This is a genomic window from Zoogloea sp., assembly GCF_041911615.1.
GTDB lineage: Bacteria > Pseudomonadota > Gammaproteobacteria > Burkholderiales > Rhodocyclaceae > Zoogloea.
Genome location: NZ_JAYROR010000115.1, coordinates 1 through 57,671, shown reverse-complemented (window position 1 = coordinate 57,671; position 57,671 = coordinate 1). Strand labels below are relative to the sequence as shown.

Below are 57,671 nucleotides of genomic sequence, written 5' to 3'. Positions count from 1 at the left end.
GCTCCTGCAAATCAGGCGGCGGGCTGCTGCTCGGCAGCCGGCTTGGCCTCGTCGGCGGACGTCAGGGAGCGAGCCTTCTCTTCCTTCATCATCGGCGACGGGGTGGTGACGGCCTTCTTCATGCGGATCGACAGGTGGCGCAGCACGGCGTCGTTGAACTTGAAACCATGCTCCAGCTCGGCGATGGTGGGCTGATCGCACTCGATGTTCATCAGCACGTAGTGAGCCTTGTGAATCTTCTGGATCGGATAGGCCAGCTGACGGCGCCCCCAGTCTTCCAGGCGATGGATTTGGCCGCCCTGGGAGGTGACGAGGCTGCGGTAACGCTCGATCATGGCGGGCACTTGCTCGCTCTGATCAGGGTGAACGATGAAAACGACTTCGTAATGTCGCATGAGATCTCCTTCTGGATGAAAACCCTCCGTCATGCGAACGGTAGGGCAAGGTGAAACTGCCGGACGGAAGCCACCCGCAGCACTGCGCGACGTGACAATGCGCGCGCCGCATCATGCGGCACACGCAAACCATCCGAGGGAATTCTTGGCGGAGAGGGCGGGATTCGAACCCGCGTCAGGGTATTACCCTGAACACGCTTTCCAGGCGTGCGACTTAAACCACTCATCCACCTCTCCAAGTGGAGGCGGCACTATACATGAAGATTTCAGGATGTCAAAGCCTGTTTTCGTTTTGCGCAAGATTCTCGGTCGAATCGGGCAACCTGACGAAGTCCACGAGGGCCTGCACCTCGGCACTTGGCGGCGGAGTGAGGAGACTGACGACGGCGATCGTCAGGAAGCCCGCGGGCACGCCGAACACGCCGCAGGAGATCGGACTGATGTCGAACCAGGCGTCGGCCATGCTGCCACCAAAGAATGCGTGGGTCCGCACGATGTAGTACAGCGTCGTCCCCAGGCCGACGATCATCCCGGCGGTGGCACCCCACTTGTTGGCACGCTTCCAGAAGATGCCCAGAACCAGGGCCGGGAAGAAAGCCGATGCGGCAATCGAGAACGCCAGCCCGACCATGAACAGGATGCCGTCCGGACGAAGCGAGGCGACCCAGGCGGCCACGACCGCCACGACCAGCAGTTGCGATTTGGTGATCACCAGCCGCCGCTGGGTGGACGCTTCGGGATTGATGATCTTGTAGTACAGATCATGGGACAGCGCGTGGGAAATCGTCAGCAGCAGCCCGTCGGCCGTCGAAAGGGCCGCCGCCAGGCCGCCGGCGGCGACGAGCCCGGACACCACGTAGGGTAGCCCCGCCAGCTCGGGTACGAGCAGCAGGATCGCGTCGCTGTTGATCGTCAGTTCGGCCAGCTGCAGGATGCCGTCGCCGTTGATGTCCTCGATCCGCACCAGCCCGACCTTGCCCCACGACGCGACCCAATGCGGCAAGGTGGCGATGTTGGCACCGACCACGCTGCTGTAGACCTCCCATTTGGCGAACACCGCATAGGCCGGCGCGGTGACATAGAGCAGGAAGATGAAGAAGAGCGACCAGAACACCGAGCGCCGGGCCTCGGTGACACTGGGCGTGGTGTAGTAGCGCATCAGGATGTGGGGGAGCGCGGCGGTGCCGACCATCAGCACGAAGGTCAGGGCCAGGAAATTGTTGCGCGCGCTGTCCCTGGCATCCTGATCGCCCCCTGGGTGGGCTTCGGCATGGGGCGCGGGATGAGCGGTGCGGGCCAGGCTTTCCTGGCGGACCCGCTCCCATTTCAGGCGCGCTTCGTCGGGGGTGCGCGGCAGATCGCGCAGGACGCGCTCGGCGCTGGCCACGTCGCGCGCCGGCGCGCCGAGGGTCCGCAGTTCGTGCACCTTCTGCATTTGCGCGTGGCGCTCGGCCACCAGAGAATCGGGGAGGTCGACGATCTTGTGGGCATATTCGTCGGCGCGCTGGCGATAGAGCGCGCGCACTTCGTTCTCCCGCGGCTCGGAAAAGAGCTCCAGCTCCTTCACCCCCAGGTTTTGCAGCACGCTGCCGTACATCACCTGAGGGATCGGAACGCCGGTGACCTTGTACGACAGGATGCCCACCGGCACCAGATAGGCCACGATCAGGATCAGGTATTGCGCGACCTGGGTCCACGTCACCGCGCGCATGCCGCCCAGGAAGGAGCACACCAGGATACCGGCAAGCCCGACGAAGACGCCGATCTCGAACTCGATGCCGATGAAGCGGCTGGTGATGAGCCCGACGCCGTAGATCTGCGCCACGACGTACACGAAGCTAGCCAGCACCGCGGCGATGACGCCGACGATGCGCGCGAAGTGCCCCTCGTAGCGGGCGCCCAGGAAATCCGGGATGGTGAACTGGCCGAACTTGCGCAGGAATGGCGCGAGCAGCAGCGCCACCAGCACGTAGCCGCCGGTCCATCCGGTGACGAAGGCGAGGCCCTCGAAGCCGGCGTAGTAGAGCGTGCCCGCGAGACCGATGAAGGAGGCGGCGCTCATCCAGTCGGCGGCGGTGGCCATGCCGTTGAACAAGGCCGGCACGCGCCGCCCGGCGACGTAGTATTCGGACACGTCGGAGGTGCGGCTCATCACCCCGATCGCCGCGTAGATCGCAATCGTCGCGAACAGGAAGATCTGCCCGATCCAGCGCGGCGACAGGCCCAGCTGCTCGGCCATGGCGAGCAGCCCCACAAACGCCGCGAAGCCAAGTGTGTATAACGCGTAGTAGCGACCGATACGCCGCGAAAGGCTGGGGCGGGACACCGGCGTCACGAAACGCGGCCCCGATCCGGACTCGCCCAGCGGCGCTCGAGGCGGGTCATCCAGTGGTCGTAGCACCAGACGACCAATAGAAAAACGATCAGCGCACCCTGCGCCGCCATGTAAAACCCGAGCGGCCAGCCAAAGAAGGTCACCTCGTTGAGCGCGTCGGCGAACCAGCCCGGAAGGAAACTTGCGCAGCCCCACACCAGCAGCAGCACCGTGGTGAGCCGCAGCGTGGCACGCCAGTAAGCCCGCTGGGCGCGCTGCGGCACTGCTGGATTGCTGTCGTCGTTCGGGCTCACGCCTCGCTCCTCCCCGCCGGCCCTCGTGGCCCGCCCGCGAGTATAGCCTCGCCGGGCGCTACAGCTGATATCGGGTCTGGAGCTTCTGCTGCAACCGACGCGCCTGGCGGAAGGATTCCTTGAGGAAGGCCCGGTCGAGCGCACTCAGCGCACCCGGCGAAACCTGATTGGGCGTTCCGGGCGTCGTGCGCTGCTGGCGCAGCCGCAGTTGCTGGATGAATCCGAACGCATCCACCAGCGCACACGTTTCCCGCTCGTCCCAGCGCAGCTCGCCACCGGCGGCACGCAGCCGGGTGGCGGTGGACGTGGACGTCAGGCCCAGCGCCAGCGCGTAAATCCGTGCGGCATCGACGAACGGACGACTGCCGTCGCGTTTGAGATCGAGCAGGCCGCTGCCCCGATCCACCACGAAATCGCGAATACGACCGAGCGGTGGGCCGCCACGCAGCGCGTTGATCGCCATGAAACGCAGGAACAACGCGTTGTCGGCCGCGTTGCCGAGCAGCCAGCGCTGCAGCGCGGCGGCCAGCGAGCCGTCACCGGCGAGAGGCCGAAAGTCGAAGAAGATCGTCGCATTGAGCAGATCGTCGGCGCCCGCGGCGCGCATCCACTCGGCAAAGCGCGCCCGCCACTCGCCCTCGCTCAGACACCATTTCGGGTTGCCCGCCATCACGCCACCCTTGCACAGGGGAAAGCCACAGGCATCGAGCAACCGATTGACGCGCTCGGCAAAAGGCAGGAACCGCGCCCGCAGACGGTCGGCCTCGTCCTCGCCGGAAACGGCGAAGATCAGGCCGTTGTCCTGGTCGGTGGCGAGCGTCTGTTCGAGACGCCCCTCGGAGCCGAAGGCGAGCCAGCACCACGGCACCAGCGGGAGGTCGAAGTCGGCCTCGGCCAGATCGATGGCGGCGAGGGCAATCAGATCGTTGAGGATGGCGATCCACGTCCCCAGCCCCTCGGCGCCTTCACCCTGCTCGGCTCGTGCCGCGGCGGCCTCGCGCACGCTCGCGGCGGCCGCCGCGAGTTCGGCAGGGCTTCGCGCCGCCTGGATGCGCTCCACGAGATCATCGTCGCGACCGTGACGACTGGCGTACAGATCGCCCCGCGCAAGCACGCCGGCAAAGCGCCCCGCGCCATCGACGAGCACCAGATGGCGCAGCGCATGGCTGGCGAGACGCAGACGGGCCTGATGAATGTCCGCGTCGCACGGCAGCGCCACGACGCCGCCGGTCATCACGCCCGCCACCACTTGATCGAGGACCTCGTCCGCCAGCACCACCCGGGCCAGTACATCGCGCAGGGTCAGGATGCCGAGCGGACGCCGGCTGGCCGTATCCAGCACCACCACGCAATCGGCCCGCGCCCGGTGCATCTGCCGCAGCGCACACCGCACGCTGAGCTCCGGCGCCACATCGAGTGGCACCCGCCCCTGCAGTGCGGCGAGCCCCATGCCGGCATCGGATGGCGCAGGCATGGCGGCGGCAGCTCAGTACTTGACCCGTGCGTAGTACGTCTTCTCCGACGCCCGGCGTGCATCGCCAAGGGTGCGGATCCCCATTTCAGCCAGCAACGGAATCATGCGCAGAAACACCTCGCCGGTGACGATCGCGTCGCCGATGGCGGTATGGCGCCCCATCACGCTGACCCCCATGCGTTCGCTGATCGCCTCCAGGCGATGGGACTCCTGCGCCGGATGCAGCACCGCCGAGAGCAGCAGGGTGTCGAGCACCGGCTGATCGAAGCGAATGCCGGTGCTGGCCTCCTTGAGCTGCAGGAAGCGCATGTCGAAGGCGGCGTTGTGGGCCACCAGCACGGTATCCTCGGCGAAGGCGTGAAAGGCGGGTAGGACCTTCGACATCGGCGGCTGGCCGGCGAGCATTTCGGGGGTGATGCCGTGGATCTTGGTGGACGCCTCGGGCAACTCGCGCAGCGGGTCCACCAGTTGGTCGAAAGACTCCGACTTGAGCAGCTTGCCATTGACGATGCGGGTGGCGCCGATCTGGATGATCTCGTCGCCTTCTGACGGATTGAGGCCGGTGGTCTCGGTATCGAACACCGTGAACGCCAGCTCGGACAGCAGGCGATCATCGAGGGCGTTGCTGAGCTCGGTTTGCTTGAAGAGGTCGAAATCGTAGTATTCCGGCCGGCTGTCGCCCTTGAGATAGGTGGCCGCCTCGACCTCGCTCTGCGGCGCGGCGGACGGCAGGAGCAGGCGGAAGAAGGCCCGGTGCTGAGTCTTCTCGCGCTGCAGCCAGATCTCGCCGTCGTGCCGCGCGACCACGTCGCGCACCGTGAGCGGCGAGCTCTCGCCGGCGAAGGTCATCGGCTCGAGCTCCCACGCCATCACGGTTTCGGTACTCATCGCCTGGCCGGACCAGATCAGGTCCAGGTGCGCCAGACGTCCGGCCGCGCTCAGGCGGAATCGCACCTCGCGCACCTCGAACTCGTCCGACAGACGGCTCGCCAGGTAACCGATGGCCTGCAGCAGCGAGAAGCTATCCACCTTCACCCACACGTCCGGATCGACGTCCTCGAGCTTGGTGGGCAGGCCGAGCTTCTTCTCGACGCGACGCTGGGCCGCCGCCACGAGATCGGCGCCGAGCATTTCGTCGAGCGGCCAGCGGGTCTTGAGGGCGTCGGCGAAGGCGTTGGCGGTCTCGTCGAGGCGCCCGCTCATGCCCTGCACCTCATCGCGGATCACGTTCAGGAAGCGGTCCTTGAGCTCCGCATCGAGATCGGGATATTCGAGCATCTCGGCCGCGGCGCGCAGGTTGGCCAACGAAGAGCGGCTCCCTTCGGTGAGGGTGTGGAGCATCTGGTCGCGGCGAGTCTCGGCCTCGAAATTGCGCGTGATGTTGTCGAGCATCAGCACGAAGCCGGTGACCGTCGTCTCGCCCTCCGACGTTCCGCCCGGGGCCAGCACCGGCGCCATCTGCACGCGCAGCAACTGGCCGGCGCGGGTCGTGGTGACGAAGTTGGCCACCGGCTGGGCGCTCTGGCGGCGGATGCGTTCCTGAATGCTCTCCAGTGCATGGGCGATCAGGCTGCGCTCGAAGACCAGATAGATCGAGCGCCCCAGGCCGATGATCTCGCCGCCGCCGGCCGCCGTGGGCGCATCGGACATGGCCTTGAACTGCAAGCGGGCACGGTTGTTGTAGAGCAGGATGCGGCCGTCGAGATTGCACACGACGACGCTCTGGTTGAGCTCGGACATCAGCGCCGCCAGACGGTTGCGTTCCTCCTCGACGGACTGGCGCGCCTCGCGGATGCGCGCCTCGACGTCCTCCTGCAGGCTGCGGCGCTGGTCGGCGAGTTGATTGACCGCCTCGGCGATGCGCTGCATTTCGGGGCTGCCGGTCGGCTTGAGGCGGCGCGTTGGATCGGTGCCGACGATCAGCCCCACCTCGTCAGCCAGCAGCGCCGGCCCGCCGATGTTGGCCTGGACGAAGCCTTTCATCATGACCGCCGCGGCGCCCACGCCGACGAGGCCGATCATGATGAGCAGGCCCAGGCGCTGGCCGAGGATCGGCTCAAGCACCTCGCGCTCGTCGGCGCCCAGATCGCGCCACACCGCAAACCCCGCGGCCGCCAGCACGCCGGCAACCAACAGACAGGCCGCCGCGATGGCGAGGCCCTGCCGGGCCTTGGGCGTCACGACCGGCACCCCGGCACGGGATTGCCGCTTCCCCGTCGCGCGCGCGGGCTCACGCTTCGATCCCCAGCAGCGCCTTGACTTTGGCCACCAGTTCGCGGGTCGAAAACGGCTTGGTCATGTACGCGTCGGCGCCCATCGCCAGGCCCTTGGTCACCTCGGTCTCGCGGCCCTTGGCGGTCAGCATCAGGATCCGGGTGCCCTGCAGCCCGGCATCGGCCCGGATCTCCTGGCACACCTCGTAGCCGTTCTTGTGCGGCATCATCACGTCGAGCAGCACCAGATCGGGCGATTCGCTGCGCACCTTGTCGAGGGCCTCCTGGCCGTCGCTGGCGATGCACACCGCGAAGCCCTCGCGCTTCATCAGGAACTCCAGGGAAATGACGATGTTTTGCTCATCGTCGGCGATCAGTATTTTTTTGGTCATTGTCTCCTCCTCCCCTTCGCCGCGCGGCACGAACCTCCGCCCGAGCCATCCGCGGCGCATGAAACGCTAGTTTATCCTGCCTCTACATTCGCATCTGTTGATTTCCCGCAAGGCATCAGGAACGAGAAAGTCGCCCCGTCGCCCGCCGTGCTCTCCACCCACAGCCGGCCGCCGTAATGTTCGACGATCTGACGGCTGATCGGCAGACCGAGGCCGGTGCCCTGCGGCTTGTCGGTCATCGCGTTGCCCCCCTGGCGGAATTTCTCGAAGACCACCGCCTGCTCGTCCGGGCTCAACCCGGGCCCGTTGTCGCGCACATCGACACGCAGGCCGGCCTCGCCCCAGGACAGCGTCACCTCGACACGCCCGGCATCGCGCGCCACGAATTTCACCGCGTTGGAGAGCAAATTCAGCATGACCTGCACCAGCCGGTCGCGATCGGCCACCAGCAAGGGCACGCGGTCCGGCAGGGCCAGCACGAGCGCCACGCCCTTGTCCTTGAAAAGCTGGCTGGTGGAAGCCACCGCCTGCTCGACGACCTGGATCAGATCGACTTCGCCGTTGTGCCACTCGGCGTGCCCCGACTCGATCTTGGCCATGTCGAGCACCTGATTCACGAGCCGCGTCAGGCGCTCCGTCTCGCTCACGATGATACCGAGAAAGCGCTTGCGCTCTTCCAGGTCAATCTTCGGATCGTCGAGGAGCATCTCCGAAAAGGCCCGGATCGAAGTGAGCGGCGTACGCAGTTCATGGGTCACCGACGACATGAAATCGTCCTTCAGCCGGTCCAGCTCCTGCAAGCGTGCGTTGGCACTGCGCAGCTCGCGGGTCGCAGCCTCCAGTTCGAGGGATTTCTGCTCCAGCTGGCGGGAATAGGCGCGCACCTGCGACGCCTCGTCCAGCAGCTTCATCACCTCGTCGAGGCCGAGGGGCTCCTCCTTCACCACCGAGGCCACCATGACCCGCGCCGATGCGCTGCCAATCGCCCCCGCCAGCGTCGTCTCGGCGAAATGCACCAGCCCCGCGTCGGCCTGCAGCGCCTCGACGCCCGCCATGCCGCGACTGCGGGCATAGTCGTCGAAGACCTGGTGCGCCCGCTCCGGACCGATGAACCGGCCGATCAGCGGCAACAGATCGCCTACCCGGGCACTGCCACGCCAGAAGGCGTCGCCATCGGGCCGGCTCTGCTTGAAGACATCGACGAACAGGGTCGCCTGGCCCGCCTCGACGGCATTGGGCTGACGGCACAGCGAGACGCAGACGTATGCGCCAAGATTGACCAGCATGCTCCAGAAAAGGCTGTGGGCGAGCGGATCGAGCCCGGTCAGCCCGAACAGCTCGTGGGGCTTGAGCGCGGTCAGCCCGAACAGGCCGTACTGGATGAAATCCGCCGGCAACCAGCCCGACTTGGCGAACGAAGGCAGCAGCAGCGTGTACAGCCATACCCCAAAGCCTCCCGCCAGCCCGGCCAGCGCCCCCGGTCGCGTCCCACCGCGCCAGTACATCCCGCCCAGCATCGCCGGCGCGAACTGCGCCACCGCCGCAAAGCTGATGAGACCGATGCTGACCAGCGCGTGGGCCTCGCCCGCCAGTCGGAAATACAGATAGCCGAGCAGCAGGATCAACACGATGGCACCGCGACGGATCCCCAGCAGCACCCCCGACAGGTCGGCGCGCCCCTGCAGCGCCACCCAGCGGTAACGCAGCAGCAGCGGCATCGCCAGATCGTTGCAGACCATCGTCGACAGGGCGATCGTCTCGACGATGATCATGCCCGTCGCCGCCGACAACCCGCCGATGAACACCAGCAGCGCCAGCCAGCCGTGGCCGTAAGCCATCGGCAGCGTCAGGACGAAGGTGTCGGCATCGACGCCCTGCCCCGCGAAATGCATCAGACCACCCAGCGCGATCGGCAGCACGAACACGTTGATCAGCAGCAAGTACAGCGGAAACAGCCAGATCGCCCGGCGCAGGTGGTTTTCATTGACGTTCTCCACCACCGCCACCTGGAACTGGCGCGGCAGGAACATCACCGCCAGCATCGACAGCAGCGTCATCGCAAACCAGTTGCCGTAACCGTTGCCGCCCGCCCCCATCGTCATCAAGGCCTGCAGCGCCGGACGCGCCGACGCACGGGCGAAGATGTCGTCGAAACCGTCGTAGATGCCGTAGGTGACGTACAAGCCCACCGCGATGAAGATCACCAGCTTGACCAGCGACTCGAAAGCGACCGCCGCCACCAGCCCCTCGTGGCGCTCCGTCGCATCCAGGTGGCGCGTGCCGAACAGGATCGTGAAGGCCGCCATGATCAGCGCGATGTAAAGCGTGGTATCGCCCATCCACGACACCCCGCCGGCCTTGGCCGGCATCACGATGGCCGGGTAGCTGGCCAGGATCGTGAAGCTGCTCGAGACCGCCTTGAGCTGCAGGGCGATGTACGGAATCACCCCGAGCACCGCGATGACCGTGACCAGCCCACCGAGCAGATGGCTCTTGCCGTAGCGCGAGGCGATGAAGTCGGCAATCGAGGTGATGCGGTGGGTCTTGCCGATGCGCACCATCTTGAGCATCACGAACCACCACAGGGAGACGACCAGCGTCGGCCCGAGGAAGATCGGCGCAAACCCGAGCCCCGACACGGCGGCCCGACCGACGCTGCCGTAGTAGGTCCATGTCGTGCAATACACCGCCAGCGACAAGGCGTAGATGGTTGGATTGGCAATCAGCGAACGGCCCGCATCCGCCCGCTTGTCACCCACGTAGGCGACCGCGAACAGCAGGAGCAGATAGGCGAAGGAAACCGCGGCGATGGTGGAACCGGTCAGCACCTGCAGCCCCTAGCGCTCGATGATCCAGGCCATCAGCGCGATGACCGCGGCCCACACGCCGAAAACGTAGAGATACAGCGCCGGCACCCCGAACCAGGCCTGCGCGGTGTCGAACACCGACAGGATCGGGTAGTTCACCAGCGCCCATCCGAGCAGGAACAGCGCCACGAGGCGCTGTCCGGTCAGCGTAGCCTTGAGCATGTCGTCCTCCCGTTGCGTCGTCCGTCTCAGGCTTATAAACCGAAAAGCCCGCGCTGGCGAGGGTGGCCACGCCAGATGCATCGGCACGCAAACGACGGACGAGAAAAAGGCGCGAATTGCTCGCGCCTTTTCCTCCCCCTCAAACTCCCGGCCGTACCGCGCCGGGCTCCTCCCCTGTTTTTTCTTTTGCGCAGCCCGGTTTATTGTCGTCCTCCCGGCTCGGGGAGCCGTGGGACCGGGTCTGCTCCCGGCCATGCGGCCGGGTTCGAATCACTGGAATTACTTGAGCTGATCCAGGATCGCCGGGTTTTCCAGCGTCGAGGTGTCCTGGGTGACTTCCTCGCCCTTGGCCAGCTGACGGAGCAGGCGGCGCATGATCTTGCCGGAACGGGTCTTCGGCAGGTTCTCACCGAAGCGGATGTCCTTCGGCTTGGCGATCGGGCCGATTTCCTGACCAACCCAGTTTTGCAGCTCCTTGACCACCGCAGCGGCTTCGTCGCCGGTCGGGCGGGCACCCTTGAGCACCACGAAGGCAACGATCGCCTCGCCGGTGAGATCGTCCGGACGGCCGACCACGGCGGCTTCGGCCACCTTCTCGTGGGCCACCAGGGCAGATTCGATTTCCATCGTGCCCATGCGGTGACCGGAGACGTTCAGCACGTCGTCGATACGGCCGGTGATGGTGAAGTAGCCGGTGTCCTTGTCGCGGATCGCGCCGTCGCCCGCCAGGTACAGCTTGCCCTGGAAGTCGGCCGGGTAGTAGGACTTCACGAAGCGATCGGGATCACCCCAGATGGTGCGGATCATCGACGGCCACGGACGCTTGACGACGAGGATGCCGCCCTGGCCCCACGGCACTTCGGTGCCGGTCTCATCGACCACCGCGGCCTGGATGCCCGGGAACGGGAGGGTGCAGGAGCCCGGCACCAGCGGGGTCGCGCCCGGCAGCGGCGTGATCATGTGACCACCGGTCTCGGTCTGCCAGAAGGTATCGACGATCGGGCAGCGACCGCCACCGACATTCTCGTAGTACCACTCCCAGGCCGCCGGGTTGATCGGCTCGCCGACCGACCCCAGGATGCGCAGGGTTGACATGTCGTAGTTCTTGGGATGCACGGCCGGCGTGTTGTCCGCCGCCTTGATCAGCGAACGGATCGCGGTCGGGGCGGTGTAGAACACGGTGACCTTGTGATCCTGGATCATCTTCCAGAAACGGCCGGCATCCGGGTAGGTCGGCACGCCTTCGAAGACCACTTCGGTCGCGCCGCAAGCGAGCGGGCCGTAGGTGATGTAGGTGTGCCCCGTGACCCAGCCGATGTCGGCGGTGCACCAGAAGACGTCGTTCGGCTTGATGTCGAACGTGTACTTCATTGTCAGGATGGCGTGCAGCAGATAGCCGCCGGTGGAGTGCTGGACCCCCTTCGGCTTGCCGGTGGAGCCGGAGGTGTAGAGCAGGAACAGCGGGTGCTCGGCTTCGACCCATTCCGGCTCGCAGGTATCGGCCTGCTGGGCCAGCAGTTCGTCGGCCCAGATGTCGCGGCCAGCGACCATGGCGGTTTCGCCACCGGTGCGCTTCACGACCAGGACGCTCTTGATGGAGGGGCAACCGCTGGCCAGCGCTTCGTCGGCGATGGACTTGAGCGGGAGGGCCTTGCCGCCGCGGTTCTGGCCGTCGGAGGTGATGAGGGCGACGGCGCCGGCATCGTTGATGCGGTCGGCCAGGGATTGAGCGGAGAAACCGCCGAAAACGATGGAGTGGGTGGCGCCGATACGGGCGCAGGCCTGCATCGCGACGACGCCCTCGATGGACATCGGCAGATAGATGACGACGCGGTCACCCTTCTTGACGCCGAGGCTCTTCAGCGCGTTGGCGAACTTGCACACGCGGCCGAGCAGATCCTTGTAGGTGACCTTGGTGACGTCGCCCTTGTCGCCTTCGAAGATCAGCGCGACCTTGTCGCCCAGGCCGTTGTTCACCTGACGGTCGAGGCAGTTGTAGGAGACGTTCAGCTTGCCGTCGGCAAACCACTTGAAGAACGGGGCGTTGCTTTCGTCCAGCACCTGGGTGAACGGAGTCTGCCAGTCGATGAGTTCCTTGGCGCGCTTGCCCCAGAAGCCCTCGTAGTCCTGCTCTGCTTCCGCGCAGAGCGCCTTGTACGCTTCCATGCCCGACACGGCAGCGTTCTTGACCACCTCTTCAGACGGATAGTAGAGCTTCTGGGTGGTTTCGTTCGTCATTTTCACCTCTCCTCGTGTTTTATGAGTGTGCAACGTTGGATGCTCTGAAACCTTGCTGGCGGGGGCCAAGACCGGTCCAACGGGATCACCGTCTTATGTTTTTCTTCGGTGCATCGATCCTGAATCCGGCCGCGATTTAAGTCGATCAATCTTACACATGACTTACACCCGTGTAAGGCTTTTTCCTGCAAATCACCGCCCACCCCCTCCCGCCCCTTCCCCCCCCTGGAAATAGGTGCAGTGCACCATTTACTCGGCAGCCAGGACACTCGCAAAAGCAAACTCTTTTGGCATAGAATGGAAACTGTAAAAAAAGACACGAACATACCCATATGAAATTCCGCCGTCTGCTGGCGCCCCTGCTCGCCATCGTCCTCGTGGGCTGCGCGTCGCGGCCGCCCAGCCCACCGTCAGCCAGCCACCTGCGGGCGGAGGACGTTCCGGCCGCCGTCGGCGACATCCCGCCGCTGGTGCCCGACATCCTGCCACTGCCACGCCCGGCCCCCGCACCGCGCACCGAGACCTACTCGGTGGTCGTCACCAACCTGCGCATCCAGGACCTCCTCTTCGCCCTCGCCCGCGACGCCCGCATCAACGTCGACATCCACCCCGGACTCAGCGGCACCGTCACCCTCAACGCCATCAACCAGACCCTGCCCCAGATCCTGACCCGCCTCGCCCGGCAGGTGGACATGCGCTACGAATTCGACGGCCCCAACCTGATGGTGATGCCCGACAGCCCCTTCCTGCGCACCTATCGCATCGATTACGTCAATCTCAGCCGCAACGTCTCCGGCACCGTATCGACCAACACCCAGATCGCCACCACCGGCACCGGCACCCTGCATCCCACCAGCGGCAGCCTGCCCGCCAGCACTGCGGTGAACGGCGGCAACGTCTCCGCCACGCGCATCGAGAACGCCTCCCGCAATCAGTTCTGGGACTCCGTCGAAAAAAACCTCCGCGACCTCCTGCGCGAAACCGACAAGATCCTGCCGGAAGGTTCCAGCGAAACCGTCATCGAAAACCTCGAGACCGCCACCACCACCGGAACAGGTGTCGCCCCCACCCCGACCAACGGCGGGCGTTACCGCAACCGAGCCGCACCGGCCCAGCCCAGCGGCGGCGGCCTCGCCGCCAGTCCCAACCCGGCGGCGATCCAGAACAGCACCACCACACTGGTGCACAAATCCACCTACCGCGAGGCGGCGTCGGTGATCGCCAACCGCGAAACCGGCGTCGTCACCGTCCGCGCCACCGGCCGGCAGCACGAGAAAGTGCAGGAGTTCATCGACCAGGTGATGGCCGCCGCCCGACGCCAGGTGCTCATCGAAGCCACGATCCTCGAAGTTGGCCTCTCCGACACCTACCGCCAGGGCATCGAGTGGAGCCGACTGCTCGGCAGCGGCACCCGTTTCGGCATCACCGGGCCGGCCCTCGGCGCCAGCGCCGGCAACACCGTCACCCCGTTCAGCATCGCCTACAACAGCGCCGGCGGCATCGACTCGACGATCAAGCTCCTCGAAGGTTTCGGCACCGTCAAGGTCCTCTCCAGCCCCAAGCTGTCGGTGCTCAACAACCAGACCGCCGTCATCAAGGTGGTCGAGGAATACGTCTATTTCAGCGTCAAGGCCGACACCACCCAGACCACCAACGCCGGCGCACTCACCACCGTCACCACCACCCCGCAGGCGGTCTCCGTCGGGCTCGTCATGACCGTCACGCCCCAGGTCAGCGAGGCCGACGAGATCATCCTCAACGTCCGCCCCACCATCTCCAGCATCGCCGACTTCCGCCGCGACCCCAACCCCAACATTCCCGCCACCATCGCCAACCTCGTGCCGCAGATCCGCACGCGCGAGATCGAATCCATCCTGCGCCTGGGCGACGGCGAAACCGCCATCCTCGGCGGCCTGATGGAAGACCGCATCGACTACAAGACCGGTCGCGTCCCCCTGATCGGCAGCCTTCCCGTCCTCGGCGAAGCCTTCACCAATCGCGACAACGCGATCCAGAAGACCGAACTGGTCATCTTCCTGCGCCCGGTGGTCGTGCGCGAACCCAATCTGGTCGCCAACACGGCACACCTGCGCAAACAACTACCCGGCCCCGACTTCTTCGTCGAACGCCCGCGGCCCGGCAGTCGCAACTTCCCGACCCCGGTCCAACCGGACCGCCCCTTCGCCACCGCCACGCCATGAGCCCGCTCACCGACACCGCGCCAGTCAGCCGCGCCCACCGCCTCCTCGCCCGCGGCCGCGGGCTGGCCTGCGCACTGGCGGCGATTGGCCCGCTCGCCGCCGCTCCCGCGGCAAGCGCCCCGCCGCCCGAACTCGCCGCAATCTCCACCCCCGATGCGCCTGCGGCGCCCCCGCCGCCATCGCGACGCCCGAGCGTCGCCGCCCCCGACACGCCAGTCCGCTTCCGGCGCGCACCGCCCGAAGCCGCCCCGTCCCACCGCCTCCTCACCGAAGCCCACGACGCCTTCACCGCCGGCCAGTTCGCCCTCGCCCAACAGCGCTACCGCCAGGTTCTCGCCCTCGACCCCCACGACGCCGACGCCCTCGACGGGCTTGGCGCCATCGCCCTGCGTGAGCAGCGCACCGCCGAGGCCAGCGCGCTGTTCCGTCGCGCCCTCCTTGCCCGGCCGGACGACCCGGTTGCCGTCGCCGGCCTCAGCCGACTCCAGGGCAGCGATCCCCGGCACGCCGAAAGCCGCCTGCGCAGCGCGCTCGCCAACCGCCCCGACGACACCGACACCCTCGCCCCACGCATCGCCCTCGCCGAACTCCTGGCCCGCCAGCAGCGCTGGGCCGACGCTCAGCAAGCGTGGTTCCAGGCCCACCGGCTCGCCCCCGACGATGCCGACATCGCCTACAACCTCGCCGTCAGCCTCGACCACCTCGGTCAGCCGCGTCAGGCCGGCGACTTCTACCGCCGCGCCCTGCAACTCGCCGCCCACCAACCCACCAGCCGCTTTCCCCGCGACCGCTGCGCCGCCCGGGCGCACGTCCTCGCCCCCCAGCCATGAACGCCCCCACCCCGATCGGCCAGACCCTGCTGGAACTCGGCCTCATCAGCGGCGACCAGCTCCACATCGCGCTGCGCGAGCACCAGCGCAGCGGCGAGGCCCTCGGCCGCCAGCTGGTACGCCTCGGCTTCCTCTCCGAAACCGCCCTGCGTGACGCACTCGCCCGCACCCTCGCCCGCGAAAGTGTCGATCTCGGCCACCTGCTCCCCGATCCCGAGGCGCTTGCGCTGGTGCCCCAGGCCCTCGCCCGACGGCTCAAGCTCATCCCCCTGAGCTTCGACCCCACCCACCGCCGCCTCGTCGTCGCCTCCGCCGAAGCCGACAACCTCGTCACCCTCGACCAGCTCCGCGCCGCCCTGCCCGGCGGCACCGAGATCGAGACCCGCCTCGCCGCCGATTCCGAAATCGCCCATGCCATCGACCAGCTGTACGGGCACACCCTGTCCATCGACGGCATCCTCCACGAGATCGAAACCGGCGAGCCCGACCGCCAGACCGCCGTCGGTCGCAGCAACGAGTACGCCCAGCCGATCGTCCGGCTCATCGACGCGCTGCTGGCCGACGCCGTCAAGCGCGACGCCTCCGACCTCCACTTCGAGCCCGAAGCCGGCTTCCTGCGCATCCGCTACCGCATCGACGGCCTGCTGCGCCAGATCCGCGCCCTGCACAAATCCTGCTGGCCCGCGATGGCCGTGCGCATCAAGGTCATGGCCGGCCTCGACATCGCCGAAACCCGCGCCCCGCAAGACGGTCGCATCTCCCTGACGGTGAGCGGCAGGCCGGTGGACTTCCGCGTCTCCACCCAGCCCACCCTGCACGGCGAAAACATCGTCCTGCGCGTCCTAGACCGCCAGAAGGGGCTCGTCCGCCTCGATCAGCTCGGTCTGGCCGACGTCCAGCTCGATCTGCTCAAGCGGATGATCGCCCGCCCGGAAGGGCTGATCCTCGTCACCGGCCCCACCGGTAGCGGCAAGACCACCACGCTCTACTCGATCCTCGGCCACCTCAACGCCGAGGGCATCAACATCATGACGCTCGAGGACCCGGTCGAGTACCCCATGCCGCAGATCCGCCAGACCGCCGTCTCCGACGCCGTCCGGCTCGACTTCGCCAGCGGCGTGCGCGCCATGCTCCGCCAGGACCCGGACGTCATCCTGGTCGGCGAGATCCGCGATGCCGACACCGCGCGGATGGCCTTCCAGGCCGCCATGACCGGTCACCAGGTGTTCTCCACCCTGCACACCAACTCGGCCATCGGCGCCCTCGCGCGCCTGCTCGACATCGGCATCCCTGCCCACATCCTCGCCGGCAACATCATCGGCATCGTCGCCCAGCGCCTGGTGCGTCGCCTGTGCCCCGCCTGCCGCGCAGTGGCGCCGGCCAGCAACGCGCAACTGCGTCTGCTGGGCTTGTCCGACGAAGCCTCCCGCCCGCTGCTCCATCACCCGGTCGGCTGCCCCGCCTGCGACTTCCAGGGCTATCGGGGGCGCCGCGCGATCATGGAAGTCCTGCGCCTCGACGCCGACCTCGACGAACTCATCGCCCGCCGCGCCACCGCCCGCGAAATCCGGCACGCGGCAGCCCGCCAGGGCTTCCGCCCCCTCGCCGACGACGGCCTGCGCCGCGTCCTCGAGGGCGAGACCAGCCTCGACGAACTCTGCCGCGTCGTCGACCTCACCGATCGCATGGCCCCATGACCACGACCGGCTGGCACGCCTCGGGCAACGTCTCCAACCCGTCGCGGCACGCCGCGCCCGGTGACCGGACGACAGACCGATGAACACGTTCTCGTATCGCGCCGTCGACCCGCAAGGCCGGATCGTCCACGGCCGCCTCGATGCGGTCAGCGTCGTCGAACTCGAACAACGCCTCACCCGTCTCGGCCTCGAACTTCTCCACGCCCGCCCAGCCGCACGCCTGCCACGCGCCTGGCGAACCCAGCCGCCCCGCCGCGAGCTCATCAATTTCTGCTTCCACCTGGAGCAATTCCTGCAAGCCGGCGTACCGATCCTCGAAAGCCTCGCCGACCTCGGCGACGCCACCGAACACCCCGGCTTTCGCGCCACCATTGCCAGCATCCGGCGCAGCATCGAAGGTGGCGACAGCCTCTCCCAAGCCCTCGAACGCCATCCTCGCAGCTTCGACCCCGTCTTCTGCAGTCTCGTGCGTGCCGGCGAGCACGCGGGCGAACTGCCCAGCGTGCTGCGCACCCTCTCCACCGCCCTCAAACGCGACGACGAACTCGCCGCCTTCACCCATCGCATCGCCATCTATCCGGCCATCGTCGCCTTCGTCATCCTGATCGCCATCGTCGTCGCCCTGGTTCATGTCATCCCCGAGCTGGCCCGGCTGTTCCAGACCGCCGGCCAGCCGCTGCCATTCCAGACCCGCCTGCTCATCGGGCTGTCGCAGTTCGTACGCGACCACGGTCTCCTCCTCGTCGGCGCCCTGGCTACTGTCACGCTCGCCTACCGCCAGGCACTGGCCCGCAGCCCTGCCCTGCGCCGCCGGCACGACGCCGCCTTGCTGCGCCTGCCCCTGCTCGGCCCGGTGCGGCGCAAGCTGATCCTGGCCCGCTTCACCGGGCTCTTCGCCCTGATGTACGGCGCAGGCATCCCCATCGTCGACGCCCTGCGCATCACCGAAGGCACCGTCGGCAACACCGCAATGCGCGACGGTCTGCGGCAGGTCGGCCGCGCCATCGCCCACGGCGCCCGCCTCTCCGAAGCCTTCGGCGCCGTCGCCCTGTTTCCCCCGCTGGTCACCCGCATGATCCGCATCGGCGAGAACACCGGCGCCCTCGATACCGCCCTCGGCAACATCGGCTACTTCTACGAGCGCGACGTGCGCGAAGCCATCGAACGCCTCCAGGCCGGCATCGAACCCGCCCTCACCGTGATCCTCGGGCTGTTCCTGCTCGCCGTCATGAGCGCCGTGATGCTGCCCATCTACGACATCGTCACCACAATCAAGCTCTGAACATGCCGCCCCTGCGCCTTCTCTACCTGCACCCCGACGGCCTGCTGCTCGCCCGCTGGCACAAGGGCACGCCAACCGTCGAAGCCCGCTTTCCAGCCGGCCCCGATGGCGCCGCCGATCTGGCGCACCATCTCGCCGTCGCACCCCGCGCAGCGCGTCGGGCCCATCACCTGCTGCTCGTCGACCTGCCCGACGAAAGCTTCCAGCTCGACACCCTGCCCCTGCTCCGCGGCCGCGATCGAAGCCAGCTCATCGCCCGCCGCCAGAGCCAGCATCACCTCGATACGCCCTACCTCGCCCATCTCACGCTCGGCCGACGACCCGCCTCGGCCAACGACCCGGGCCACGAGCGCATCGTGTTCGCCGCCCTCACCCGCCCGGCAGCCCTCGAGCCCTGGCTCGACGCCCTGCGCCAGCACGACATCGCGCCGGCCGGCATCCACGGCGTGGCCATGCTCGGCAGTGCCATCGGCGCCCAGCTCACGCCGCTTACCGATACGGCGCTCCTGGCCTGCTTCAGCCCCGCTGGCCTGCGCATCAGTTGCCTCGATCGGGGCCGTGTCCGCTTCAGCCGCCTGGCCGCCCACCTCTCGGCACAGACGCCGGAGCCATGGCGCGCCGTTCATGACGAGATCCAGCGCACCCACCACTACCTCCTCGGCCAGCGCGCCCTCGAACGCGGCGGCGCCACCCCCGTCTTCATCCTGGCCCCCGCCAGCCAGCACACCGCCCTCCGCACAGCCTGCCCCGACACCCCCGATCTCCAGCTCATCCCCGTCGACCTGCAGGCCATCGGCCGACGCAGCGGCCTGCGCCCGCCCATCGACGACATCGACGCGCTCCCCCTCCTGCTCCATCTCGCCGCCCGTCAGCGCGGCCTGCTCCAGTTCGCCCCGGCCGCCACCCGTCGCCACCTTGCCATCCACCGACTCGGTGCGGTCGCCGGACTCGGTGCCGCGCTGCTCTCCACCGCCAGCCTCGTCGTGAGCGCCCACACCCTGCTCGACACCCGCCAGATCGACGCACAGGTCGACATCTTGCGCAGCACAATCGAGGCCGAAGAAACACGTGGACGCGCCATCGCCGCCGCCACCCCGCCCCTGCCGCAGCCCCTGGCCACGATTCAGGCCATCCTCGCCCGGCACGCCGAGCTCCAGCAAGCCAGCGGCGGGCCGGCCTCCTTTCTGCATCAACTCGCCCAGGCGCTCGACCATCACCCCGGCATCGATCTGCGCCAGCTCGACTGGGCTCTCACTCCGGACAGCCCACCGCGCCAGCACATCCAGCTCACCCTCACCGCACGCGGCGACCCGGCCTCCTTCCTCCGCGCCCTGCAGCGCCTGCCCGGCGCCATCCTCGACGTCCCGCCCACCGACGACGCCGACGTCCTGCGCAGCAGCCAGACGCTCACCACGCCCTCCACCTCGCTCGAGATCCGGCTCGACCTCCCGAGCCCCGCACCATGATCACCGCCCCCACCCTCCGATCACTCCGGCACCCATTGCTGGGCGCGACGCTGGCCCTGCTCGCCAGTGCCGCGCTGCTGCTCTGGACCCGCGCCGACCACGCCGAAGCCGTGCTGCGCCTGCAGCAGCACCACGCCCACCTCGCCCAAGCACGCGATCACCACCTCACCCTCGACCAGACCCGCAGCGCTACCGTCGCAGCCGGTCAGGCGCTGGCCGGTCTCGAAAACGCCGGGCAATTTCGCCCACCGCCCCGCCAGGCCTGGCACGCCCATCTCGCCACCATCGCCGCCCGGTCGCCCGGTAACCACCTCGAATGGACGATCGGCCCAGCCCGTCCCTACCCCGACACCCCGGCGCCCGACGCGCCCTCCGCGGGCCTCATCGCCGCCACCCTTGCGCTTCACGGCACCCTTGCCCACGAAGCGCACCTCCTCGCCATCCTCCAACCGCCCCGCGACCAACCAGGCGGCATTTTCCTGCCTCGACGCTGCCGGCTGCTGCGCACCGCGGACACCACGACGCCACCGAGCCTGGGCATCGACTGCGAAATCGACTGGATCGCCCTCCACATCCCCGCCGCCACGCCTTAGCCGCGCAGCCCTGCCGCCACTGGACACGCCGCCCGCGCGTGTTCAGAATCCCGCGCTACCCGCGGCCATCGAGGACTTCGTCATGTCACCCAAGAAAATCCTTCTCATGGCGCATGACGTCACTCTCGCGCATCTCGGGCGACCGCTCCAGCTCGCCGGCTACCTGCACGCTGCCGGCCATGACGTCACCCTCGCCGCCTCCGCCGAATCCGCCCGTTTCCTCACCAGGTTCCCGGGCCGCACCCACACCCTCACCAACACCGGCAAGGCCCGCTTCATCGACAACCTCGCCAAGGGCAAGCCCGTTTTCGACTTCGAAACCCTGAAACGCTTCGCCGAGGAAGACGAAGCCCTGCTCGCCCGTTACCGCCCCGACCTCGTCATCGGCGACTTCCGCCTCTCCCTCTCCGCATCGGCACGGCGACAGGGGGTGCCTTACGCCACGATCACCAACGCCTACTGGAGCCCCGGCCTTGCGCCGCGCTTCATCGTCCCCGACCTGCCGATGGTCCGCTTCCTGGGCGTGACGGTGTCCCAGTTCCTGTTCGATCTGGCACGCCCTGCCGCCTTCGCCTACCACTGCCGTCCGTTGAATGCCCTGCGGCGCCACTACGGCCTGCCCACGCTGGGCAACGATCTGCGCCGGGTCTACACCGATGCCGACCTGGTGCTCTTCAGCGACGCAGCCGAAACCTACCGCCTCGACAGCGCACCGCCAGGCAGCCATTTCCTCGGCCCCATAAACTGGTCGCCGGACGTTCCCCTGCCGGACTGGTGGCACACCCTGCCCACTGAACGGCCGCTGATCTACGTGACCCTCGGAAGCTCCGGCGACGGCCGCCTGCTCGGCCCCCTCCTCGAGCGACTGGCGGCCCTCGACGTCGAGGTCGTCGTCGCCACCGCCGGCAACGCCCGATTGCCTGCTTCAGAACACATCCACGCGGCCGATTACCTTCCAGGCGCGACCGTCGCCGCGCGCGCCGCAGCCGTGGTATGCAACGGAGGTAGCCCCACGTCTTCCCAGGCGCTGGCGCTCGGCATCCCGGTGCTCGGCATTCCCGGCAATCTGGATCAATACCTGAACATGTACTATGTAGAAAACATCGGCGCCGGGCTGACCCTGCGGAACCGCGCGCTCGACAGTCAGGCGCCCGTCGACGCGGTTCGCCGACTGCTGACCGAGCCCGGCTTCAAGCGCGCCGCCGAATGGGTGGCGGACGTATTCCGGCGATACACCCCCCAGACACGCCTGGAAGCAGCACTCGCCGGACTGACCGGCACGCCGGCAGCCTGACGCGCTGCGGCGACGTTCCCCACACAACACTTCATCGAGAACACGCCCATGGACGAATACTCCCTGCTTCCCCGCAACCGCTTCTTCGAAGTGATCGGGGGAATGAACGTCGAGAACCGTGGCGACAACAAGGTCGCCATGCTGAGCCAGATCGACATGAGCCAGTGCGTGCGCCTGCGCTCGGCCATCGGCGTCGAGCACGGGGTCAAGCCCTCGTACACAGCGCTCGTCACCCGCGCGGTCGCCCTGACGCTGAAGCAGTTGCCCTACGCCAACCGGATGACCGTCGAGTGGCCGTTCTTCCGGCGGATCGTGCAGCTTAACAACATCCACATCACGGTCGCCGTCGAGCGCGACGAGCCCGGCACCGAACAGGCGGTCTATGCCGGCACGGTGCGCAATACCGACACCCTCGATCTGGTCGCCCTCACCAACGAATTGCAGCGCCTCGCCAAGGCCCAAGGCCCCCATGGCGAACGCTGGTCACTGCTCAAGAAGATCGTGCATGGCGTCCCCGCACCGCTGGCCCGCACCATCCTGAAGTTTCCGCGGGTCCTGCCCAGCCTGTGGATCGAGCACCGGGGCGGCGCAGTGATGGTGTCCTCCCCCGCCAAGTACGGGGTGGACATGCTGGTCGGGAACTGGCCGTGGCCGATCGGGATCTCGTTCGGGCTGGTCAAGGACCGGCCTGTCGCCATCGACGGCAAGGTCGAGATTCGCCCGACGATGACCCTGATCATGAGCTTTGACCGCCGACTGATGGGCGGCGCGCCGGCGGCCCGCTTCTTCCGGACCATCGCCGACACCATCGAAAACGCCGAGACGACGCTCTGAGCCTCTGCGACTTACGGTCCGCCCGCGCACCGTCAGCGCGCGGGCGCGGCGGCGTGGCCAACGGCGACACCGTGGTGCGCCGGCACTTCGGCGTGCTGTCAGAAATCCCGCCAACAAACAAAAACCCCAGCGACCCTGACAGGCAGGGGCACTGGGGTTTCGGCTGCAAGGCACAGGCCGATCCGGAGATCGGCCTGCCTTACATCAAGGCAATTAAGCCTTGCGACGACGGATGCCGCTCAGGGCAGCGAAGCCGAGGCCCAGCAGAGCCATGGAGGTGGGCTCCGGAACGAAGTTCTGGTTGGCGTCAGCACGCAGGGTGAAGGAAGCCGGGCTGTCGGAAGCCGGGTAGCCAGCCAGACCTTCGAAGCCGGTCGGGCGAACCCACGAGCCGGCGGTCAGGCCGTACTGCAGGGTGGTGGTGGCGATGGTGCCGTTGCCGGTCATGTCCGGGGTGATGTAGGCCAGGTCGGTGTAGTCAACAACGCCCTTCAGGGAGTTGGAGCCGGAGCCGTCGGCGCCAACGGTGCCCGGGGTGCCGTTCAGGTTGGTGAAGGTGCCGGCCACGTTGGTCACGAAGACACCGCCGAGGATGCGGGCGCCGTCTTGGAAGCCGGTGCCGGTCACCAGGCTGGCGTTGGCAGCGGAATCCAGGTAGATGTCCCAACGGCCACCGGTGACCACGAAGTCAGCGTAGGCCTTGCCGGACGCGTTCACGCCGACGTTGGTGATGGTCTCGGTGATGTGCGCGAAGATGGTCAGCTCGCCCTTCTGCAGGGAGGTGCCGTCGGTCACGTTCTGGCCGATGAAGCTCAGGGTGGTGTTGCCGAGGTTGGTGACGGCGGAAGCCTTCGCGATGTAGTACAGGTCGAAGGAGCTGCCGATGCCCAGGGTCGGGCCAACGCCGCCTTGGAAGTTGTTCACCCAGGCAGCGCCGTTGTCAGCCCAGTCGAAATCGTCGAAAGCGACGTTACCGATGGCGCCGCCCACGGCCAGGTTGTAGGAGACGCCGGCGTTAGCCGCACCGGCGGCCAGAGCGATGAGACCGAGAGCAACGGTCTTGGCGATTTGTTTCTTGAACATGAGCTAATCCTTTACTTGAGATGTTGTTTGACACGGTTCAGCAGCCCGCACGCTGAGACTAAGCAAACCACGTGCCAGAAATTTTCACTTTCTTTAAATTCATACTCTTAGCAACGAAATCCAACCTTACGACGCGGCGTGTAAAACCAATTGTAAAATTCTCCGACACTTGCGCCGCGCCACCTGCGGACAGGCCGGTCGTCGACGTTCTCACGGATGCGTCCGCGCCGACGCCAACATCATCACGACGACTTGCCCGGGCGGGATTTACAGGCGACCATACACGGTCTTCTGCCCCGCAACTTCCCGGAATCCGACAGTCCACCATGCCTTTCGACCTCTACCGTAGAGACGCGACACTGGCGCTGCGCAATGTCATGCGCCAGGGGCGACGCTCGCTCTTTGCGCTGGTGATCATTGCCGGCGGCGTGATTGCCTACATGATGGCCGGCGGCTTCATCCAGTGGATCTTCGACAGCATGCGGGAGTCGACGATCCGGGCCCAGCTCGGCCACGTCCAGGTGGTGCGCCCCGAGTTCTTCGAGAAGGGGATCGCCGACCCGTACCGCTACCTGCTGCCCAGCGACGATCCGCTGTTCAGCACCCTCAGCCAGGCCGAAGGCGTCCTCGCCGTCGCCCCGCGCCTGATCTTCACCGGCCTCATCAGCCATGACGACTCGACGATCTCGTTTTCCGGCGAAGGGGTCGACCCCGACAAGGAACACGACCTCAGCCGCTACCTGGTGATCCTCGAAGGCGCCCCGCTGGACGCATCCGACCCCAACGGGATCGTCGTCGGCGAAGGCCTGGCGGCCAACCTCGGCGCCAAAGTCGGCGACACCGTGGTGATGCTGGCATCGACGCCCAAGGGCGGCCTCAGCGGCGTCGAGTGCAAGATCCGCGGCATCTTCATGACCGCAACCAAGGCGTACGACGACGCTTACCTGCGGGCGCCCATCGGGGTGGCGCGCCAGCTATCCCGGGTCAGCGGCGCGACCAGCTGGGTACTGCTGCTCGACCATACCGACCGCACCGACGAATTCATCGCCCGAGAATCCGCCCGCGCCAACCGCAAGGACGTCCAGTTCATTCCCTGGCACGACCTGGCGGATTTCTACAAGAAGACGGTCAAGCTGCTGTCGACCCAGGTCGGCGGCGTCGAAATCCTCATCGCGCTGATCATCGTGCTGTCGATCAGCAACACGCTGTCGATGGCGGTCATCGAACGCACCGGCGAGATCGGCACGATCATGGCGCTGGGCGGGCGCCGCCACAGCGTGCTGCGCCTGTTCGTGCTGGAAGGCGCAATCCTCGGCTGCATCGGCGGCGTGATCGGAACCGCCCTGGGCACCCTCATCGCCCAGGTGATCACCCACATCGGCATCCCGATGCCACCACCGCCGGGCATGACCCGCGGTTTCGACGGGCAGATCCACATCACGCTGGCCATCGTCGGCGAAGGCTTCCTGCTCGCGTTCGGCACCACCGTGCTGGCCAGCATCTTCCCCGCCTGGAAGGCGTCCCGGATGAACATCGTCGACGCCCTGCGTCACCAACGTTGAGGCCCGAACATGCTTTTCCAGCTTGCGCTGCGTAACGTCCTGCGACAGAAAGTCCGCACCGCGATGACCCTCGCGGCGATCATCTTCGGCGTGATGGGCCTGATCCTTGCCGGGGGCTTCGTCAAGGACACCTACGTCCAGCTCGGGGAGGTCATCATCCACTCCCAGACCGGGCACATCCAGTTGTTCAAGAAGGGCTTTCTCGAGAAAGGCGCGCGCTCTCCGGAGCGCTTCCTGATCGACAAACCCGACGCCCTGGCCCGGAAGGTCAGCGCCAATCCCGCGGTCGATAGCGTGATGGGGCGGATCTACTTTTCGGGCCTGCTGAACAACGGCCGACGCGACCTTGCGATCATCGGCGAAGGCGTCGAGCCGGACAAGGAAACCAAGCTCGGCACCTTCATCATGATCACCGAAGGACGCCATCTGTCGAACAAGGACACCGAGGGCATCCTCCTCGGCCAGGGCGTCGCGAAGACCCTCGGGCTGCGTCCGGGCGACCGGGTGACGCTGGTCCTGACCGCCACCGAAGGCGCGACCAACACCCTGGACTTCGAGGTCGTCGGCATCTTCCAGAGCTTTTCGAAGGATTTCGACGCACGCGCCGTGCGCATCCCGCTGGCGGCCGCCCAGGAACTGCTGCAGACCCAGGGCGCCAACGTGATGGTCGTGGCCCTGCGCAAGACCGAGGACACCGATGCCGTGGTGGCCGCCCTGGAACCGCAGTTCCAGGGGTCGGAGTACGACGTCCGCAGCTGGCATTCGCTGTCCGACTTCTACGACAAGACGGTCCAGCTCTACGACCGGCAGTTCGGCGTGCTGCAGTTCATCATTCTGGTGATGGTGCTGCTGTCGGTCACCAACAGCGTGAACATGAGCGTCTTCGAGCGTCAGGGCGAGTTCGGCACGATGTTCGCGCTGGGCAATCGCAGCCGCGACGTGATCCGCCTGATCGTCGTGGAGAGCACCATCATCGGCTTTGCCGGCGCACTGCTGGGCCTGATCGTCGGGGTGCTGGCCGCGCTCGGGATTTCCGCCATCGGCATTCCGATGCCCCCGCCGCCCAACGCCAACGTGGGCTACACGGCTTACATCCGGCTCGAGAGCTTCACGCTGATCAGCTCGGCCTTCGTCGGCTTCATCGCGACGGTGCTGGCGTCCCTCCTGCCGGCCTACCGGGTCACCCGGGTACAGGTGGTGGACGCCCTGCGCCAGAACATCTGACCCCCGCGGACGCTCGACAAAAAAAGCGCCCTCCAGCAGGGCGCTTTTTTTTACTGGACGCCAGGCGCCCCGGCCATTCAGGAGCGATAGTCGGCGTTGATCTTGACGTAATCGTACGAGAAATCGCAGCTCCACAGCGTGGCTGCCACGTTGCCGCGGGCCAGGTCGACCCGCACGGTAATCTCCGCCGCCGCCATCACTCGCGCCCCGGCCTCCTCCCGGTAGCTCTCCGCACGCCCGCCCCGCTCGGCCACCAGCACTTCTTCGCCGTTACTGCCGAGCCAGACGCGCAGCGCCGACACGTCCAGGTCGTCGATACCGGCGTAGCCGATGGCGGCCAGGATGCGCCCGAGATTGGGGTCGGAGGCGAAGAAGGCGGTCTTGACCAGCGGAGAATGACCGATGGCATAGCCCACCTTGCGGCACTCCTCGCGGCTCTTGCCGCCTTCGATCTGCAGGGTGATGAACTTGGTGGCGCCTTCGCCGTCGCGCACGATGGCCTGGGCGAGCTGGATCGACACCGCCAGCACTGCCTCGCGGAACGCCGCGTAGTCGGCCGAGGCGGTATCCGCGATGGTCGCGTTGCCGGCCTGACCCGTGGCGATCAGGATGTAGCTGTCGTTGGTCGAGGTGTCGCCATCGACGGTAATGCTGTTGAAGCTCAGGTCGGCCACTTCCTTCAGCAGGGCGTCGAGCACCGGCTGAGCCACATCGGCGTCGGTGGCGAGGAAGCCCAGCATGGTCGCCATGTTCGGCTTGATCATGCCGGCGCCCTTGGAGATGCCGGTGAACGTGACCGTCTTGCCACCGATCTGCACCTGACGCGACACGGCCTTGGCGACGGTATCGGTGGTCATGATGCCGTGGGCGGCATCGAACCAGCCGTCGGCCTTGAGCGCAGCCTTGGCGGCGGGCAGACCGGCAACGATGCGCTCGACCGGCAACGGCTCGAGGATCACACCCGTCGAGAACGGCAGCACCTGGGCGGCCTCGATGCCGAGCTGGCCGGCAACCGCCTCACAGGTGGCGCGAGCCGCGGCGAGCCCGGGCTCGCCCGTGCCCGCATTGGCCACGCCGGTATTGATCACCAGCGCGCGAATCCCACCAGCCGGCAGGTGGGCCTTGCAGACCTGCACCGGCGCAGCACAGAAACGGTTCTGGGTGAACACCCCCGCCACGCGCGCCCCCGGGGCCAGCTCGATCAGCGTGAGATCCTTGCGGTTGGCCTTGCGCACGCCGGCCTCGGTGACGCCGAGGCGAACACCGGGAACGGGAAACAGGGCTGCGGCATCGGGGGGGGAAAGCAGGACAGGCATGGCTTGACTCCAGGAACAGGCGCCGATTGGCAAAAGAACGCCATGATAATCCGGGAGTCGTGACAGCGTCAGTCACACATCAAGGGGCGCCGATATCGGTTGCGCTCAGACTCACCGCCAGGCTGGCCTGCAGCGCGAAATGCTGGACGGCGCGCCAGCTCTCGGCATCGAGAGGACGTCCAGCCCGATCGGCATACACCACGCCGATCGCCCGGCTCGCGCTGCCGAACGGGGCGATGAAGCCCTCCTCGCTGGCGGTGAGCTGCTGCAGACGCTCGGTACCCGGGAGTTCGGCCCGCGCGGCATTGATCCAGCAGCCGGTGCCGCTGTCGATCGCCGCGTCCACCACGTCGTCCGGATCGCCCTCCATCGCCAACGCGAAGCGTGCGCACAAGGCCTCGCTGCCGTGCCCGAGGGCCACCTTGCCGCGCAGATGCAGCCGGTCGGGGCTGAGCAGGGCGATCACCACCCGGTCGCAGCCGACGCCGCGCAGCACGCCTTCGGCCACCAGTTGGAGGATGTCGGCGACGGCGGCCCGGCTTAGGGTCATCGCCGCGAGATCCTGCAGAATGCGCAATTGAAGCGCCGCATCGGGCGCCGCGGGCAACGCGGGCACCTCGGGTTCGGGGGGCGCCGCCTCGCCCTGGGGAATGATGCGCCCGGCCTCTGGGGCGCCAAAGAAAGCCGCCACCCGGGCCGCTTCCCCGGCGTTGGCGACGATCTCGGGGTGAATCGAGGCCACCGACAGCCCGAGGTAATCGGCCGTTTCCCGCAGGGCGCGCCGGGCCGCCTGCGAATCCCAGCCCTCTTCCGCCGCGCGGGCGAGGCGATGCCCCAGTTCGACGGCCCGCTCGGGCCCGCGACTGCGCGCATCACCCTCGATGGCCGCGGCAGCCAGGCTGCCGAGCTTCCATTCCCGGACCAAGCCCGCCGACAGGTGGCACAGCGAAAAGCCGAGAACGACCTGCTGCGCCTCCTCCTCGCGCATCCGATCGTGGCTCAGGCAGCGCTCGAGCGCCCGCGCCTGCTCGCCGCCAAAACACCAGAACGCCATCTCGCCGACTCGCGACAGCAAAGCGGCGATGAACACCTCCTCGCCCTGCGGCTCGCCACGTCGGCGGATCGCCCAGCGGGCCTGCACCGCGGCATGGAAGCTGCGCGCCATTTCACGGTGGATGCGACTGCGCACGCCGCCCGAGAGCAGCGAATCGATCAGCGAGACCGACAGCGCGAGCTGCGCGACCGGGTCGAAACCGAGCACCACGATGGCCCGCGACACCGTGCTCACGCCCTGGTGCGAGTGGTTGAAAAACGCACTATTGGCCAGCCGAAGCACCTTGGTGGTCATCGGGGCGTCCTTCAGGATCACCTGCGCCAGGGCCGACGCCGAGGCCCGTTCATCGCCGACGATGCGCCGCAGCGCCTCGACGGTGCGCGCGAAGACCGGCATCTCCCGCCCACGGATGCGCGCTATCCAATCGGTGAGCCCCAAAGGGGGCGATGGGTTTGTCTGGCTCATGCGAGCGGATAACGGCAGGCGACGTTGCGGCTTGAGGCGCCGTCAACGAACAAGGCCCGCTCGAAAGCGGGCCTTGTCGACGCTCGCCGCACCCCGTAACGGGCTGCGCCATCGCCGGGATCGGGTCCAAGCCGGAGCCACAGGAGCGCCCCCGGCCCGGCTAGCCGTTTTTCAGGAGAGCTTGCCGTGACAGTGCTTGTACTTCTTGCCGGAGCCGCAAGGGCACGGATCGTTGCGGCCGACGCGCGGACCGGCGTTGACCTCGGGCTGGGCGCCATCCCGATCCGGATTGGCGGTCGCCAGGGCTTCGTCGTAGTCGGCGTGGTGGTATTGCACGTTTTCCAGCTCGGGCTGCACCTCGGCCTCCTCGAGCTGCGACTCGGAACGGATCTGGACCGTCATCAACAGCTTGGTGACTTCGGTCCGGACGATCTGGAGCAGGCTCTCGAACAGCTCGAAGGCTTCGCGTTTGTATTCCTGCTTCGGGTTCTTCTGGGCGTAGCCGCGCAGGTGGATGCCCTGACGCAGGTGATCGAGGGCAGACAGGTGCTCGCGCCAGTGGGTGTCGAGGCTCTGCAGCATGACGTTGCGCTCGAAGCCGTGCCAGGCTGACGCATCGACCAGCGCCACCTTGTCGGCGTAGGCCTGGGCGCCGGCTTCCAGCACGCGACGCAGGATGTCGTCGTCGCTGATATTCGGCTCTGCCTTGATCCATTCGCCCACCGGCAGCTTGAGCTGGTAGTCGGACTCCAGGGCCAGTTCGAGGCCAGGGATGTCCCACTGCTCCTCGACCGAATCAACCGGCACGTAGATGCGGAACAGGTCGTGCAGCACGCCTTCGCGCATCGCGGCGATGGTCTCGGAGATGTCGTCGGTCTCGAGCAGCTCGTTGCGCTGCTGGTAGATGACCTTGCGCTGATCGTTGGAGACGTCGTCGTACTCGAGCAATTGCTTGCGGATGTCGAAGTTGCGCTGCTCGACCTTGCGCTGGGCGGTTTCCAGCGAGCGGGTGACCATGCCGGCCTCAATGGCTTCGCCCTCGGGCATCTTGAGGCGGACCATGATCGCGTTGAGACGCTCGCCGGCGAAGATCTTCATCAACGGATCTTCGAGCGACAGGTAGAAGCGGCTCTCGCCCGGGTCACCCTGACGGCCGGAACGGCCGCGCAGCTGGTTGTCGATGCGGCGGGATTCGTGACGCTCGGTGCCGATGATCTTCAGGCCACCGGCCTGCAGCACCTTCTCGTGGCGCACCTTCCACTCGTCGCGCAGCTGGGTAATCTGCGCTTCCTTCTCGGCGTCGGACAGGCTCTCGTCCTCGCGGATCAGGGCGATCGGCTTCTCGACGTTGCCACCCAGCACGATGTCGGTACCGCGGCCGGCCATGTTGGTGGCGATGGTGATCACGCCGGGACGACCGGCTTCGGCCACGATCTCGGCCTCACGGGCGTGCTGCTTGGCGTTGAGCACGTTGTGGGGCAGCTTCGCGCGGGCCAACAGGTCGGACAGCAGCTCCGAGTTCTCGATCGAGGTGGTGCCCACCAACACCGGCTGGCCGCGCTGCACGCAGTCCTGGATGTCGGCGATGATCGCGTCGTGCTTCTCCTTCATCGTGCGATACACCTTGTCATTCTGATCCTTGCGGATCATCGGACGGGAGGTGGGCACGACGACGGTTTCGAGGCCGTAGATCTGGTGGAACTCGTAGGCTTCGGTGTCGGCGGTGCCGGTCATGCCGGCGAGCTTGCCGTACATGCGGAAGTAGTTCTGGAAGGTGATCGAGGCGAGCGTCTGGTTTTCGGCCTGGATCTTCACGCCTTCCTTGGCCTCGACAGCCTGGTGCAGGCCCTCGGACCAGCGGCGGCCGGCCATCAGGCGGCCGGTGAATTCGTCGACGATCACCACTTCGCCGTTCTGCACCACGTAATGCTGGTCCTTGTGGTACAGCGCGTGGGCGCGCAGCGCGGCGTAGAGGTGATGGATCAGCAGGATGTTGCTCGGGTCGTAGAGGCTCGCCCCCTCGGCCAGCAGGCCGAGATTGGTCAGCACCTCCTCGGCGTGTTCGTGGCCCTGCTCGGTGAGCAGCACCGAATGCGCCTTGAGATCGACGGTGTAGTCGCCCGGCTGGGTGATGTTCTCGCCTTCGCCTTCCTGGCGGGAGAGCAGCGGCGGCACCGCGTTCATGCGCAGGTAGAGCTCGGTGTGGTCCTCGGCCTGACCGGAGATGATCAGCGGCGTGCGGGCTTCGTCGATGAGGATGGAATCCACTTCGTCGACGATGGCGTAGTTGAGACCGCGCTGGACCCGCTCGGCCAGGTCATAGACCATGTTGTCGCGCAGGTAGTCGAAGCCGAATTCGTTGTTGGTGCCGTAGGTGATGTCCGCCGCGTAAGCCGCCTTCTTCTGGTCGTGGGGCATCTGCGACAGGTTGCAGCCGACCGTCAGCCCCAGGAAGCGGTAGATGCGCCCCATCCAGTCGGAGTCGCGGCTCGCCAGGTAATCGTTGACGGTGATGACATGCACGCCCTTGCCGGACAGCGCGTTGAGGTACACCGGCAGCGTGGCGGTCAGCGTCTTGCCTTCGCCGGTGCGCATCTCGGCGATCTTGCCGTCGTGGAGCACCATGCCGCCCACCATCTGCATGTCGAAATGACGCATGCCATGGACGCGCTTGCCGGCCTCGCGAACCACCGCGAAGGCTTCGGGCAGCAGCGCGTCGAGGGTCTCGCCGTTGGCGACACGCTGACGGAATTCGTCCGTCTTGCCGCGCAGTTCCTCGTCGGTCAGGGCCTGGATCTTCGGCTCGAGGGCGTTGATGGCGCGCACCGTCTGGCTGTACTGGCGGATCAGGCGGTCGTTGCGGCTGCCGAAAATTTTCTTGAGAAGGCCTGCGATCATTTGATTTGGAAGGGGAAACGCGGCAAAGGGCGGATTCTATCATGTCGTCCGGACACGACCGTGACGCAGGACAAGGCGCCGCTCACTTGTCCGCCGGCAACGATCCCCCTACGATGGGGGCGCTTTTCCGGATTCCAAGCCCCCATGGCCAGCACCAGCCCGATCGACACCTACCTCGGCAGCGGCGACAGCCTCGCCCGCCTGCAAGCCCACGCCGGCCGCCTGATGCGCCTGCAACGCCAGCTCGCGCAATTACTTCCCGACTACATGGCCGACGTCTGCAAGGTCGCCAACCTGAAAGGCGAGGATCTGGTAATCCACGTCGAGAGCGCCGGCCTGGCCGTGAAGCTGCGTCAGGCGGTGCCGACCCTGCTCGCCGATTTCGCCCGCGCGGGCGTGCTGCTGCGCGACATCAAGGTGAAGGTGTCGGTGCCGGAATACCGCCCCGCTCCACCCCCCGTGGAAGCCCGCCACGTGAGCGAGACCACCCGCGCCGGCCTGGGCGACCTGGCCGCGAGCCTGCCGGCGGATTCGCCGCTGGCCAAGGCCTTGAAGCGGTTTGTGAAGAGCACGGGCTGAGCGACGGGCGCCGATCGCCCGAGGGATCGCCGAGAATCGGATACGTGCGACGTGCTCAGACGAAGGGCACCAGCACCCGCTCCAGGATCAGCAACGCAAAGAACACCAGCGCCATGATCAGCGCCCAGCGGAAGAGCTTCCAGGCCAGCGCGAGGTAGCGCGGTTCGCGGGTGAAGAAATACGCGAACAGGGACACACCGATGCCGATTCCCACCAGCACCGCCAGAACCCGCAGCAGCAACACGGCGGGCGCTCAGCCGACGGCGAGGTCGAACAGCTGGGCAACCGCCGGCGGCGTGGAGGCGTCTTCCTCGAAGGTGACGATCTCCCAGGCCGTCCTGTCTTCGAGCAGCACGCGCAGGATCTGGTTGTTGAGAGCGTGACCAGCCTTGTAGGCGCTGTAGGACGCCAGCAGCGAGTGGCCGGCCAGGTAGAGATCGCCGATCGCGTCGAGCACCTTGTGCTTCACGAACTCGTCGGCGTAGCGCAGACCGTCGGCGTTGAGCACGCGGTATTCGTCCATCACGATGGCGTTGTCGAGGCTGCCGCCGAGGCCCAGCCCGTTGGCACGCATGAACTCCACGTCCTGCATGAAGCCGAAGGTGCGTGCCCGCGAGACTTCGCGCACGTAGGAATGATCCGCGAAGTCGACGGTGACCGAGGTGCCGGTGCTGTCGATGGCCGGGTGATTGAAGACGATGGAGAAGCTGAGCTTGAAGCCGTCGTAGGGCTCGAGACGCACCCACTTGTCGCCTTCCTTGTACTCGACAGGCTTCTTGACGCGCAGAAAACGCTTGGGCGCCTTCTGCTCCTCGATGCCGGCGGACTGGATCAGGAACACGAAGGGGCCGGCGCTGCCGTCGAGAATCGGAATCTCTGCGGCGTCCACATCGATGTGCACGTTATCCACCCCCAGCCCGGCGAGGGCCGACATGAGGTGCTCGACGGTATTCACCTTGGCGCTGCCTTGCTGCAGGCCTGAACACATCCGCGTGTCGCAGACGGCATAGGGGTCGGCAGGCAGATCGACGACCGGATCGAGATCGACGCGATGGAACACCACGCCGGTATCCGGCGCGGCCGGACGCAGAGTGAGCGTGACCTTGTTGCCGCTGTGCAGCCCGACGCCGGTGGCGGTCACGATGGTCTTCAGGGTGCGTTGCTTCAACATGATCGGGACTCGAATTCAAGTAACTGAATTTTAACATAGGCCATGTGCTGCACCGCAGCAAGCGGCGCCCCGTGTTGCCCGCAAACGACAAACGCGCAGCGGATGGAGGCGACCTCCCGCTGCGCGTCTGACTGAGCCACCGAAGCGGCCCGGGTGCGACTTAGTCCGCCTGCTTGCGCAGGAAGGCCGGGATGTCCAGCGTGGACATGCCGTTGGCGCTCATCGCCTCGACAGTGGTGCGCGAGGTGCGACGGATCACCGCCGGCAGCTCGAGGTTGCCGTAATCGATTTCCATGCCGACGTTGTCGGTACCGGTGCGGACCACTTCGATCTTGCGCGGCATCTGCGCGGCACGGACGGCGCCGAGGCCGGTGGCGACCACGGTGACACGGATACGGTCTTCCATGTTCTCGTCGAAGACGGTGCCGTACTTGACGAAGGCTTCCTTGGCGGCGAAGGCCTGAACGGTCTTCACGGCGTCGCGCACTTCGGCCATCTTGAGCGAACGACTGGCGGTGATATTCACCAGCACGCAGCGGGCGCCGGACAGTTCGGTGCCTTCGAGCAGCGGCGACACGGCGGCCTGCTCGGCGGCGATACGGGCGCGGTCGAGACCGGAAGCCTGGGCGGACCCCATCATCGCGCGGCCCATCTCGGCCATCGCGGTGCGCACATCCTGGAAGTCCACGTTGACAAGGCCCGGCACGTTGATGATCTCGGCGATGCCGCCGACGGCGCTGGTCAGGACGTTGTCGGCGGAGCGGAAGCAGTCTTCGAAGCCGGCATCGTCGCCGTAGACTTCGAGCAGCTTGTCGTTGAGCACGACGATCAGCGAATCGACCTGCTTGGAGAGCTCCTCGACACCGCTTTCGGCGACGCGGATGCGATTTTCGAAGTCGAAAGGCTTGGTGACCACGGCGACGGTCAGGATGCCCATTTCCTTGGCGATCTCGGCGACCACCGGCGCGGCGCCGGTGCCGGTGCCGCCGCCCATCCCGGCGGTGATGAAGCACATGTGGGCGCCGTCGAGGGCGGCCGCGATGGCGTCACGGGATTCCTGCGCCGCGGCACGGCCGGCTTCCGGCTTGGAGCCGGCGCCGAGGCCGCTCTTGCCGAGCTGGACCTTGGTCGGCGCCAGGCAGCGCGACAAGGCCTGGGCGTCGGTGTTGGCGGTGATGAAATCCACGCCCTGCACGCCCTCGCGGATCATGTGATCCACGGCATTGCCGCCCGCACCGCCGACACCGATCACCTTGATGCTGGTGCCACCGGATGCCTTTTCAACAATTTCAAACATTTAAACTCGCCTCCAAGAGAAACTGCACTTGATATTGCCGACGTGCAACCCGGTCCGTATTTAGTATTAACCTTAAATTTTACAACTAAATACAGTGCGGATGCACGCCGCTGTTCATTCTGTTTCAGGCCGTAACAAAGCCCTGAAACACGCTCAGAAGTTGCGCTCGAACCACGAGCGCATCCTCGAAAAAACCTGACCCACGTTGCGCGTCTGGCGCGCCTGGATGCCGCGGCGCTTCTGGGCGGCGCCCTCCATCACCAGCCCCATGGCGTTGGCGTAACGCGGCTCGCAGACCACTTCGGCGAGGGGCCCGTCGTACTTCGGATAGCCGATGCGCACAGGCATGTGGAAGACTTCCTCGCCCAGCTCGACCATGCCCTGCATCACGGCGGCGCCACCAGAGAGCACGATGCCCGAGGACAGCAGTTCTTCGTAGCCGCTGCGCCGCAGCTCGGCCTGGACCAGTTCGTAGAGCTCGCAGACGCGCGGCTCGATGACGTCGGCCAGGGCCTGGCGCGACAGCTTGCGCGGCGGGCGATCGCCCACGCCGGGCACTTCGATCATCTCGGAGGCGTCGGCCAGCGTGTGCATCGCCACGCCGTGGCGGATCTTGATTTCCTCGGCGTCGGCGGTCGGGGTGCGCAGCGCGACGGCGATGTCGTTGGTCACCTGGTCGCCGGCGATGGGGATGACCGCGGTGTGACGGATCGCGCCCTGGGTGAACACGGCGAGATCCGTGGTGCCCCCCCCCACATCGACCAGGCACACGCCCAGTTCCTTCTCGTCTTCCGAGAGGGTGGCGTAGCTGGAGGCCAGCGGCTGGAGCACCAGATCGAGCACTTCGAGGCCGCAGCGGCGCACGCACTTGACGATGTTCTGGGCGGCCGACACGGCGCCGGTGACGATGTGCACCTTCACCTCGAGACGCACGCCGCTCATCCCAATGGGCTCGCGCACGCCGTCCTGGCCGTCGATCACGAATTCCTGGGTCAGGATGTGCAGGATCTGCTGGTCGGCCGGCAGCGGCATGGCGCGGGCGGTCTCGATGACGCGCTCCACATCGAGCGGCGAGACTTCCTTGTCCTTGATCGCCACCATCCCATTGGAGTTGAAACTGCGGATGTGGCTGCCGGCGATGCCGGTGTAGACGTCGCGGATCTTGCACTCGGCCATCAGCTCGACTTCCTGGATGACCTTGGAAATGGCATCCACGGTGGCTTCGATATTGACCACGACGCCTTTCTTGAGGCCCGACGAGGGCTGCGAACCGAGGCCGACCACCTCCATGCGGCCGTCCGGCCTGAGCTCGGCGACCACGCAGGTGATCTTCGAGGTGCCGATGTCGAGGCCGACGATCAGTTCCTTGTATTCTTTGCTCATCACTTCCCTTTTTTGCTGTCTTGCTTGCCCGTTGGCTCGGCGGAGGCAATCGGCCGGAGGGCAAAACCACTGGGGTAGCGGAGGTCGACCACCGCCACGTTCATGTTCAGTCGGGCCTTGGCCTTGCTGTAGTAGCCCACGAAGCGGGCCAGGCGCTCGTCGATGGGCGCCTTGGGCTGGTCGTGACCCAGTTCGATGGTGAGACCGTCGTCCATCTTCAACTGCCACGCCTCCCGTGCCGACAGGGACACGCCGACCAGTTGCTTGCCAAGGGGCCCGAGCTTGCCGGAGAACTCGTCGAACTTCGCGAGCAACACCCCGGACGAGCCTTCCGGCCCGCTGAAGATCGGCATCCTGGCGTTGCTGGCGGCGGTGAAGACTTCGCCGTAGCGATTCACGAGGCGCATGTCGCCGGTTTCCCCGACACGCCAGTAGGCCGAGGCCACGTGTTCCTCGAGGCGCACCTCGATGCCGCTCGGCCACTTGCGGCGCACGTCGGCACGGCGCACCCACGGCAGCTTTTCGAAGGCGCTGCGCACGTCGTCGAGATCGACGGTGAAGAAGTTACCCCGCAGCGACGAGCGCGCCGCGTATTCAAGCTGGGCCGTGGTCACCTGGGCGAGCGGCGTCGTCACCACCACTTCGCGCAGCGGGTACACCGGCAGCCGCGACAACGCGGCCACCGCCGCGTAGCCGAGCCCGGCCGCACCGACCACCAGCAGGGCGTCGGAAATCAGGTTGAGCAGCTGGGGACGATCCCACAGCCCATTGCCACCGCCTTCGCGCGCCGCCGCCGGCCGCGCCGCGCGCGACCGCTTGCCGGCCGACGGCTTGGCGCCGGGCTCGGGCGGGACGTTGGAGGTGGTGCGTTCGTCAGCCAAGGCGCGCTCCGGAGAGAATTTCGAGGCACAGCGCTTCGAAGGACAGGCCGGCGACGCGGGCGGACATGGGCACCAGCGAGTGGTTGGTCATGCCCGGCGCGGTGTTGATCTCGAGCAGGGTGAAGCTGCCGTCGTCCCGCAGGATCAGATCGGCGCGCCCCCAGCCGCGGCAGCCGAGCACCCTGGCGCAGCGCACGATGGCGGCCTGGATGGTCTTCTCAAGCGCCTCCGGCAGACCGCTCGGGCAGAAATACTGGGTGTCGTCGGTGAAGTACTTGTTCTGGTAGTCGTAGTTACCACCCGGCGCGACGATCTTCACCAGCGGCAATGCACGCTCGCCGAGGAAGGGCGCGGTGAGCTCCTGGCCGGTGACGAACTCTTCGGCCAGCACCAGCGAGTCGAACTTGGCGGCCAGCGCCCAGGCGGCCTTCAGCTGGCCGGCCTCGGTGACCTTGGTGGCGCCCATGCTGGAGCCCTCGTGGGCCGGCTTCACGAAGATCGGCAGGCCCAGGTCGGCCACCACGGCGTCCCAGTCGGTGTCGGCGTCGAGGATCGCGAAACGCGGGGTGGGCAGGCCGGAGGCCAGCCACACCAGCTTGGTGCGCCACTTGTCCATGGCGATGGCCGAGGCCATCACGCCGCTACCGGTGTAGGGGATGCCCATCAGCTCGAGGGCGCCCTGGACGGTGCCGTCCTCGCCGCCCCGGCCGTGCAGCGCGATGAAGGCGCGCTCGAAGCCCTGCTCCTTGAGGATGTGCAGGTCGGTTTCGGCCGGATCGAAGGCATGGGCATCGACGCCCGCCGCCTGCAGGGCCGCCAGCACGGCGCCGCCCGACATCAGGGAAATCTCGCGCTCGGCGGACGTCCCGCCCAGGAGCACCGCCACTTTTCCGAACTTGCTCGTCACTTCGCTCGCCACCTTCTCAAACCTCGCCACTCACCAATTTGCCCGGCACGGCGCCGATGCTGCCGGCGCCCATGGTGATCACCACGTCGCCATCCTGCGCCGCGGACAGGATCGCCCCCGGCATGTCTTCAATGTGCTCGACGAACACCGGCTCGATCTTGCCCGCCACGCGCAGGGCCCGGGCCAGCGAACGGCCGTCGGCGGCCACGATGGGCGCCTCGCCGGCGGCGTAGACCTCGCCCAGCAGCAGCGCGTCGACCGTCGACAGGACCTTCACGAAATCCTCGAAACAATCCCGCGTGCGGGTGAAGCGGTGCGGCTGGAAGGCCAGCACCAGGCGCTTGTCGGGGAAGGCGCCGCGGGCGGCGGCGATGGTCGCCGCCATCTCGACCGGGTGATGGCCGTAGTCGTCGATGACGGTGGCGGTGCCGCCGGCGGGCAGCGCCACTTCGCCGTAGCGCTGGAAGCGGCGCCCGACGCCCTTGAACTCGGCCAGGGCCTTGACGATGGCCTCGTCGGAGACGCCCACCTCGGTGGCCACGGCGATCGCCGCGAGGGCGTTCAGCACGTTGTGGCGGCCGGGCAGGTTGAGCACGATGTTCAGGCGGCTGGTGGTGCCGTTGACGCGCACCACGTCGAAGACCATCCGGCCTTCTTCGGCGTGGATGTTCTCGGCGCGGACGTTGGCGGATTCGGAGAAGCCGTAGCGGACGATCTGCTTCGAGACGAGCGGCATGATCGAACGCACGTGCTTGTCGTCGTCGCACAGCACCGCCACGCCGTAGAAGGGCAGATGCTGCAGAAAATCGACGAAGGACTGCTTAAGCCGGGCGAAATCGTGCCCGTAGGTTTCCATGTGGTCGGCGTCGATGTTGGTGACGACCGAGATCACCGGCGTGAGGAGCAGGAAGGAGGCGTCGGATTCGTCCGCCTCGGCCACCAGGAAATCGCCCTTGCCCAGGCGCGCGTTGGCGCCGGCGGCGTTGAGCTTGCCGCCGATCACGAAGGTGGGATCGAGCCCGCCTTCGGCCAGGATGCTGGCGACCAGCGAGGTGGTGGTGGTCTTGCCGTGGGTGCCGGCGATGGCGATGCCCTGCTTGAGGCGCATCAGCTCGGCCAGCATCTGGGCGCGGGGCACCACCGGGATCTGGCGGGCGCGGGCGGCGATCACCTCGGGGTTGTCGCCCTTCACGGCGGTGGAGGTGACGACGGCATCGGCGTCGGCCACGTTCTCGGCGGCGTGGCCCTGGATCACCCGGGCGCCGAGCGCCTTCAGGCGACGGGTGGCGGCGTTGTCGCCCAGATCCGACCCGCTGACCTTGTAGCCCAGGTTGACCAGCACCTCGGCGATGCCGCTCATGCCGGCGCCGCCGATGCCGACGAAGTGGATGCTCTTGACTTTATGCTTCACGTTGTTTCCTTCAGGCAGCGAGGCTGGCGCACACGTCGGCCACGCGGGCCGTGGCGTCGGGCTTGGCGCAGGCACGGGCCTTGGTCGCCATCGCCAGCAGGCGCTCGCGGTTCATTTCGTGCAGCAGCGCGGCAATGCGCTGCGGCGACAGTTCGGTTTGCGGCAGCAGCACCGCCGCGCCGGCTTCGGCGAGGAAGCGGGCATTGCCGGTCTGGTGGTCGTCCACGGCATGGGGGAAAGGCACCAGCACGCTGGCCACCCCGACGGCGGCGAGTTCGGCCACGGTGAGGGCACCCGACCGGCAGATCACCAGATCCGCCGTGGCGTAACGGTCGGCCATGTCGTCGATGAAGGGCAGCAACTCGCCCTCGACGCCGGCAGCCTGGTAAGCCGCGCGCAGCGCTTCGATCTGCTTGGCGCCGGCCTGGTGGGTGACCTGCGGCCGGCTGGCCGGGTCGAGCAGCGCCAGCGCCTTGGGCAGCGCGTCGTTGAGCGCCGCGGCCCCCAGGCTGCCGCCGACCACCAGCACCTTCAACGGCCCGCCGCGACCGGCGAAGCGCTCGGCCGGCGGCGCGACGGCGGTGATCTCGGCGCGCACGGGGTTGCCGGCCCACTCGCCCTTCTTCAGCACCTCGGGAAAGCCGGTGACGACCTTGTCGGCCACGCCGGCGAGCACCCGGTTGGCAAGGCCGGCGACGGAATTCTGTTCGTGCACGACCACCGGGCGGCCGAGCAGCGCCGCCATCATGCCGCCGGGGAAGGTCACGTAGCCGCCCATGCCGAGAACCACGTCGGGCTTCACGCGGCGGATCTGCGCCAGCGCCTGGGCAAAGCCGCGCAGCAGGTTGAAGGGCAACAGCAGCTTGCGCAGCAAGCCTTTGCCGCGCAGCGCGGTGAAACGCACCCACGCAACCTCGTAGCCACTGGCCGGCACGATGCGGGCTTCCATGCCGTCGGGGTTGCCCATCCACACCACGCGCCAGCCGCGCGCGCGCAGCGCGTCGGCCACCGCCAGGCCGGGAAAGATGTGGCCGCCGGTACCGCCGGCCATGACCATCAGCGTGGGCATCAGGCGCTGCCTCCGCGCATGATCTGGCGATTCTCCCAATCGATGCGCAGCAGGATCGCCAGCGCGACGCAGTTGGCGAGGATGCCGGAACCACCGAAACTCATCAGCGGCAGGGTCAGGCCCTTGGTGGGCAGCAGGCCCATGTTCACGCCCATGTTGATGAAGGACTGCACGCCGAGCCAGATGCCGATGCCCTGAGCGACCAGCGCGGCGTAGGTCCGCTCCAGCGTCATGGCCTGCTTGCCGATGGCGAAGGCGCGCTGGATCAGGATCGCGAACATCACCACCACCGTCACCACGCCGACGAAGCCGAGCTCCTCGGCGATCACCGCGAGCAGGAAGTCGGTGTGGGCCTCGGGCAGGTAGAAGAGCTTCTCGATGCTCCCGCCCAGACCGACGCCGAACCACTCGCCGCGCCCGAAGGCGATCAGCGCGTGGGAAAGTTGGTAGCCCTTGCCGTAGGCGTCCTGCCACGGGTCCATGAAGCCCAGGATGCGCTGGCGACGGTATTCCGAGAAGGTGATGAGCAGCACGAAACCGATGGCCGCGACGACCGCCAGCAGCACGAACAGGCGCACGTTGATGCCACCCAGGAACAGCACGCCGAAGGCGATCGCGGTAATCACCACGAAGGCGCCGAAGTCGGGCTCCTTCAGCAGCAGGAAGCCGACGAACAGGATCACCCCGGCCATCGGCGCGAAACCCTGCTTGAAGCTCCCCATGAGCGGCAGTTTTCGGGTGGTGTAGTCGGCCGCATAGAGCGCGGCGAAGAGCTTCATCAACTCCGACGGCTGCAGGTTGACGACCCCCAGCGGCAACCAGCGGCGCGCACCATTCACATCTCGGCCGACGTGGGGAATCAGCACGATCAGCAGCAGCACGACGCCGGCGATGAACAGCCATGGCGCCATCTCCTGCCAGGCGCGCATGGGAATCTGGAACACCATCACCCCGGCGATCACCCCGATGGCCAGGAACACCGCGTGGCGCACCAGGAAGTAAGCGGGCTGGTGGCCGAACATGCGGCTCCCCTCGGCGGTGGCGATCGAAGCGGAAAACACCATGATGAGGCCGAGCAGCAGCAAGGACGCTGCCGACCAGATCAGCCACGGATCGAGTTCGCGGGGCTGGCCGAGGGGCTGCATGAGACGGCGCACCGCGCGGCTCGTCACCGGCGCGGCACTGTCTTCGGCGTGGCGGGCCAGGAACCCGGAGATGCTGGCGGCGAGTTTCATACGGGGCGAACGTCGGGCAGGCGCCTCACCGCGTCGATGAAAACCTGCGCGCGGTGGGCATAGTTGCGGAACATGTCGAGGCTGGCGCACGCCGGCGACAGCAGCACCACGTCGCCGGCCGAGGCGCGGGCGTTGGCGTCGAGGACGGCCGCGTCCATGTCGGCGGCGTGAACGAGGGGCACACCACAGCCGGCAACCGCCGCCTCGATGGCGTCGGCATCGCGGCCAATCAGCACCACGGCGCGGGCGTAGCGGGCGAAGGCATCCTTCAGGGGCGAGAAATCCTGCCCCTTGCCGTCACCGCCGGCGATCAGCACGACCTTGCGGCGCAAGCCTTCGAGGGCTGCCACGGTGGCACCGACATTGGTGCCTTTCGAGTCGTCGTAGTAGATGACGCCGTCGGCGCGCTCGGCGACCGGCTCGACCCGGTGCGGCAGGCCGCGGAAAGCCTTCAGTGCGGCGATCAGCGCTTCGCGCGGCAGGCCGGCGGCTTCGCAGAGGGCCAGCGCGGCGAGCGCGTTGGCTACATTGTGGTTGCCGGCGAGCTTCATCGCGTCGCGGCGGAGCAGCCTGTCGGCGCCGCGCGCCAGCCATTCGCCGTCGGCATCGTGGAGGATGCCGAAATCGTCGGCGCCGGCAGGCGCGTCGATGCCGAAGCTGAACACCCGACGGCCGGGCAGGGCCATCGCCTTGACGCGCGCGTCCTCGCGGTTCAGCACCTGCACGCCGGCACCGTGGAACACCGCGGCCTTGGCGGCGGCATAGTCGTCGAGGCCGGCGTAGCGGTCGAGGTGGTCGTCGGTGACGTTGAGCACGGTGGCCGACACCGCGTCGAGCGGCGGCTCGGTTTCGAGCTGGAAACTGGAGAGTTCGAGCACCCACCACTGCGGCAGCGGCGCGCCGGCGTCGAGGCGATCCATCAGCACGTCGAGCGCAGCGGGGCTGATGTTGCCGGCGACGACGCCATCAATGCCCGCCGCCTTGACCATCTCGCCGGCGAGGGTGGTGGTGGTGGTCTTGCCGTTGGTGCCGGTGATCGCGATGAGGTGGGTCTCGCCACGCTTGCCGAGACGCTCGAGCGCCTCGACGAACAGCGACATTTCGCCGATCACGGCGATTCCGCGCGCCCGTGCGGCCTGCACCAGCGGCTGACGCGGATCGAGCCCCGGGCTGATGGCGATGCGCCCCACGCCGTCGAGCAGCGCTTCGGAAAACGCCCCGGTGACAATTTGGGCCGCCGGTGCGGCGGCCCGCAGGCTGTCGACGCCCGGTGGCGCCTCGCGGGAATCGGCAACGCGCAGCGGCACGCCCTGGCGGGCCAGCCAGCGGGCCATCGCCAGGCCGGATTCGCCAAGGCCGAGAACGAGTGTGAGATTAGCGCGGGCCATCGTCGCTCACCGCAGCTTGAGGGTGGACAGGCCGAACAGCACCAGCATGATCGTGATGATCCAGAAACGCACCACGACCTGGGTCTCCTTCCAGCCACCGAGCTCATAGTGGTGGTGCAGCGGCGCCATCCGGAAGATGCGCTTGCCGCCGGTGTACTTGAAATACAGCACCTGCACCATCACCGACAGGGCCTCGGCCACGAACAGGCCGCCCATGATGAATAGCACGATCTCCTGGCGGACGATGACGGCGATGGTGCCCATCGCGGCGCCCAGCGCCAGCGCGCCCACGTCGCCCATGAAGACTTCGGCGGGATAGGCGTTGAACCACAGGAAACCCAGCCCCGCGCCTGCAATCGCGCCGCAGATCACCGCCAGCTCGCCGGCGCCCGGGATGTAGGGCACGCCCAGGTACTTGGAGAAACCCATGTGACCGGCCACGTAGGCGAAGATGGCCAGCGCCGCGCTCACCATCACCGTCGGCATGATCGCGAGACCGTCCAGGCCGTCGGTGAGGTTGACCGAGTGGCTGGTGCCGTTGATCACGAAGTAGCTCAGGATGATGAAGCCGAACACACCCAGCGGGTAGGCGACGGCCTTGAAGAACGGCACGATCAGCTCGATCTGGGCGGGCAGCGTGGCGGTGAGGCCGAGAAAGGTGGCGGCGCCCAGCGCGATGGCCGAGGTCCAGAAGTACTTCCAGCGGCTCGCCAGGCCCTTCGGATCGCGATAGACCACCTTGCGCCAGTCATCGACCCAGCCCACCGCACCGAATCCCAGGGTCACGAACAGCACGACCCACACGTACTTGTTGCGCAGGTCGCCCCACAGCAGCGTGGTGACGGCGATCGAGATGAGGATCAGCGCACCGCCCATCGTGGGCGTACCGGCCTTGGTGAGGTGGGATTTGGGACCGTCGTCGCGCACCGCCTGGCCGATCTTCTTGGCGGCGAGCCAGCGGATCACCGGCGGACCGAACACCAGCGACAGCACCAGCGCCGTACCGGCCGCCAGCACCGTGCGCAGCGTGATGTAGCCGAACACGTTGAAAAAGCGGGCGTCCTTGCCGAGCCACAAAGCCAGTTCAAGCAGCATGGTGTTCCCCCGAGCACGTTACGGAAGACACTGCACCCAACCCCGTACAACCCAAACTCATCTCAAACCTTCTCCGCGATGGCGTCCACGACCCGTTCCATCTTCATGAAACGCGAGCCCTTGACCAGCACCACGGTGTCTTCGTTCAATTCCGCCTTCACCGCCGCGACGAGATCGTCGAGCTTGCCGAAGTGGTGACCGCCTTCGCCGAAGTTGCGCGCCGCAACCTCGCTCATCTCACCCAGCCCGAACAGGAAATCGACGCCTTCGCTCTTGGCGTAACCGCCGATCTCGTCGTGGTACTGGAAACTCTGCTCGCCGATCTCGCCCATGTCGCCGATCACGAGGATCTTGCGGCCCGGGGTCGCGGCCAGCACTGCGATGCCGGCGCGCATCGAATCAGGGTTGGCGTTGTAGCTGTCGTCGATCACCACGGCACCGCCGAGGCCCTTGCGCACATGCAGCCGGCCCGGCGTGCCGGTGAATCCGCCCAGCCCCTCGGCCACGGCGGCAAGCGTCGCGCCGGCAGCCAGACAGGCGGCCGCGGCGGCGAGCGCGTTGCGCACGTTGTGCTGGCCTGGCACCTGCAGACGGAAGCGCACCTCGCCCTGAGGCGCGAGCAGCGTCACGTCGCTACCAAAGCCATGGGTCGTGCAACGGGCGCTCACGTCGGCGCCGGCACCGAGACCGAAGGTGAGCACCCGGCGGCCGGCGTTGAGGGCCTTCCAGTATCCGGCGAAGGCGTCGTCGGCGTTGATCACCGCCACGCCGTCGCCGCGCAGGCCTTCGTAGATCGCCCCCTTCTCGCGGGCGACCTCGTTGACGCTGCCCATGCCCTGCAGGTGGGCGCGCTGGGCGTTGTTCACCAGCGCCACGGTGGGCCGCGCCAGATGCGTGAGGTAGCCGATCTCGCCGGGATGGTTCATGCCCATTTCGATGACCGCCGCACGATGGTTGCCCGACATGCGCAGCAGCATCAGCGGCAGGCCGATGTCGTTGTTCAGGTTGCCCTTGGTGGCGAGCACCGCCAGCTCGGGGTTGAAGCCATCCAGGCGCGCCTGGGCGCGCAGGATCGCGGCGCACATCTCCTTGACCGAGGTCTTGCCGTTGCTGCCAGTGACGCCGATCAGCGGTAGCTCGAAGCGGGCCCGCCAGCCCGCGGCCAGACGACCGAGGCCCAGGCGGGTGTCGTCCACGACGAGAAGCGGCAGCGGTACCGGGTTGGCCGCCGCCCAGGCACGATCGACCATCGCGGCGACCGCGCCCTGAGCCGCCACGGCGGCGACGAATTCATGGCCATCGAAGCGGTCGCCGCGCAGGGCGACGAACAGTTGGCCGGGCTGGATGGCGCGCGAGTCGGTGCTCACCGACAGGAAGGTGGCGTTGCCGCCCACCGCGGTGCCGTCGGTGAGCAGGGCGGCTTCCTGGAGATCCATCATGAAAGTGCTCCCTGGGCATCGTTCCAGGCTTCGAGGGCGTCGCGGGTCTGATCCACGTCGGAGAACGGGTGACGCACGCCATTGATCTCCTGATAGGGCTCGTGGCCCTTGCCGGCGATGACGATCACGTCGTCGGGCGCGGCGGCGAGGATCGCGCTGCGGATGGCCTCGGCGCGATCGGGGATGGTCATCACGTCGGCACGGGCGCCGGCGGCGATGTCGCGGAGGATCGCCTGCGGATCTTCGCCGCGGGGGTTGTCGCTGGTCAGCACCACCGTGTCGGCGAGGCGGCTAGCGACTTCGCCCATCAGCGGGCGCTTGCCCGGATCACGGTCGCCACCGCAGCCGAACACGCAGGTCAGCCGGCCGTTACGCGCCTTGACGGTGGCCCGCACGGCAGTGAGCACCTGCTCCAGCGCGTCGGGCGAGTGGGCGTAGTCGACGACCACCAGCGGATCACCGATGCCGCCCAGCGTCTGCATCCGGCCCACCGGCGGGGTGAGATCCTCGGCAACGGTGGCGGCTTCCTCGAGGGAAAAGCCCGACGCCATCAGCGTCCCGATCACCGCCAGCAGGTTGGAAACGTTGAACTGGCCGACCAGATTGGGGCACATGTCGGCGGATTCGTTGCCGCAGCGGGCGGTGAAGCGCAGGCCGGCTGCGGTGGTGGTCAGCCGCTCGGCGACGATCACCCGATTGACGGGCGCGGCATCGACATTGGAAGCGACCAGGGTGTAGCCGATCACCTGTAAGCCGTGGCCGGCAAGGCGCCGGGCCTGCTCCATGCCGAAGCGGTCGTCGAGGTTCAGCACGACGGCCTTGAGGCCCGGCATGTCGAACAGGCGGGCCTTGGCGGCGCCGTAGTTCTCCATGCTGCCGTGGTAGTCGAGGTGATCGCGGGTCAGGTTGGTGAGCACCGCCACGTCGAAGTGCAGGCCGTTCAGGCGCTGCTGATCGAGGCCGATCGACGAGACTTCCATGGCGGCCGCGTCGGCCTTGGCGGCTCGGAAGTCGGCCAGCGTGGCGTGCAGGGTCAGACTGTCGGGGGTGGTGTTGATGCTGGCGGTGAGCGCCCCGGGAAAACCGATGCCGAGGGTACCGATCACGCCGCACTTGCGCCCCAGCGCCGCGAACGCGCGCGACAGCCATTGGGTGACGGAGGTCTTGCCGTTGGTGCCGGTCACGCCGACCAGCCACAACGCTTCGGACGGTCGACCGTAGACCTCGTTGGCGAGATAGCCGGCCAGCGCGCTCAGGCCATCGACGGCGACATTCGGGACCTGCAGGGCCGGATCCCAACTGAAGCCGTCGCGCTCCCACAGCACCGCGGCGGCACCGGCGTGGATCGCATCGACGATGAAACGGCGGCCATCCGAACGGTGCCCCGGACAGGCCAGGAAAACGTCGCCGGCACACACCTGGCGCGAATCGAGACGTAGCCGGCTGACCTCGACGCCGGCGGCGGCGAGCTGGGCGAGCACGCCCTGGGCTTGTTGGCGCAGATCGACTTTCACATCTCCTCCCGGGCGGGAGCGATGCCCTGACGGGCCACCTGCAGCGGCTTGAGCGGCGCATCCGGCGCGACCCCGAGGGTGCGCAGCGCGCCGCCGGTCACCTGGGCGAATACCGGCGCGGCCACATCGCCGCCGTAATGCTTGCCATTGGAGGGTTCGTCGATCATCACGGCAACGATCAGGCGGGGGTCGGAAATCGGCGCGATGCCGACGAAGGAGGCCACGTAGCGGTTGGCGTAGCGGCCACCGACGAGCTTCATCGCGGTACCGGTCTTGCCGCCGACGCGGTAGCCCGGCACGTTGGCCTGCTGTGCGGTGCCGCCCGGCTGGACCACCATTTCGAGCATCTGGCGCAGCTCGCGGGCGGTCTGCGGGGAGAACACGCGGGTGCCATGCACCGGCGGCGTGTCGAGACGGGACAACGACAGCGGCACGATGTCGCCGTCGCGGGCGAACACCTGGTACGCGTTGGCGATCTGCATCAGGCTCACCGACATGCCGTGGCCGTAGGACATGGTGGCCTGCTCGATCGGGCGCCAGCTCTTGGCGGGGCGCAGACGACCGCCCACTTCGCCAGGGAAGCCCAGCTTGAGCGGCGAGCCGAAGCCCAGGTCGTCGAACATCTTCCACATGGTTTCGGGCGGGAAGCTCAAGGCCATCTTGGCGGCGCCGATGTTCGACGATTTCTGGATCACCTGGGCGACGGTGAGCGCGCCGTGGGGGTGCGCGTCGGAGATCGTCGCGGTGCCGATGGTCATGCGGCCGGGCGCGCAGTTGATGATGGTGTTGGCGGTGACCTTGCCCTTTTCCAGCGCCAGCGCGGCAGTGAAGGGCTTCATCGTCGAACCGGGCTCGTAGGTGTCGGTCAGTGCGCGGTTGCGCAGCTGGTCGCCGGTGAGCTTGACGCGATTGTTCGGGTTGTAGGTGGGCGCGTTGGCCAGGGCGAGGATCTCACCGGTCTTGGCGTCGATCACCACCACGCCACCGGCCTTGGCCTTGTGGTCGGTCATTGCCTGTTTGAGCGCGGCGTGGGCGAGGTACTGGATCTTGTTGTCGATGGACAGCGCGACCTCGCGCCCGTCCTGAGGCGGGCGAATCGACTGGACGTCCTCCACGACGTTGCCACGCCGATCCTTGACGACCCGGCGCGAGCCCGGCTTGCCGGCCAGGGACGATTCGAACGCCAGTTCGATGCCCTCCTGCCCCTTGTCGTCCACGCCGGTGAAGCCCAGCACGTGGGCCATCACGTCGCCACCGGGGTAAAAGCGGCGGTATTCGCGCTGGTCGTGGATGCCCGGCAGCTTGAGCGCGGCGATGCGCTCGGCCAGCTCAGGCGACACCTGGCGCTTGAGGTAGACGAAATCCTTGTCGACGCCGAGCTTCTGGTTGAGATCCTGCACCGGCATTTCGAGCAGGCCGGCGAGCTGGCGGGTCTGCGACGGGTTGAGGCGCGCATCCTCGGGAATCGCCCAGATCGACTTGACCGGCGACGACACCGCGAGCACGTCGCCCTGGCGGTCGGTGATCTTGCCACGGGTGGCCGGCACCTCGAGCACCCGCGCGTAGCGCGATTCGCCCTTGGCCTGCAGGAACTGATCGTTCACGCCCTGCAGGTAGGCGGCCCGGCCGACCAGCGCGACGGAGCCGCCGAGCAGACACAGCAGGACGAAGCGCGAGCGCCAGGCCGGCAGCTCGGAGCGCAGCAGGGGGTTGTGGTTGAAGGTGACGCCCTTCTTGGCCTTTTTCATGGCCGCTCCTCGATGGCGATGATCTGCCCGGGCAGAGGCGGGCGCATCGCGAGTTTCTCGCGTGCGAGTTTTTCGATGCGGGCGTGGGCCGCCCAGGTGCTTTGCTCCAGCTGCAGCTGGCCCCACTCGACCTCGAGCTGCTGGGAGCGTTGCTGCTCGCGCTCGACGGCGGCGTAGAGCTTGCGGGCCTGGTGCTGGGACGCGACCACGCCGAGGCTGCTCGCCACTACCAGCATCACGAGGAATCCGGTCAGGCGCGCCACGTCAGGACTCCGCCCGCTCGGCGATGCGCATCACGGCACTGCGCGAGCGGGGATTCGCCGCGATCTCCTCGTCGGACGGGCGCACCTGTTTGCCAACCAGCACGAGCCTGGGCTTGGGCAGATCGGCGGCACGCACCGGCAGCCGCGCCGGCAGCTGCGGCGGCCGCGACTCGTCGCGCATGAAGCGCTTGACGATGCGATCCTCGAGGGAGTGAAAGCTGATCACCACCAGACGGCCTCCGGCCGCCAGTGCTGCCACGACCTGCGGCAGGACTAGCGACAGCTCCTCGAGCTCTTGATTGACGAAAATCCGAAGAGCCTGGAAGGTGCGCGTCGCAGGGTGCTGGCCCGGCTCGCGCTTCCAGACCGTCTCTTCCACGATCGCGGCAAGCTGTCCAGTGGTTGCGACATGCCCCCCTGCCCGAGCAGCAACAATCGCCTTTGCAATCTCATAAGCAAACCGTTCTTCACCGTATTCCCTCAGTACCCGGGTTATGTCGGCGACCGGCGCTTCTGCCAGCCACGCTGCCGCGGTCATCCCGCGGGTCGTATCCATTCGCATGTCGAGCGGCGCATCGAAGCGAAAACTCATGCCCCGCTCGGCTTCATCCAGCTGTGGGGACGAAACCCCCAGATCCAGCAAAACCCCATCCACGCGCACAATGCCGCGCTCAGCAAGCGCCTCGGCGAACTCCGAGAACGGCGCATGCACCAGCTCGAAACGCGGATCCGCAATCTCGCGCCCCGCCGCCACCGCCTTCGGATCGCGATCGAAGGCGATCAGCCGCCCCTGCGGCCCGAGCTGCGCCAGGATCGCCCGGCTATGCCCGCCGCGACCGAAGGTGCCGTCGACGTAGATACCGTCCGGCTTGATCGCCAGCGCCTCCACCGCCTCTTTCAGCAGCACCGTGATATGCGGCGCGGCGCTCACAGCGGCAAGGTTTCCCAACCAGCGGGCATCAGATCTGCACCCAGGGCGAAGATCGCCTCCTGCTGCTTCTGCCAGCCCGCATCCGACCACAGTTCGAAGTGATCCCCCTGCCCGACCAGATGCACCTGCTTTTCGAGCTGGGCAAAGCTGCGCAACTCCGGCGCGATCAGGACGCGCCCGGCCGAATCCATCTCCTCGTCGCGGGCATAACCCACGAGCAGACGCTTGAGCAGGGCGGAACGCTGATCGAGGCTCGAACCGGCGAGCACCTTGTCGCGGATCGGCTCCCAGGCAGGAGCGGGGTAGATCAGCAGGCAGCGATGGGGGTGGGCGGTGAGAACCAGCGCGTTCCCGGCGGCGAGCTTGGCGAGCGCGTCCCGATGCCGCGCAGGAATCGCCAGGCGACCCTTCGCATCGAGACTGAGCGCCGCTGCGCCTTGGAACATTGAAGACCCCACTTTCCTACCCCGACGAACCGGAAAAACTCACTTTTTCCCACTTTCGTCCACTTCGTCCCACTTTAGAGCAAAAAAAATACCCGGTCAAGTTGAGCACGGAGCAAATCTCTTTTCGCCACAAGCACTTAGGAAACGGGAGGTGCGCCGTAGGAAATCCGCTTACAAATCAACGTCAGTAGCGAAGATTGCAAAAGTTGCGGATGAAATCGGGGGCACGCCAACCCGGAGAGAGGCAGCCGAAAGGCTGCAGGGCGCGAAATGAAAAAACGTGTTACGCAACAAGGCGTATCGCGAAAAAAGTCACAAACGTGAAAAAGGGTGGGGAACGACGAAATTGCGTCGCGAGGGAATGGGGGAAGCTCGCCGATAAGCCGGGTTCTGTCGAGCGAGGCGACCCGAAAGCCGCCCCGCCGGGCAATCATTCCTCTGGTCGACGCGTTGCCGCGCCGCTCAAGCAGCCTACCCGGGGACTCCGCGAGCAGCGTCGACGTCCCCCTATTTGGCCTTGCCCCGGATGGGGTTTACCGTGCCGTCACTGTTGCCAGTGCCGCGGTGGGCTCTTACCCCACCGTTTCACCCTTGCCTGATCCGCCCGGAGGCGGCCATCGGCGGTCTGCTCTCTGTTGCACTTTCCGTCGCTTTAGCCCGAGGGCGTATGGCGCCCGGCCGTTAGCCGGCATCCTGCTCTATGGGGCCCGGACTTTCCTCGATGCGCGAAACGCACCGCGACTGCCTGGCGAACTTCCCGGCGCGCAGTATAGCCGCTTCGGCCCGCCCCTGCCCGCTTAGTCGGGTTCACGCAGATCGGCCGCCTGCACGACCACCTCGTCGATCACGCAGTCGAGGCGCGCATAGAACGACGGGCCGCTGGCATCGCCCCAGGCCGTCAGCGACTCGCCGTTGATCGCGATGCCGACATCCAGTTCTCCACAGCCCCCCGCGCTGGCCAGCCCCGGCAGTCGTCCCGCCACCCGTCGCCCGAGGCGGCCGCCCCCCGCGAAGACCACCACGACGTCCTCGGTCTTGCGATCGACGCCGACGCTGCGGATGCCCATCGCCCGCAATGCGGGGCCGTGCTCCACCTCGACCCGTGCGGCCAGCGCCGGATCGTCCCGCCGCCGTTCGATCGGCGGCGCCTCAAGTTTCAGATACAGCACCACCCCCACCGCGAGCACGATGAGGACGCCGAGGGCAACGACGAGCTTGCGAACATCCATGGAGCAACCAGAATCCAGTTTGCCGATATGCGGTGTTTACGGCGCCACGTCACGCTTTCTGCACTGCATCCCGTGATAAAACCGAAGCTGTAAGCAAGGATTGCCAACGCCCGCCGCGGTCGCATCCGGTTACGTCTCCCCGGCTTGCGCCCTTACCTTGCGCAGCCCCCGGTGCTGCAATGAAAGAATCCACCAACTGGAACCCGACGTGATGAAAACGCCGTCCCCCCTCCCCGTCCGCACGCTGCTACTGCTCGCACTGAGCCTTGCCGGCGCGATGCAGGCGCTTCCCGCCCACGCGGATCGAGGCATCCACTTTCGCGGCGGACTGCCGGCCTGGGGCGCGTCCGCGGGCCGGCGCCAATGCCGGCACCGTTGCCGCGCCTGTGGTCGTCGCCCGGCCGCCACGACGGATACCGGGGTAGCTACAACGGCTGGTGGATCGTCGGCTCGCCGTGGATGATGTTTCCACCGCCCTATTACAACTACCCGCCGGCCGTGGTACAGCAGGAGGCGCCGATCGTGCTGCCCAATCTTCCTCCCGCCCCTCAGAGCTGGTACTACTGCGAAAGCGCAAAGTCGTATTACCCGTACGCGCAGACCTGCCCGGAAGGCTGGCGCAGTGTGCCAGCGGCGCCCACCGGCAGCACCCAGGCCGCCCCGGCCGACACCCAGAACTGGTACTACTGCGACAGCGCCAAGGGCTACTACCCTTACGTGCAGCGCTGCCCCGAAGCCTGGCGCCCGGTCGCCGCCACGCCGCCGGCCGCACCTGCGGCACCCGCCGTTCCCGAAGGAGCGCTCGAAGAATGAACACCTCACCCCGCGCCCCCGCGCTCAGGCTGAGCCTGGCGCTACCGCTGCTTCTCGTCGTCGGCTGCGCCAGCCTCCCCAGCGGGCCGCGCGCCGTCGTCATGCCCGCCCCCGGCAAACCCCTCGACCTGTTTACCCTCGAGGATCGCCAGTGCCGCAACTACGCGGACCAGGCCATCGGCATCGCCCCGCGCGACGTCGCCGCCCAGGCCATGATCGGCAGCGCAGCCGTTGGAACGGCGGTCGGCGCAGCCGTCGGCGGACTTGCCGGCGGCAACCAGGGCGCTGCCGCTGGAGCCGCGGTGGGCATGGTGGCCGGCACCGCCAGCGGCAGCAGCCAGGCGACCTACGCCGGCGCGGACGCCCAGCGCCGCTACGACATCGCCTACCAGCAGTGCATGTACGCCAAGGGCAACCAGCTGCCGGGCTACGGCTACCGACACCCCGCGCCCGCGCCGAGCGGCGGCACGCCTTACTACTACCCGCCCCCGCCGCCGCCGACCCAACCCCCGCGCTGAGTCGCCACGCCGCCGCGAGTGACTTCCCCTGCGCCGTCCGGCACAATCCCGGCGCAGGAGATTCCCCATGAAATTCGATGTACTCATCGTGGGCGCCGGGCTGGCTGGCGCCGCACTCGCCGCCGCACTGCGCGGCAGCACGCTCAAGGTCGGCATCGTCGAAGCCCGCCCACCCTTCCGCCCCCAAGGCTGGGACGCGCGCATCTACGCGATCAGCCCCACCAACGTCGACTTCCTCTCGTCCATCGGCATCTGGCAGCACCTCGACCCGGCGCGCATGGCACCCGTGTACGACATGGAGATCCACGGCGACGCCGGCGGCCGCCTCGACTTCTCGGCCTACGACAGCGGCCTGCGCGAACTCGCCTGGATCCTCGAATCCAGCCTCATGCAGCAGGAGCTGTGGGAAACCGTCAAACGCCAGCACAACGTCACCCTGGTCTGCCCGGCCTCGCCGGCGGCACTCGCCATTGACGACAGCGCCGCCCGCCTCACCCTCACCGACGGCCGCCGCATCGAAGCAAGGCTGGTCGTCGCCGCCGACGGTCGCGACTCTTGGGTACGCCAGGCGGTCGGCATCGGCGCGCGCAACACGCCGTATGACGAAAAGGGCGTGGTCGCCAACTTCCGCTGCGAGAAGCCCCACCGCAACACCGCCTTCCAGTGGTTCCGCCCCGACGGCGTGCTGGCCTACCTGCCCTTGCCCGACAACCACATGTCGATGGTCTGGTCGGCCCCCGACGCCCTCGCCGACGAGCTCGTCGGCCTGTCGCCCGAAGCCCTCTGCGCCCGCGTCGCCGACGCCGGCGGCCAGCGCCTGGGCAGGCTCGAGCTGGTCACGCCCGCGGCAGCCTTCGCGTTGCGCCTGATGCGCGTCGAGACCGTCGTGCAGCCCCGCCTCGCCCTGATCGGCGATGCCGCCCACGCGATCCACCCGCTCTCGGGCCACGGCATCAACCTGGGCTACCAGGACGCCCGCGTGCTGGCCGAGCAGATCAAGGGCCTGCCCGCCTGGCGCGACCCGGGCGAGCTCGCGGTGCTGCGCGCCTACGCCCGCGCCCGCGCCGAGGAGACCGCGCTGCTGCAATACACCACCCACGGCCTCAACAAGCTGTTCAAACCGGCCGACCCGTTACTGTCCGGTCTGCGCAACATCGGGCTGAACCTCACCAACCGCGTGCCGGTCATACGCAACGCACTGGTCCGCTACGCCATCGCGGGCCGTTTCTGAACGCCTTTCGAATCCGCCGTACCTGGAGATCCCGGATGAAATTCCCCTTCGCACGCTCGCTGTTCGCCACCCTCCTGCTCGCAGCCGGCGTTGCCCATGCCGCCGACGAAGCCTCGGTCAAGAAGAACCTCGAAAACTTCCTGAACGCCCCGGCGGTCGACAGCGTCAAGAAAACCCCCTACGGCGGGCTCTACGAAGTCGTGCTCAAATCGGGCGAGCTGCTCTACACCGATGCCAACGTCGGCTTCATCATCGACGGCAGCGTGATCGACGCCAAGACCCGCAAGAACGTCACCCAGGCCCGCATGGCCCAGCTGCTCAAGATCGACTTCGCCACCCTGCCCCTCGACCAGGCCATCAAGCAGGTCCGTGGCAACGGCAAGCGCGTCATCGCCAGCTTCGAAGACCCCAACTGCGGCTACTGCAAGCGCCTCGCCAAGGATCTGCAAGGCCTCAAGGACGCCACGATCTACACCTTCCTGTACCCGATCCTCAGCCCCGACTCCACCGACAAGTCGAAGAACATCTGGTGCGCCAAGGATCGCGCCACCGCCTGGAACGACTGGATGACCGCCGGCAAGGCGCCCGCCGCCGCGGCCGCCAGCTGCGACACCAGCGCCATCGACAAGAACGTGGCCCTCGGCCAGAAGATGAAGGTCACCGGCACGCCGACGATCTTCACCGCCGACGGCAACCGGCTCCCCGGCGCCGTACCGCTGGCCCAGCTCGAACAGGCGATGGCCCAGGCGGCCAAGTAAGCGGCCTCCACGTCACCCAAAAGGGCTGCCTCGGCAGCCCTTTTGCATGGGGCCCGGCCTTTTCCGGGCGATGTCGATTCAGGCCGCCGCGCGGGGCCGGCGCGGCTGCACGATGGGCAGGCAATGCGGCACCGGCCGGCCGATCAGATGGCCCTGCAGCCAATCCACGCCGGCGTCCTGCGCCACCTGCCGCTGCAGCGGGTTCTCGATGCACTGGCACACCACGCGCAGCCCGAGGCGGTGAATCTCGGCACTCATCTCGGTGAGCACCCGCTTGGCGAGGCTCAGGTGACCGGCATGGCCGATCAGGCTGCGATCGAGCTTGACCACGTCGGGCGCCAGCGCCTCGAGACGATCCAGATCGGACGAATGACGACCAAAGTTATCGATCGCGACGCGATAACCGCGCTCCCGGTATTCGCCGATCGCCGCAGCCAGCCGGGCGCGATCCTCGAAGCCGTCGTCGGTCAGCTCCAGCACGATGCGGTCCGGCGTCAAGCCGCAGCGGGACAACACCGACTCGAAAACGTGGCCGTGGTGGTCGCGCACCGCACGGATCAGCTGCGGATGCACGTTGAGGGCCAGGAAGCCCCCCTGCTGCGCCCGCTCCAGCAGGAAGTTGAGGGCGTGCAGGGTGCGGGCCACCCGATCGAGGTGAATCAGCTCGTCGTCATCCCGCGCATCCAGGAACACCGCCTGCGCCGGCAGCCCGCGCCCTTCCCCTTCGAGCACCTGCAGATGCGCCTCGTGCCCCACCGGCAGCCCACCCACCCGTTCGGCCACGGGCTGGAACAGCGTACCGAGCACCCGTCCGCCAAAACGCGCCTGCACGCGCCCATCCACGATCCGGAAACCCTCATCTTCAGCCGTTCCGCGGACCAGCCGGTTACGCTTGTTGAAGTAATGAACGAGTTCGGTGAGGGGCACGATGGTCTCCGCAATGCAAATCGAATGGCGCCAGAAGGCTTGACACCAGCTTCGCACGGTAACGCCTGGGAAGGCGCCGGCAAACCATGAATTTAAGAAAAACTTATTACAAAACTACGATCCGCCCGGCCGCGGCCGACACGCAGCGCCCGTCGGCTCAGCGCGGCACCTGATCGCGCGGATAGAGCACCCACATCTCGCCCTTCTGGCGCATGCGGCCGGCCTGGGCGCCCGCCTCGGCACCGAACCCCCAGTAAAAGTCGCCCCGCACCCCCCCCTTGATCGCGGTGCCGGTGTCCTGCGCCAGCATCAGCCGACGCAGCGGCTGGCTGCTGTTGGGATAGGTGGTGGACAGGAATACCGGCGCCCCCAGCGGAATGCTGCGCGGGTCCACCGCCAGACTGCGACCATCGGTCAGCGGCTGGCCCAGCGCCCCCACCGGCCCGCCGGTGCTGTGGGGCATCTCGCGGAAAAACACGTAGCTCGGATTGGCGTTGAGCATTTCCTGCAGACGGCCCGGATTGGCCCGCGCCCAGCCCTTGATGCCCTCCATCGACGCCTGCTCGACGCGCAGCTCGCCTTTGTCCGCCAGCCAGCGGCCGATGGACTGGTAGGGATGACCGTTGGTATCGGCATAGGCGAGACGCACCGTGCTGCCGTCCGGCAGCTGAACGCGGCCGGAACCCTGCACCTGAAGGAAGAACAACTCGACCGCATCCTCGGCATAGAGGATCGTCTTGCCGGCGAACTTGTCGGCCTGGCGGGCCACCTCGGCACGCGAGTAATAGGGCACGACCCGACGGCCGACCAGCCGGCCGCGCACGCGCTGGCCCTTCAGCTCGGGAAACTGCTCACCGAGATCGATCGTCAGCAGATCATCCGGCACGCCCAGCACCGGCCACTGATACGCCCCGCCCTTGTGGCGGCTGCCGCGGATCAACGGCTCGTAGTAACCGGTCACCAGGCCCTCCCGCGTGCCGTCCGGGTTGCTGACCCGCCACGGGGTGAAGCGCGCCTCGAAGAAGTTGCGCGCTGCCGCCGTCCCCGGACGCTCGCCGAGCCCTCGCGCCGCCTCGCAAACCCCCTGCCAGACAGCCTGCCGGCCGACGGCACGGCACGAGGCCATGAAGGCGGGCCAGGCTTCGTCGACGGCGTCGGCGCCCCAGCCGGGCAGCTCGCCCCACGTGGCTGCCTGCAACGGACGGGCGAGCGGCTGCGGTGCCGGGGCGCCCCCCGTCGGCGCGCCTCCCCCGGCACCCGGCCCCGGCGG

Annotated in this window: 49 protein-coding genes, 1 tRNA gene and 1 other RNA gene (1 of these 51 running past the window's edge); 15 read left to right on the top strand and 36 right to left on the bottom strand. The window is 67.3% G+C overall.

Annotated features, from left to right (window positions below; translation table 11 throughout):
* From priB to acs, 11 genes are all read right to left on the bottom strand, one after another.
* On the bottom strand, positions 1-10 hold the 5' end (the start) of the coding sequence (priB, locus tag ACE3P2_RS15105) for a primosomal replication protein N (protein WP_374265905.1). The gene continues 335 nt to the left of window position 1, outside the view; 10 of the gene's 345 nt are visible here — the first part of the coding sequence; the start codon lies at positions 8-10; its stop codon lies off the left edge, out of view.
* A 1-nt stretch (position 11) separates the two neighbouring features.
* Entirely contained in the window at positions 12-395 is a 384-nt protein-coding gene (gene rpsF, locus ACE3P2_RS15100; protein ID WP_374265903.1) for a 30S ribosomal protein S6, read from the bottom strand.
* Between the two features lie 146 nt (positions 396-541).
* Positions 542-632, bottom strand: a tRNA-Ser gene (locus tag ACE3P2_RS15095).
* 37 nt (positions 633-669) lie between these two features.
* A complete protein-coding gene (locus ACE3P2_RS15090; RefSeq protein ID WP_374265901.1) occupies positions 670-2,634 on the bottom strand; it encodes a sodium:solute symporter family protein in 1,965 nt (654 codons plus the stop codon).
* A gap of 92 nt (positions 2,635-2,726) precedes the next feature.
* A complete protein-coding gene (locus ACE3P2_RS15085; RefSeq protein WP_374265899.1) occupies positions 2,727-3,023 on the bottom strand; it encodes a DUF4212 domain-containing protein in 297 nt (98 codons plus the stop codon).
* A 58-nt stretch (positions 3,024-3,081) separates the two neighbouring features.
* Positions 3,082-4,497 (bottom strand): DUF294 nucleotidyltransferase-like domain-containing protein, encoded by a 1,416-nt coding sequence (locus ACE3P2_RS15080; RefSeq protein WP_374265898.1) that lies wholly within the window; start codon positions 4,495-4,497, stop codon positions 3,082-3,084.
* Positions 4,498-4,509: 12 nt separating this feature from the next.
* Complete coding sequence (locus ACE3P2_RS15075) at positions 4,510-6,678, bottom strand: exonuclease domain-containing protein (RefSeq protein WP_374265896.1); 2,169 nt, start codon at positions 6,676-6,678, stop codon at positions 4,510-4,512.
* A 49-nt stretch (positions 6,679-6,727) separates the two neighbouring features.
* Positions 6,728-7,102, bottom strand: a complete 375-nt coding sequence (locus ACE3P2_RS15070; protein WP_374265894.1) for a response regulator transcription factor — start codon at positions 7,100-7,102, stop codon at positions 6,728-6,730.
* A 71-nt stretch (positions 7,103-7,173) separates the two neighbouring features.
* Positions 7,174-9,930, bottom strand: coding sequence for an ATP-binding protein (locus tag ACE3P2_RS15065; RefSeq protein ID WP_374265892.1), 2,757 nt, complete (start codon positions 9,928-9,930; stop codon positions 7,174-7,176).
* A 9-nt stretch (positions 9,931-9,939) separates the two neighbouring features.
* Positions 9,940-10,131: a hypothetical protein gene (locus ACE3P2_RS15060; protein ID WP_374265890.1), complete on the bottom strand. Its 192-nt coding sequence runs from the start codon at positions 10,129-10,131 to the stop codon at positions 9,940-9,942.
* Positions 10,132-10,410: 279 nt separating this feature from the next.
* Positions 10,411-12,369, bottom strand: a complete 1,959-nt coding sequence (acs, locus tag ACE3P2_RS15055) for an acetate--CoA ligase (RefSeq protein WP_374265888.1) — start codon at positions 12,367-12,369, stop codon at positions 10,411-10,413.
* A 332-nt stretch (positions 12,370-12,701) separates the two neighbouring features.
* Between acs and mshL the strand changes: the two genes are divergently transcribed.
* The 8 genes from mshL to ACE3P2_RS15015 all read left to right on the top strand — a co-directional run bounded on the left by mshL (position 12,702) and on the right by ACE3P2_RS15015 (position 22,566).
* Positions 12,702-14,570, top strand: coding sequence for a pilus (MSHA type) biogenesis protein MshL (gene mshL / locus ACE3P2_RS15050; RefSeq protein ID WP_374265887.1), 1,869 nt, complete (start codon positions 12,702-12,704; stop codon positions 14,568-14,570).
* Positions 14,567-15,400 carry a tetratricopeptide repeat protein gene (locus ACE3P2_RS15045; RefSeq protein ID WP_374265885.1) on the top strand — a complete coding sequence of 278 codons (834 nt, stop codon included), beginning with the start codon at positions 14,567-14,569 and terminating at the stop codon, positions 15,398-15,400. Before mshL ends, ACE3P2_RS15045 begins: the two co-directional genes overlap by 4 nt.
* Positions 15,397-17,097, top strand: coding sequence for a GspE/PulE family protein (locus ACE3P2_RS15040; protein WP_374265883.1), 1,701 nt, complete (start codon positions 15,397-15,399; stop codon positions 17,095-17,097). The genes ACE3P2_RS15045 and ACE3P2_RS15040 overlap by 4 nt, the downstream gene beginning before the upstream one ends.
* Positions 17,098-17,176: 79 nt before the next feature.
* Positions 17,177-18,379 (top strand): type II secretion system F family protein, encoded by a 1,203-nt coding sequence (locus ACE3P2_RS15035; RefSeq protein WP_374265881.1) that lies wholly within the window; start codon positions 17,177-17,179, stop codon positions 18,377-18,379.
* A 2-nt stretch (positions 18,380-18,381) separates the two neighbouring features.
* Positions 18,382-19,845: a hypothetical protein gene (locus ACE3P2_RS15030; RefSeq protein ID WP_374265879.1), complete on the top strand. Its 1,464-nt coding sequence runs from the start codon at positions 18,382-18,384 to the stop codon at positions 19,843-19,845.
* Complete coding sequence (locus ACE3P2_RS15025; protein WP_374265877.1) at positions 19,842-20,438, top strand: hypothetical protein; 597 nt, start codon at positions 19,842-19,844, stop codon at positions 20,436-20,438. The genes ACE3P2_RS15030 and ACE3P2_RS15025 overlap by 4 nt, the downstream gene beginning before the upstream one ends.
* Positions 20,439-20,520: 82 nt before the next feature.
* A complete protein-coding gene (locus ACE3P2_RS15020) occupies positions 20,521-21,732 on the top strand; it encodes a glycosyltransferase (RefSeq protein ID WP_374265875.1) in 1,212 nt (403 codons plus the stop codon).
* A gap of 48 nt (positions 21,733-21,780) precedes the next feature.
* Positions 21,781-22,566, top strand: coding sequence for a 2-oxo acid dehydrogenase subunit E2 (locus tag ACE3P2_RS15015; RefSeq protein ID WP_374265873.1), 786 nt, complete (start codon positions 21,781-21,783; stop codon positions 22,564-22,566).
* Between the two features lie 213 nt (positions 22,567-22,779).
* Here the strand turns inward: ACE3P2_RS15015 and pepA are convergent, their stop codons facing one another.
* Complete coding sequence (pepA, locus tag ACE3P2_RS15010) at positions 22,780-23,649, bottom strand: flocculation-associated PEP-CTERM protein PepA (RefSeq protein ID WP_374265871.1); 870 nt, start codon at positions 23,647-23,649, stop codon at positions 22,780-22,782.
* A gap of 326 nt (positions 23,650-23,975) precedes the next feature.
* Between pepA and ACE3P2_RS15005 the strand changes: the two genes are divergently transcribed.
* Positions 23,976-25,211, top strand: a complete 1,236-nt coding sequence (locus ACE3P2_RS15005; RefSeq protein ID WP_374265869.1) for an ABC transporter permease — start codon at positions 23,976-23,978, stop codon at positions 25,209-25,211.
* 9 nt (positions 25,212-25,220) lie between these two features.
* Complete coding sequence (locus tag ACE3P2_RS15000) at positions 25,221-26,435, top strand: ABC transporter permease (protein WP_374265867.1); 1,215 nt, start codon at positions 25,221-25,223, stop codon at positions 26,433-26,435.
* 77 nt (positions 26,436-26,512) lie between these two features.
* On the opposite strand, the gene argJ is transcribed toward ACE3P2_RS15000, so the two are convergent.
* The 3 genes from argJ to secA all read right to left on the bottom strand — a co-directional run bounded on the left by argJ (position 26,513) and on the right by secA (position 32,168).
* Positions 26,513-27,751, bottom strand: coding sequence for a bifunctional glutamate N-acetyltransferase/amino-acid acetyltransferase ArgJ (gene argJ, locus ACE3P2_RS14995; protein ID WP_374265865.1), 1,239 nt, complete (start codon positions 27,749-27,751; stop codon positions 26,513-26,515).
* A 79-nt stretch (positions 27,752-27,830) separates the two neighbouring features.
* Positions 27,831-29,201 carry an HDOD domain-containing protein gene (locus ACE3P2_RS14990; RefSeq protein WP_374265863.1) on the bottom strand — a complete coding sequence of 457 codons (1,371 nt, stop codon included), beginning with the start codon at positions 29,199-29,201 and terminating at the stop codon, positions 27,831-27,833.
* 240 nt (positions 29,202-29,441) lie between these two features.
* Complete coding sequence (secA, locus tag ACE3P2_RS14985; protein WP_374265861.1) at positions 29,442-32,168, bottom strand: preprotein translocase subunit SecA; 2,727 nt, start codon at positions 32,166-32,168, stop codon at positions 29,442-29,444.
* Between the two features lie 144 nt (positions 32,169-32,312).
* On the opposite strand from secA, the gene ACE3P2_RS14980 reads away from it, so the two are divergent.
* Positions 32,313-32,747 (top strand): DciA family protein, encoded by a 435-nt coding sequence (locus tag ACE3P2_RS14980; RefSeq protein ID WP_374265859.1) that lies wholly within the window; start codon positions 32,313-32,315, stop codon positions 32,745-32,747.
* A gap of 55 nt (positions 32,748-32,802) precedes the next feature.
* Here ACE3P2_RS14980 and ACE3P2_RS14975 read toward each other — a convergent pair whose 3' ends face one another.
* The 19 genes from ACE3P2_RS14975 to ACE3P2_RS14885 all read right to left on the bottom strand — a co-directional run bounded on the left by ACE3P2_RS14975 (position 32,803) and on the right by ACE3P2_RS14885 (position 52,154).
* A complete protein-coding gene (locus ACE3P2_RS14975) occupies positions 32,803-32,991 on the bottom strand; it encodes a hypothetical protein (protein WP_374265857.1) in 189 nt (62 codons plus the stop codon).
* Between the two features lie 9 nt (positions 32,992-33,000).
* A complete protein-coding gene (lpxC, locus tag ACE3P2_RS14970; RefSeq protein WP_374265855.1) occupies positions 33,001-33,918 on the bottom strand; it encodes a UDP-3-O-acyl-N-acetylglucosamine deacetylase in 918 nt (305 codons plus the stop codon).
* A gap of 160 nt (positions 33,919-34,078) precedes the next feature.
* Positions 34,079-35,215, bottom strand: coding sequence for a cell division protein FtsZ (gene ftsZ, locus ACE3P2_RS14965; RefSeq protein WP_374265853.1), 1,137 nt, complete (start codon positions 35,213-35,215; stop codon positions 34,079-34,081).
* Between the two features lie 153 nt (positions 35,216-35,368).
* On the bottom strand, positions 35,369-36,598 hold the full coding sequence (ftsA, locus tag ACE3P2_RS14960) for a cell division protein FtsA (protein WP_374265851.1): 1,230 nt from the start codon (positions 36,596-36,598) through the stop codon (positions 35,369-35,371).
* The gene (locus tag ACE3P2_RS14955) at positions 36,598-37,479 is read right to left on the bottom strand and encodes a cell division protein FtsQ/DivIB (protein ID WP_374265849.1); all 882 of its coding nucleotides are present in this window, start codon (positions 37,477-37,479) and stop codon (positions 36,598-36,600) included. Before ACE3P2_RS14955 ends, ftsA begins: the two co-directional genes overlap by 1 nt.
* A complete protein-coding gene (locus ACE3P2_RS14950; protein ID WP_374265847.1) occupies positions 37,472-38,386 on the bottom strand; it encodes a D-alanine--D-alanine ligase in 915 nt (304 codons plus the stop codon). Before ACE3P2_RS14950 ends, ACE3P2_RS14955 begins: the two co-directional genes overlap by 8 nt.
* Positions 38,387-38,402: 16 nt before the next feature.
* Complete coding sequence (gene murC / locus ACE3P2_RS14945; RefSeq protein ID WP_374265845.1) at positions 38,403-39,797, bottom strand: UDP-N-acetylmuramate--L-alanine ligase; 1,395 nt, start codon at positions 39,795-39,797, stop codon at positions 38,403-38,405.
* A 10-nt stretch (positions 39,798-39,807) separates the two neighbouring features.
* Entirely contained in the window at positions 39,808-40,866 is a 1,059-nt protein-coding gene (gene murG, locus ACE3P2_RS14940; protein WP_374265843.1) for an undecaprenyldiphospho-muramoylpentapeptide beta-N-acetylglucosaminyltransferase, read from the bottom strand.
* On the bottom strand, positions 40,866-42,101 hold the full coding sequence (gene ftsW, locus ACE3P2_RS14935) for a putative lipid II flippase FtsW (protein WP_374265841.1): 1,236 nt from the start codon (positions 42,099-42,101) through the stop codon (positions 40,866-40,868). The genes murG and ftsW overlap by 1 nt, the downstream gene beginning before the upstream one ends.
* Positions 42,098-43,489: a UDP-N-acetylmuramoyl-L-alanine--D-glutamate ligase gene (gene murD / locus ACE3P2_RS14930; protein WP_374265839.1), complete on the bottom strand. Its 1,392-nt coding sequence runs from the start codon at positions 43,487-43,489 to the stop codon at positions 42,098-42,100. Before murD ends, ftsW begins: the two co-directional genes overlap by 4 nt.
* 6 nt (positions 43,490-43,495) lie before the next feature.
* A complete protein-coding gene (gene mraY, locus ACE3P2_RS14925) occupies positions 43,496-44,584 on the bottom strand; it encodes a phospho-N-acetylmuramoyl-pentapeptide-transferase (protein WP_374265837.1) in 1,089 nt (362 codons plus the stop codon).
* Positions 44,585-44,646: 62 nt separating this feature from the next.
* Positions 44,647-46,023: a UDP-N-acetylmuramoyl-tripeptide--D-alanyl-D-alanine ligase gene (gene murF / locus ACE3P2_RS14920; protein WP_374265835.1), complete on the bottom strand. Its 1,377-nt coding sequence runs from the start codon at positions 46,021-46,023 to the stop codon at positions 44,647-44,649.
* Positions 46,020-47,537: a UDP-N-acetylmuramoyl-L-alanyl-D-glutamate--2,6-diaminopimelate ligase gene (locus tag ACE3P2_RS14915; RefSeq protein ID WP_374265833.1), complete on the bottom strand. Its 1,518-nt coding sequence runs from the start codon at positions 47,535-47,537 to the stop codon at positions 46,020-46,022. Before ACE3P2_RS14915 ends, murF begins: the two co-directional genes overlap by 4 nt.
* Positions 47,534-49,285 (bottom strand): peptidoglycan D,D-transpeptidase FtsI family protein, encoded by a 1,752-nt coding sequence (locus ACE3P2_RS14910; RefSeq protein ID WP_374265831.1) that lies wholly within the window; start codon positions 49,283-49,285, stop codon positions 47,534-47,536. Before ACE3P2_RS14910 ends, ACE3P2_RS14915 begins: the two co-directional genes overlap by 4 nt.
* Positions 49,282-49,548: a cell division protein FtsL gene (gene ftsL, locus ACE3P2_RS14905; protein ID WP_153161995.1), complete on the bottom strand. Its 267-nt coding sequence runs from the start codon at positions 49,546-49,548 to the stop codon at positions 49,282-49,284. Before ftsL ends, ACE3P2_RS14910 begins: the two co-directional genes overlap by 4 nt.
* A gap of 1 nt (position 49,549) precedes the next feature.
* Entirely contained in the window at positions 49,550-50,479 is a 930-nt protein-coding gene (rsmH, locus tag ACE3P2_RS14900; protein ID WP_374265828.1) for a 16S rRNA (cytosine(1402)-N(4))-methyltransferase RsmH, read from the bottom strand.
* Positions 50,476-50,925: a division/cell wall cluster transcriptional repressor MraZ gene (mraZ, locus tag ACE3P2_RS14895; RefSeq protein ID WP_374265826.1), complete on the bottom strand. Its 450-nt coding sequence runs from the start codon at positions 50,923-50,925 to the stop codon at positions 50,476-50,478. Before mraZ ends, rsmH begins: the two co-directional genes overlap by 4 nt.
* A 363-nt stretch (positions 50,926-51,288) precedes the next feature.
* An RNA gene (gene rnpB / locus ACE3P2_RS14890) (RNase P RNA component class A) lies at positions 51,289-51,682 on the bottom strand.
* Between the two features lie 40 nt (positions 51,683-51,722).
* Positions 51,723-52,154, bottom strand: a complete 432-nt coding sequence (locus ACE3P2_RS14885; RefSeq protein WP_374265824.1) for a hypothetical protein — start codon at positions 52,152-52,154, stop codon at positions 51,723-51,725.
* A 363-nt stretch (positions 52,155-52,517) separates the two neighbouring features.
* Between ACE3P2_RS14885 and ACE3P2_RS14880 the strand changes: the two genes are divergently transcribed.
* From ACE3P2_RS14880 to ACE3P2_RS14865, 4 genes are all read left to right on the top strand, one after another.
* Complete coding sequence (locus tag ACE3P2_RS14880; protein WP_374265822.1) at positions 52,518-52,967, top strand: hypothetical protein; 450 nt, start codon at positions 52,518-52,520, stop codon at positions 52,965-52,967.
* The gene (locus tag ACE3P2_RS14875; protein WP_374265820.1) at positions 52,964-53,485 is read left to right on the top strand and encodes a hypothetical protein; all 522 of its coding nucleotides are present in this window, start codon (positions 52,964-52,966) and stop codon (positions 53,483-53,485) included. Before ACE3P2_RS14880 ends, ACE3P2_RS14875 begins: the two co-directional genes overlap by 4 nt.
* Positions 53,486-53,552: 67 nt before the next feature.
* On the top strand, positions 53,553-54,716 hold the full coding sequence (locus tag ACE3P2_RS14870) for a UbiH/UbiF family hydroxylase (RefSeq protein WP_374265818.1): 1,164 nt from the start codon (positions 53,553-53,555) through the stop codon (positions 54,714-54,716).
* 35 nt (positions 54,717-54,751) lie between these two features.
* Complete coding sequence (locus ACE3P2_RS14865; RefSeq protein WP_374265816.1) at positions 54,752-55,474, top strand: DsbC family protein; 723 nt, start codon at positions 54,752-54,754, stop codon at positions 55,472-55,474.
* Positions 55,475-55,552: 78 nt separating this feature from the next.
* Here the strand turns inward: ACE3P2_RS14865 and ACE3P2_RS14860 are convergent, their stop codons facing one another.
* Together ACE3P2_RS14860 and ACE3P2_RS14855 are read right to left on the bottom strand one after the other, a co-directional pair.
* The gene (locus ACE3P2_RS14860; protein WP_374265814.1) at positions 55,553-56,401 is read right to left on the bottom strand and encodes an EAL domain-containing protein; all 849 of its coding nucleotides are present in this window, start codon (positions 56,399-56,401) and stop codon (positions 55,553-55,555) included.
* 157 nt (positions 56,402-56,558) lie between these two features.
* Positions 56,559-57,671: murein transglycosylase A (locus ACE3P2_RS14855; protein WP_374265812.1), on the bottom strand; the 1,113-nt coding region annotated here is incomplete at its 5' end.

What these genes read in the sequence shown, in the direction of transcription:
- rpsF (WP_374265903.1), bottom strand. Translation starts at nt 395, where the DNA reads ATGCGACATTACGAAGTCGTTTTCATCGTTCACCCTGATCAGAGCGAG.
- ACE3P2_RS15090 (WP_374265901.1), bottom strand. Translation starts at nt 2,634, where the DNA reads ATGGCCGAGCAGCTGGGCCTGTCGCCGCGCTGGATCGGGCAGATCTTC.
- ACE3P2_RS15080 (WP_374265898.1), bottom strand. Translation starts at nt 4,497, where the DNA reads ATGCCTGCGCCATCCGATGCCGGCATGGGGCTCGCCGCACTGCAGGGG.
- ACE3P2_RS15070 (WP_374265894.1), bottom strand. Translation starts at nt 7,102, where the DNA reads ATGACCAAAAAAATACTGATCGCCGACGATGAGCAAAACATCGTCATT.
- ACE3P2_RS15060 (WP_374265890.1), bottom strand. Translation starts at nt 10,131, where the DNA reads ATGCTCAAGGCTACGCTGACCGGACAGCGCCTCGTGGCGCTGTTCCTG.
- acs (WP_374265888.1), bottom strand. Translation starts at nt 12,369, where the DNA reads ATGACGAACGAAACCACCCAGAAGCTCTACTATCCGTCTGAAGAGGTG.
- mshL (WP_374265887.1), top strand. Translation starts at nt 12,702, where the DNA reads ATGAAATTCCGCCGTCTGCTGGCGCCCCTGCTCGCCATCGTCCTCGTG.
- ACE3P2_RS15045 (WP_374265885.1), top strand. Translation starts at nt 14,567, where the DNA reads ATGAGCCCGCTCACCGACACCGCGCCAGTCAGCCGCGCCCACCGCCTC.
- ACE3P2_RS15040 (WP_374265883.1), top strand. Translation starts at nt 15,397, where the DNA reads ATGAACGCCCCCACCCCGATCGGCCAGACCCTGCTGGAACTCGGCCTC.
- ACE3P2_RS15035 (WP_374265881.1), top strand. Translation starts at nt 17,177, where the DNA reads ATGAACACGTTCTCGTATCGCGCCGTCGACCCGCAAGGCCGGATCGTC.
- ACE3P2_RS15030 (WP_374265879.1), top strand. Translation starts at nt 18,382, where the DNA reads ATGCCGCCCCTGCGCCTTCTCTACCTGCACCCCGACGGCCTGCTGCTC.
- ACE3P2_RS15025 (WP_374265877.1), top strand. Translation starts at nt 19,842, where the DNA reads ATGATCACCGCCCCCACCCTCCGATCACTCCGGCACCCATTGCTGGGC.
- ACE3P2_RS15020 (WP_374265875.1), top strand. Translation starts at nt 20,521, where the DNA reads ATGTCACCCAAGAAAATCCTTCTCATGGCGCATGACGTCACTCTCGCG.
- ACE3P2_RS15015 (WP_374265873.1), top strand. Translation starts at nt 21,781, where the DNA reads ATGGACGAATACTCCCTGCTTCCCCGCAACCGCTTCTTCGAAGTGATC.
- pepA (WP_374265871.1), bottom strand. Translation starts at nt 23,649, where the DNA reads ATGTTCAAGAAACAAATCGCCAAGACCGTTGCTCTCGGTCTCATCGCT.
- ACE3P2_RS15005 (WP_374265869.1), top strand. Translation starts at nt 23,976, where the DNA reads ATGCCTTTCGACCTCTACCGTAGAGACGCGACACTGGCGCTGCGCAAT.
- ACE3P2_RS15000 (WP_374265867.1), top strand. Translation starts at nt 25,221, where the DNA reads ATGCTTTTCCAGCTTGCGCTGCGTAACGTCCTGCGACAGAAAGTCCGC.
- argJ (WP_374265865.1), bottom strand. Translation starts at nt 27,751, where the DNA reads ATGCCTGTCCTGCTTTCCCCCCCCGATGCCGCAGCCCTGTTTCCCGTT.
- ACE3P2_RS14990 (WP_374265863.1), bottom strand. Translation starts at nt 29,201, where the DNA reads ATGCCGGTCTTCGCGCGCACCGTCGAGGCGCTGCGGCGCATCGTCGGC.
- secA (WP_374265861.1), bottom strand. Translation starts at nt 32,168, where the DNA reads ATGATCGCAGGCCTTCTCAAGAAAATTTTCGGCAGCCGCAACGACCGC.
- ACE3P2_RS14980 (WP_374265859.1), top strand. Translation starts at nt 32,313, where the DNA reads ATGGCCAGCACCAGCCCGATCGACACCTACCTCGGCAGCGGCGACAGC.
- lpxC (WP_374265855.1), bottom strand. Translation starts at nt 33,918, where the DNA reads ATGTTGAAGCAACGCACCCTGAAGACCATCGTGACCGCCACCGGCGTC.
- ftsZ (WP_374265853.1), bottom strand. Translation starts at nt 35,215, where the DNA reads ATGTTTGAAATTGTTGAAAAGGCATCCGGTGGCACCAGCATCAAGGTG.
- ftsA (WP_374265851.1), bottom strand. Translation starts at nt 36,598, where the DNA reads ATGAGCAAAGAATACAAGGAACTGATCGTCGGCCTCGACATCGGCACC.
- murG (WP_374265843.1), bottom strand. Translation starts at nt 40,866, where the DNA reads ATGCCCACGCTGATGGTCATGGCCGGCGGTACCGGCGGCCACATCTTT.
- ftsW (WP_374265841.1), bottom strand. Translation starts at nt 42,101, where the DNA reads ATGAAACTCGCCGCCAGCATCTCCGGGTTCCTGGCCCGCCACGCCGAA.
- murD (WP_374265839.1), bottom strand. Translation starts at nt 43,489, where the DNA reads ATGGCCCGCGCTAATCTCACACTCGTTCTCGGCCTTGGCGAATCCGGC.
- mraY (WP_374265837.1), bottom strand. Translation starts at nt 44,584, where the DNA reads ATGCTGCTTGAACTGGCTTTGTGGCTCGGCAAGGACGCCCGCTTTTTC.
- murF (WP_374265835.1), bottom strand. Translation starts at nt 46,023, where the DNA reads ATGATGGATCTCCAGGAAGCCGCCCTGCTCACCGACGGCACCGCGGTG.
- ACE3P2_RS14910 (WP_374265831.1), bottom strand. Translation starts at nt 49,285, where the DNA reads ATGAAAAAGGCCAAGAAGGGCGTCACCTTCAACCACAACCCCCTGCTG.
- mraZ (WP_374265826.1), bottom strand. Translation starts at nt 50,925, where the DNA reads ATGTTCCAAGGCGCAGCGGCGCTCAGTCTCGATGCGAAGGGTCGCCTG.
- ACE3P2_RS14885 (WP_374265824.1), bottom strand. Translation starts at nt 52,154, where the DNA reads ATGGATGTTCGCAAGCTCGTCGTTGCCCTCGGCGTCCTCATCGTGCTC.
- ACE3P2_RS14880 (WP_374265822.1), top strand. Translation starts at nt 52,518, where the DNA reads ATGCCGGCACCGTTGCCGCGCCTGTGGTCGTCGCCCGGCCGCCACGAC.
- ACE3P2_RS14875 (WP_374265820.1), top strand. Translation starts at nt 52,964, where the DNA reads ATGAACACCTCACCCCGCGCCCCCGCGCTCAGGCTGAGCCTGGCGCTA.
- ACE3P2_RS14870 (WP_374265818.1), top strand. Translation starts at nt 53,553, where the DNA reads ATGAAATTCGATGTACTCATCGTGGGCGCCGGGCTGGCTGGCGCCGCA.
- ACE3P2_RS14865 (WP_374265816.1), top strand. Translation starts at nt 54,752, where the DNA reads ATGAAATTCCCCTTCGCACGCTCGCTGTTCGCCACCCTCCTGCTCGCA.